Below are 57671 nucleotides of genomic sequence, written 5' to 3'. Positions count from 1 at the left end.
TATGTGTACCGGTTCTGGCTGTATCGCGATTGCCTTGGCTTATGCATTCCCTGAAGCGGAAGTGGATGCCACCGATATTTCCAAAGAAGCCTTGGAAGTTGCGCAAATCAATACTGAGCATCATGACAAGCAATATCAGATGGCATTGCTTGAATCGGATTTGTTCGAAAAAATTCCGGCTGAAAACCAATACGATTTGATCGTATCTAATCCGCCGTATGTCGATGCGGAAGATATGGCGGATTTACCTGAAGAATTTCATCATGAGCCTGAGCTTGCACTTGCTGCAGGTCAGGACGGTCTGGATCTGGTGCGTAAAATGCTGGCTCAAGCTGCAGATTATCTGACTGAGAATGGCCTGATCGTGATTGAAGTGGGTAACTCAGAATGGGCAATGCGCCAAAACTTTAATTCGGTTGATTTCTACTGGTTACAATTCCAGAAAGGTGGTACAGGTATCTTTGCATTGACTGCAGAGCAATGCCGTACTTACCGCGATTTATTTATTCAGTCTATTCAAGCATAAGGAGTCGTTTGACATGGCAGGTAATAGTATAGGGCAACTGTTCCGTGTAACGACTTGTGGTGAATCTCACGGTGTTGGCTTGATGGCCATCATCGATGGGGTTCCACCCGGTATTGAGCTGACTGAAGCTGATTTGCAAAAGGATCTGGACCGCCGTAAGCCCGGTACATCGAAATTTGCAACCCAGCGTAAAGAACCCGATGAAGTAGAAATTATTTCCGGTGTGTTTGAGGGTAAAACCACCGGTACTTCAATTGGTTTGTTAATTCGTAATACGGATCAAAAATCGAAAGACTACGGCAATATCGCGCAGACATTCCGCCCGGGTCATGCTGACTATACCTATACCCAAAAGTATGGTTTCCGTGATTATCGTGGTGGCGGCCGTTCAAGTGCGCGTGAAACCGCAATGCGTGTTGCAGCGGGGGCAATTGCCAAGAAATTCCTTTTTGAGAAATTTGGCATTGAGATTCGTGGTCATGTAACCCAGATTGGTACTGAAAAAGCAGAGAAACTGGACTGGAACGAAGTTCCAAACAATCCGTTTTTCTGTGGCGATGTGGATGCAGTACCGCGTTTTGAAGCGCTAGTGACGTCTTTGCGTGAGCAAGGTACCAGTTGTGGCGCTAAACTGGAGATCATTGCATCTAAAGTGCCAGTCGGTTGGGGCGAGCCAGTCTTTGATCGTCTGGATGCTGATATTGCGCATGCCATGATGTCGATTAATGCCGTTAAAGGTGTAGAAATCGGTGATGGTTTTGGCGTTGCTGAACAGTTTGGTCATGAAAGCCGTGATGAACTCACCACAGAAGGCTTCCTGGCCAATCATGCTGGCGGTATTCTAGGCGGTATTTCTAGCGGTCAGGACATTCGTGTTGCGATTGCGTTGAAGCCGACTGCATCTATCACCACGCCGGGTAAAACCATCAATATTGAGCGTGAAGATACTGATGTGTTGACCAAAGGCCGTCATGATCCTTGTGTGGGTGTGCGTGCAACCCCGATTGCTGAAGCGATGCTGGCGATAGTACTCATGGATCATTTCATGCGTCACCGTGCGCAAAATGCCGATGTAGTTGCGCCATTTGCACCGATTGAACCTAAATAATTTGCTTTAACTTTAAAGTGAAATTGTTTTAAAGTCAGACTCCGGTCTGACTTTTTTTATTTATAAAATGAATCACTATAAAAATATACGATTGGCAAGCAAAGCTGATATTCAGCAACTTACCATACTAATTAATACAGCTTATCGTACTCGGGGTGGATGGACCACAGAAGAAGGAATGATCCAGGGTGATCGTATTCAAGAACAACAGTTATATGAATTGCTCAATTCAGCAGATTTTCAGCTGTTTGTGTTGGAAAATGAAAATAAGCTTCTTGGTTGTATTGGCGTGAGCTTAGGGCAGCAAGTAGCAGAGATTGGAAGCTTTGCTGTTGCACCTGCTGAGCAAAACTCGGGTTATGGCAAGCAATTATTGGACTTTGCCGAATCCCATATTTTCGAAATATTTAAGAAGAAAGTGATTCAGATGTCAGTATTAAATGTTCGTACTGAACTGTTGGCATATTATCAGCGCCATGGCTATCAGCTGACTGAAAAGATTGAAGCATATCCACTGGGTCAAAAGCTCGGAGAACCTTTGATTCCGTTACATTTACTGATTTTAGAAAAAATCATCAGATCAATATGATTAGCTGGTGAAAATTCAAGCTTTTTGCTACTTAAATTGAGTGGTGAAAAAGCTCATCAATATGCTAAGTTTTCTGTTCAGTCTAAGCGGCTTAAGATTAGGCAGAAAACAGACCAGGATGTCACATGCTGCATATTATTTTAACTTCTTTATTTCCTCTCATCGGACTGATCAGCTTTGGCTATTTACTTAAGCGCAGGCAATGGTTGAGTGATGATTTTTGGCGAGGCGCAGAAAAGTTAAATTATTATGCATTGTTTCCGGTAATGCTGTTTTTAAATCTGGCCACTGCCAAGATTCAAATGAATGTCATTCAGGATGTAGTACTGGTCGTATTTAGCATCATGGCTGTGGTCAGTATTGCGCTGTATATCTTGCGCCAAATTTACCGAATTTCCTATGCGCGTTTCGGCGTCTATGTTCAAGGTTTACTGCGCTTTAATACCTATATTGGCCTTGCTGCTGTCAGCGCCTTATTTCAGCAGCAGGGTATGACTATTTTCGCTGTGATCATGGTGCTGTGTATTCCTTTGGTGAATATCTTGTCAGTGCTGGTATTTACCCGTAGCCACGATATGCAGCTGAAAAAAATCGTCCTGGATTTGTCTAAAAATCCATTAATTTTAGGCTGTATAGTGGGTGGTTTATTTAATCTTTCCGGTTTGTCACTCTGGACTGGAACAGAGCAGTTCCTTAAACAGATTGCACTGTGCAGTTTGCCGCTCGGTTTGATGTGTGTGGGAGCAGCCTTACAGTTTCAGGGTTTTCAGCGTGATGTATTGCCACTCAGCCTGATAACCTTTGGTCGCCTGTTCGGAATGCCGCTGATTGCATTTTTAGTGTGTAAAATTTTCCAGATTGATGCATTAACTACTCAGGTATTGGTCTTGTTCTTTGCACTTCCTACCGCCTCAGCTTCGTATGTCTTAACCCGGGTGTATGGTGGCGATAGTGAGTTAATGGCTAGTATTATCAGTGTACAAACAGTGGTCGCAGCAGGAAGCTTAGTACTGATGCTTTCTTGGATTATCTAAAATTCTAGAATAAATGATAAAAGTCTAAATTTTGCTTTGGATGACATATACTTTGAATTATTAAAATAGCCTAAGCAAATGTTGAGTTCTATTTAAGCGCCAAAATTAAATAAGTTCTGGAATTTTATAAAGGATAGAACTTGCTCATTTTACTTAGGACAGCAAAATCTAAAAATTTGATATCTAGGCAATATCCTCCATCACCCATGTATGCTCTTAATTAAAAAGAATCACAGATAAATTCACGTGAATTAACATAAATAAAAACTGTGTTTTTCCTAAAAATGGTATATAAATTGCTCATGATAATAAAACATTATTGCAGGAGAGAAATGCTTCTGCATTCGCCGAAGGAGCAAGTTCCCAGGAAACTCTCAGGCAAAAGGACTGTGATAATGGATAAAAACTCTGGAGAGAAGTGTTCAATCACTCACCGAAGGGGAAGGTGGCCGCATTGATGTGCAATGTATCTACCGAAGCTCTCAGGTACACATGACAGATGGGAAAAGACATCAATATAATCAAGGAGGTGTCTATGCGTCATGTCGTGGTGATTGGGGCCGGTATTACCGGAGTAACCACAGCTTATGAGCTGGCACAATCAGGCTATCAAGTGACTGTGGTTGATCGGCATCTTTATCCGGCAATGGAAACATCCTTTGCCAATGGCGGCCAGCTTTCTGCCTGTAATGCCGAAGTATGGAACCAGAAAGCCACGGTACTCAAAGGCATCAAATGGATGTCACAAAAAACCGCACCACTTTTGCTCAATCCTTCTTTCAGTGTGCATAAATACAGCTGGCTCATGGAATTTCTGGGCAATATCAAACATTATGAAGCCAATACCCGAGAGACTGTACGGCTGGCTTTACTGGCAAGAGCACGCTTATTTGAAATTGCCGAAACAGAAAATATTGATTTCAATTTAGAAAAACGTGGAATTTTACATTTTTATCATAACAAGACAGATTATGATGTTGCGATCAAAGTCAATGATCTGTTGTGTAGCGGTGGTCTGGAGCGCAATGCCATTTCCAATGCAGAAATCAAGCAGATCGAACCTGCATTAACTGGCGATTATTATGCAGGATTTTACTGTCAGAGCGATGCCACCGGGGATATTCATAAATTTAGTACCGGTTTGGCCAAAGCCTGTATGCAAAAAGGCGTGAAATTTGAGTTTGGTCAAGATGTTTTTGTTGTTGATCATCAGGCTCAGAATATTCGGGTTAAATGCAAACCTAGTACTGAAAATGTCCATTCCTCTCCAGAGGATGTTCTGGAAATTAATGCAGATGCCATTGTGGTCTGTGCAGGGGTTGGCAGCTATCAATTGGCTGAAATACTTGGTGAACGAGTCAATGTCTATCCAGTCAAAGGCTACTCGATTACCGTGCAACTGAATGATGAGCAGAGCCAGAACAACGCACCTTGGGTCAGTCTGCTAGATGAAAGTGCGAAAATTGTCTTGTCACGCCTAGGCAAGGATCGTTTGCGTGTTGCAGGAACAGCCGAGTTTAATGGCTATAACCGGGATATTCGTGCTGACCGAATTCAACCTTTAATTGACTGGACCAATCGTAATTTTGACCTGTGTACTGAGCATGTTGTTCCGTGGGCAGGCTTACGCCCCATGATGCCAAATATGATGCCTGTGGTACGCCGTGGCAAACATGAGCGGGTCTTTTACAATACCGGACATGGTCATCTGGGCTGGACTTTATCAGCTGCAACGGCTGCGATGATTAGTCAGGAAATTGCGCAATACTATCCAGCTTAAATTGATAGCCCGCTTGCGGGCTATTTTTTACATCAAAGATATCATTTTATATAACGATAAATTATAATATTTTTTAAATTAAATCAATCATATAGTCGATAAATACCGGTAAAGCGTTCACAGCCTTTCTGCTGGCTACTGACCGCTAAAATGGCTTTACTATAGTTAAACTCATAGCGGCAGTCATTTTCATTATCGGTGATCTGGTTTTTTGTCTCAGGCGTGGTATAGGCTAAAAAAGGAACGGTCTGCTTCTCGGTCCGGTTATTTGGATTACGATATGCCAGGCCTTCAATCTTGATCCGGTCTTTGGTCAGTTGATGAATCTTGAGATGCACGGGCTGCTTGGCGATTTGTCCCTGTTCAAACTTAATATAATGCTGGGTCAGACTTTGATTCAGTGAAATATAGACATTTAAATCATCTAAACGCCATTCAAACTGCTGTTTAAAACAGTCTAGCGTTTTGCATTGCTGTAAGCGGGTCGCCCATAGTTGTTGGCTATCTTGTAATAAACGCACAGGTGCATCAGTAATCAGAAAAGCAGTAAAGTATTGGTCTGTGAGTTTTTCACGAGATTCAGCCAGCGATGCTGAGCAGACTTTATTCATGGCAGCCGTTTTTTTGCTGTCATCGCTACAATCCATTGTGATCGCTGAGCTACCCGTAGAAATCGTCCCCAGACCGAGCATCAGGCCAATTATTTTCAACATATTTATATCAGTTTTCAGTAGCATGATCGCTTATACTTTCACTGTGTTACGCTTGGTCTAACTATAGCGAAATAGAAAGCAAGTGTACAAGATTTCAATGGGCTATTTCTAAAGGATGTATAAGGTGATCGCACAAATTCGTATTGGCCAGGGTCTGGATGTGCATGCATTTGAAGAAGGTGATTTTGTCACTCTGGCAGGCATTCAAATTCCGCATACTCACGGTCTGAAAGCACATTCGGATGGTGATGTAGTGCTGCATGCACTCTGTGATGCTTTGTTGGGTGCTTTGGCGCTCGGAGATATTGGCCAGCATTTCCCAGATACAGATCCTGAGTTTAAAGGTGCAGATAGCCGGGTATTACTCAAGCATGTTTATCAGCTAATTCTGGATCGTGGTTATCACCTGAATAATGCCGATATTACCGTGGCCTGTGAACGTCCAAAACTGGCGAAATACAATCTGGCGATGCGTCAAAGTATCGCAGATGTCTTAAATGTTGATGTGACCCAAATCAGTATTAAAGCCACCACCACTGAACAGTTAGGTTTTACCGGTCGTCAGGAAGGAATTATGTCGATGGCAACCGTATTATTGAGCCACAGTAAATAAAATCAGGCAAAATAATTTGGATTAATTAAGGAAAGTTCCAGTTCCTGAGTTGCTTTACGGCCTTGTAGCTGTAGGGCAACTGCATGCATTAAACCGGTCCAGGTTTCATTTGGTTCCCAGATCTGATGCAAGTGTTTATGTGCTGTAGGCAGATCCATATCCATATAGTACTGACGATATAAGTACATCAGACAGCTGACATGGTAGTTTTGCGAACAATGTACCCAGACCATTTGCTCTTTTACCAGATGATCAATTAGATCCAATACCAGCAAGCATTGATTGTCTGAAGGGGTTTCCCAGGAAATCGGAACCTGAATATAGTTCAGTCCCAGCTCAAGGCAAATTTTATCTTCATGCGGCAGATACTGTTCGCTATCGGTCAGCGCCACATTGATGACAGTAGATACACCGTATTCTTTCATCAGCTGTAATTGGGCAGTGGTCGGTTGACCGGAGCTAAACAGATGTTCGTGTATGAACTGAAAATTCTCAATCTGGCTTAATGCCGTTTCAATATCATTCATCAGATAAATTTTCCTTGTTCTAGAAATGCAAACGCCATCTTGGCGATGGCGTTTGTCAGATCATTTAACGATTAGGTAAAATGTCTTTCAATGCCTCATGCATGTCGAGTAAGACTTTTTCAGTCGTTTCCCAGTCGATACAGCCATCCGTAACGGATTGACCGTACTCCATGTCACTCAGGTTTGCAGGAATGTCCTGACGACCACCCTTAAGATGACTTTCTACCATAATACCAACAATTGACTTATTTCCATCAAGAATTTGTTCGGAAATGTTTTTAAGTACAAGTGGTTGCAGGTACGGGTCTTTGTTAGAGTTGGCGTGGCTGGCATCAATCATGATCTTGGTGCTGACTTTGGCCTTGGCTAGAGCAGCTTCTGCATCGGCAACCGAGCCTGCATCGTAGTTCGGCTTGCCATTACCGCCACGCAGTACCACGTGAGCATAAGGATTGCCTGAAGTGCGAATCACAGCCACCTGGCCTTGATCATTCAGACCGAGGAAGCTGTGACCATGTTTCACAGATTGCATCGCATTGGTCGCGACCGTTAAACCGCCATCAGTACCATTTTTAAAGCCGACTGGTGAAGAAAGACCAGAAGACATTTCACGATGGGTCTGGCTTTCTGTGGTACGTGCACCAATTGCTGACCATGAAATCAGGTCTTGGTAATACTGTGGCGAGTTTGGATCAAGTGCTTCAGTGGCACATGGCAAGCCCATTTCATTCAGTTCAAGTAATAGCTTGCGACCGATACGCAGACCTTTTTCAATATTGAATGAATCATTCATGTCTGGGTCATTGATCAGGCCTTTCCAGCCTACGGTAGTCCGTGGTTTTTCAAAATAAACCCGCATCACGATGTATAAGCTGTCTTTAACTTTTTCGCTCAGTACTTTTAAGCGTTCAGCATATTCATGCGCCGCCGCCGGATCATGAATAGAACAAGGACCAATTACAACGAACAGGCGTTTGTCTTCACCATCCAGAATTTTACGAATCGTTTCACGACCATGCAGCACGGTTTGATAAGCAGTTTCAGTCAACGGTAACTCTGCTTTAAGCTCGGCAGGGGTTACAAGAGGAATCATGCTGTGGATATTCACGTCATCAATATCTGATGCTGAAATAGGATTTGACTGTTGTGTATTCATTGCCGTCACTGGTTCGATCATACAAAAGGTTGTTTAATAGCCCGAATATAACATGAATGATGCGTCACTTTGTTATAAAAAAGATGAATACTTCTTTGAAAAAAAAGTGATGAATTGGATAGTTAACTTAAACGGACGGGGGAATTTTGGCTCACAATTATCATTGCTGTTTCAGCAGGTTGAGCCGGTTTTGATTTCACAGGATTAATTATGAAATTCACGCCCAGCGCAAATAGGGTAATACCTAAAATTTTGCGGATCAGTTTTTCCGGCATACGTGAGCTGAGTAAAGTGCCGACAATAATCGCTGGAATAGAACCCACCAATAACCACATGAGCAGCATGAAATCGACATTGCCTGAAGACATATGACCCAGCCCTGCAACCAGGGTCAGTACCACTGCATGCACCACGTCAGAGCCAATAATACGAATCATCGGCAGATTCGGGAACATGACCACAAGTGCCATGATGCCAAATGCGCCGGCACCCACTGAAGAGAGCGTGACAAATATGCCCAAGATAATGCCCATGATAATAATGGCTACGCGCTTTTCTTTGGCTTGCAGCTTCACTTTTTCCAGATCCTGCGTCATATCCGGCAGTTCTTGTTTTCTGTATTTATTAAAAAGATTTTCGATCTGGGTGCGAAACAGAATGGATAAGCCGGTAATGGTCAGCATAAAGCCCAATACCATGGTCAAGACGACCTTGTAATGCGTTGATTGGCTCAGATAGTTATCAAGAACCCAATGCGTTGCAAAAGATGCGGGAATACTGCCAACGGCCAGCCAGATCACAATCGGCCAGACAATATTCATTTTCTTGGCATGCACAAACGAGCCACAGAATTTAGAAATCGCGGCATAGAGCAGGTCAGTACCAATTGCGATATGCGGTTCAATCCGGAATAAGCTAATAAGAATTGGCGTCATCAATGAACCACCACCCACACCGGTGACACCTACACAAAAACCTACTAGAACGCCTGCTAAAATAAATTCAATCGGACCAAACATGCATATATGCCAAAATCAAAAAACGAGCATATCTTATGACTTTTGGATATAAGTCGTTGTCTTGATTATTGATTTACTTATGCATAAAAAAGATAAAGCTAGGTGAAGAATATTAGGTGATCTTTTATGTTTATTTACTGGGTTATGTATAAAGTGCGAATATGATGATTGATTTTAACTGCCCGATTTAACCCGTTTCTATCTAATTTAATGTAGCTGTAAATGTCGATTTAATTCTTGTTATGCAAGCTCCCTCATCGACTAAGTCATTCTAAACGGTGGGTTTCTTAAAATTAGAAGATGCTTAAGCTTCTTCCGGAATAGCCACAGGATTATGTTAGAATCCCGATTCAATAAATTTCCATGCGGATTTGAGAGGAAACCCACTTGCTAAATCGAAAACTTAAAATTGGAATCGTGGTCGGTGAAGTCTCTGGAGATACGCTTGGCGCAAAATTGATTCGCCGTTTTCGTGAGCAAGGCATTGATGCTGAATTTGAAGGTATCGGTGGTCCACAAATGATCGCGGAAGGCTTTAAAAGCTATTATCCGATGGATATTCTTTCGGTGATGGGGATTGTCGAAGTTTTAAAAGATATTAAAAAACTTTTTGCTGTGCGTGATGGTCTGGTAGAGACCTGGACTAAAGACCCGGTTGATATTTTCATTGGGATTGATGCGCCTGATTTTAACCTGCGTTTGTCAAAAACCATTAAACAAAAACAGTTACCGATTAAAACCGTGCAATATGTCAGTCCTTCGGTCTGGGCATGGCGTCAGGGCCGTGTGCATGGCATTAAAGCCAGTATTAATCTGGTGCTCTGCTTGTTTCCATTTGAAAAAGCCTTTTTCAAGCAATGGGATGTGCCAGCAGCTTTTGTGGGGCATCCTCTAGCCAGTCAATTGCCGCTTAAAAATCCAATTCTGGATGCTCAAACAGAATTAGGCCTGGATCCACATCAGAAATATATTGCCTTATTGCCAGGCAGCCGTCGTGGTGAAATTGAACGTTTAGGGCCTTTGGTTCTGGATGCTGCCAATATTCTGCACCAAAAATATTCGGATTATACCTTTCTGATCCCGGCAATTAATGATGCGCGCAAACAGCAAATCGAAAGTTTGCTGGTCACTTATCCTGAGAGCTTACAAGCTCAGATTCGCTTGATGGAAAATACCAGCGCTGAATCTAAAATTGGCCGTCAGGTGATGAATGCATCCAATATTATTGCCTTGGCTTCGGGAACTGCAACGCTGGAAGCGATGTTGCTGCACCGTCCGATGGTGACCTTTTATAAGCTGCACTGGCTGACTTATCGAATTGCCAAATTGCTGGTGAAAATCCCTTATTTTTCATTACCGAATATTATTGCCGGAAAAAAAGTGATTCAAGAACTGATCCAGTCCGATGCTACCCCGGAAAATCTGGCAGCTGAAATTGAAAAACTAATGGATATTGAAGCAGCGCAGATTCAGGTTATGCAGCATATCACCATGCACAAGCAGCTACTTTCTAGCAATAGCGAAGATCCGGTCAACGCCGTACTTGCTTTAGTCCAGTAATTTTAGTCTGGTAATAAAGACTGGTTTTTCTGACAATTCAGCCGGTATTGGGTCGGCGTCTGTTCAAACTGTTTTTTAAAACTTTGACTAAACGCCGTCTCGGATGAATAACCAACCAGATAAGCGATTTGCTGGATACCAAACCCACTATTTCTCAAATATTGCGCTGCCAGACGCAGGCGGTGCTGTTGCAGATAGGCAAGGGGCGGCTCACCGACAATCTGGGTAAACAACTGGGCGAATTTAGAACGTGACATATGACATTGTTCGGCCAGACTTTCCACAGTCCAGGATTGTTCAGGTTTGCCATGAATCGCCGCCAGTGCATTGGATAGTTCCGGATGTGAAAGAGCATTCAGCCAGCTCGAGGCATTTTCCAGGTTTAAAATATAATCTCGCACGCATTCAATCAGTAAAATACTGACCAGATGATCCAGAATCTTGTCACGTCCCGGACGAAGTTGCTGGGTTTCCAGTGCCAGGAACTGCAAGCCAACCTGTAACCATTCCGGCGCCGTATCACCCAAAATATGCTGAATATGCAGGTATTTAGGTAATGCACTTAAAAGAGGCTTGGCCATCTGCATATCCAGGCTGGAACGAATAGCCAGTATGAAACTATGCTCCGCTGAATTTTCCCGATTGAGATCGACACATTGCTGTGCATGGCTCTGAAAATAAGGATTAATTGCATGGTGCTCAGAAAAATCGGCGTTGTCTGGGCAGGAAACATGATGGGCGGAACCTGCGGGTAATAGCACCAGATCACCTTGTTGCAGCTCCAGCCGATCACCATTCATGAACTTTAATTGCGCCTGTCCCTGTAACAGGATATAGGCCAGCATAAAGGGTTCATGCTGATAGTCAAAGCCGCCCGGATGAAACACATTCAGATAAAGGTATTCTGATTTTTCCAGATGAATATCATCAAAAATTTTACTTAAAGCATCCATGCCTAACTCTATTCTTCTGTTTTATTTCATTGAATTGACTATAAATTTTTTAACTTTGTGATTATAGGCCAGAATTTGGCAGCATGTGCCAAAGACGCTGACATAGCTTTTCTGGACGTTGAATACTGTTCGCTACTGCTGAAATATTCAACTATAAGTGCAGAGTAACATAAAAAAGGAAGGTCGCAATGAATGCCCCTGCACAAATCCAGAACGCGCAGTTTACGCAGGAAGCGTCGGCACTAAAAGGTGTAAAGCTGGATAAAAAACGTTTTGGCTGGTTGCTCAGCCCAGGTCTGCCTGTGATCGGAATGGGAGTTCTGGCCGGTTATCATTTTGGTCCCAAAGCCACTCAAAAAATCTTTGCGATGGGCGGGCCTTTATTACTGCATGTGATTATTCCAACTTTAGATGCCCTGATTGGCGATGATGCCAATAATCCAAATGATGAGCAGATCAAGGCACTGGTTAATGATCCTTATTATGACCGCATTGTAAAAGCATTTATTCCCTTGCAAATGGCAGCCAATGCCTTTGCCGGCTATGTCGTAAGCCGCCCAAATGTGTCTTTGCTGGATCAGGTACTGCTTGGAGTTTCTATGGGTGCGATTAATGGTGTGGGGGTGAATACCGCACATGAACTCAGTCATCGTCCGCAGAAAAAAGACCATTACTGGTCTCATGCCAGCCTGATGCCTTTGGGCTATAACCATTTCCGGATTGAACATCCTTATGGACACCATAAACGGGTAGCCACGCCTGAAGATCCGGCATCTTCGAAAATAGGTGAGTCTTTTTACCGCTTCTGGCCACGTACCGTAATAGGCGGATTAAAATCTGCAATCCAGATTGAAAAAAGACGGCTCGAGCGTAAGGGACTGAAATTCTTTAGTCAGGAAAATGAGCTGTTTCATGGTTGGGCCATGAGTGCCGGCTATCATGCCTTGATGCTAAAGGCGTATGGCAAGAAAATTATTCCTTATACACTCACACAGGCATTTTATGGCGTTAGCCTGTTTGAAATTGTGAATTATATCGAGCACTACGGACTAAAACGCGGACAGAAAGCGGATGGCAGTTATGAGCGAACCTTGCCAGAACATAGCTGGAATAACAACAATATCGTGACTAATCTGTTTTTGTATCAGTTACAGCGCCATTCTGACCATCATGCCTTTCCAAGCCGGCCATTTCAGGCGCTACGGCATTTTGATGAAGCGCCAGAATTACCGAGCGGTTATGCGACCATGTTGATTCCAGCCCTGATTCCACCTTTATGGTACAAAATCATGGATCAGCGGGTATATCAGCATTATCAGGGCGATCTGACGAAAGCTAACATTTTGCCTTCCAAACGTGCCAAACTTTTTAAAAAGTTTGATGTGCAAGAATCCGCAGCTTGATGATTCAAAAAATAAAATGCGCCTAATACAGATAATGCTGATCAGTTAAGGAGTTTAGAAATAAACTCCTTAATTTTTAGCGGAGCTTTATTGTTTTAAATCAAAATTTTGCAGCTCATTTGTTACTTTGGTTTCGCCCAAAGTAACCAAAGGCATTTTTCATCCGCAAAACTCGTCAGCCCCTATCAACTAACAAATTTATCGCAGAAACAATCATTTTTTAATGTAGTCCGGCCTCAAACAGTTGCGGATGACTTTTCTACATATCAAATACAGCCATGAATTTAAAAAAGAAAATGCCAGTCAATTTTGTAAGTGACTGGCATTACCTAATACAGGCGCATTTTTTGATTAATTCTGCCTAGAACCAGTCGGCTTGCATATTCAGGCAAGTATCATCCAGATGCATCAGTAATTTGGCCTGGTGTTCAATTTCAGGGAGTTCCCAGCGAATAAAATATTGAGCTGCCTGAATTTTCCCTGCCAGAAAAGTCTGATCTTCTGCCTGCGAAGATGTCCCAAACTTGAGTTGAGCCTGATTCGCCATTTCCAGCCAGAGCCAGGACAGGATGGTTTTGCCCATCATATCCAGATACAGTCCTGAATTGGCCAAAGCTTCACTGACTTTGCCTTGATGTAGGGTCTGACCTAAAACCTGAGTAGTTTTTTGTACAGTGGCAAGATGCTGTTTATAGATCTCTGCCAGTTCTACTATCTTAGGTTCATGAATTTCTGACAAGGTCTTCTGGATGCGCTGCATGAGTAGATTGATCCCTTTGCCATTATGCTGCCAGAGTTTACGTCCCAGCAGATCCAGAGATTGAATGCCGTAAGTTCCTTCATGAATCGGATTGAGCCGGTTATCACGGTAACATTGCTCCACCGGATATTCACGAGTATAACCCGCGCCGCCCAGGACCTGAATAGCCAGATCATTGGCTTTCGGACCATAGGCAGAAGGGAAAGACTTGACCACCGGGGTAATGAGATCAAGCAGAATTGCACTATCTTCATCTTGAGCTGCCTGAAGTTCATCAATTAATCGGGCTGCAAATAAGCAAAGTGCCAGCGAACCTTCTACATATGACTTTTGCGCCAGTAGCATGCGTTTGACATCGGTATGTTCAATGATATTTACTGGTTTCGAGTCAGGTGTTTTTTCATGAACTGGCCGGCCTTGCGGACGGTTTTTAGCATAATCCAGAGATTCCAGATAGCCACGATAACCAATCATGGCTGCGCCCAGACCGACACCCACACGTGCTTCCTTCATCATCTTGAACATATATTTTAAGCCATGACCGGGTTCACCAATTAAATAGCCTAAGCAATTATCATTTTCTCCAAAGCTTAAAACTGTAGATGTAGTACCTCGATAGCCCATTTTGTGCAGTAAGCCAGCCAGCTGTACATCATTAGCTTCACCGAGTGAACCATCCTCGTTGGTTTTGAATTTTGGTACGATAAACAGGGAAATTCCTTTCACGCCTTGCGGCGCATCCTGAATCCGCGCCAAGACCAGATGCACAATATTTTCGCTAATGTCCTGATCGCCACCCGAAATAAACATTTTCTGGCCTTTAATTTTATAAATTCCATCTGCCTGAGGAATCGCTTTAGTGGTCAGATCGCCCAAAGAGGAACCTACATTCGGCTCTGTCATGGCCATGGTGCCAGCAAAGCGGCCACTCAACATATGCGGTAGGAATATTTGCTTTTGTTTTGGGGAGGCAAAAGCCTGTATCAGGTTCGCCGCAGCGGCCGTTAGAAAAGAATAAGCCACGGTGGACGGATTGGCCGACATAAAATAAGCATTGCAGGCCATATTCACCAAAGTGGGCAGTTGCATGCCACCATCTGCATAATCATGCTGGGCGCAAAGCAGGCCGGCATCGGCAAACTGTTGCCAGGCTGTCTTCACTTCATCAATGGTTTTGACCTGTTTGCCATCAAAGTTCGGTTCTTGTTGATCAGCTTTGGCATTATGCGGCGCAAAATAATCAGTCGCGATACCTTTTGCCGTTTCCAGAATACTGTCGAAAGTATTTTTGTCATGATCCTGATAGCGTTGCAGTTTAGTCAGCGCTTCAAGTTTGAATACGTCATAAAGCTGGAAATGCAGATCTTTATCATTAATCAGTTGGGTCACGGTACTATCCTGAATGTGCAATCCTTGAGATAGCATCAAGACTAGCAGTTGCTTTTATTGAGGAGGATTGTCAATAATGACATGAATCGGGTGAAAAGTGACAATTAGTAAAGTATGCAACAGGTGGTGATTTTAGGCTTTCATGGGGCTCTGGCTTCGGCCATTACGGGTGTGGTCGATTTATTTACTATGGCTGGCGTAAGCTGGAACCGGATCCAGCAGCAGGACGTACAGCGCCTGTTTAAGGTGAGTATCGCCAGTCCGGAGGGACATCCGATTCGGTGTATCAATGGGCTGCAGTTGCAGGCACATTTTTCTTATCAAGAGATTCAAACTGCAGATATTCTGGTGGTACCGACCATCGCTGCACCGATTCAGGATGTATTGCAACAGAATCCAGAACTGATTCATTTTTTAAAATCTGCACATGCAGAGGCGACTTTAATTGCAGGAAACTGTACGGGGAATTTTTTTCTGGCAGAAGCAGGCATTTTAGATGACCGAGTTGCAACAACGCATTGGGGTTTTCAGGACATGTTCCGTTCACGTTATCCTAAGGTGAAACTGAATGCCGATCTGATGATTAGCCGGGATCAGAATATCTATTGTGCGGGTGGAGGCTTGGCCTGGTTTGACCTGGGTTTGCATCTGATTGAGCGTTTTTATGGATTTGAGGTGGCCATGCAATCGGCTAAATCTTTTGTAATTGATTACCGCCGTGACAGCCAATTGTCTTATTCATTACTGAATATTGGCCAGCCGCACCATGATGAACTGGTACAAAAAATCCAGAACTGGCTAGAGCAGCATTTTCATGAAGATTTTAGTTTGAACGCGCTGGCGGAACAGTTTAATGTGACCGGCCGAACCCTGATTCGACGCTTTAAACAAGCCTTAGACATACCGCCAAACCAGTACCTGCAAGCGATCCGGATTGAAGCCGCACGTAAACGCCTGGAAGAAACTGATCAGGCAGTCGATGTGATTATGCAAAATGTCGGCTATCAGGACCCAAGTTCATTCCGCCGTTTATTTCATAAAAAAACCGGTCTGACGCCGTTGGAATACCGGCGCCGGTTTAGCCGGCGCTTTTAAAAACGTTTAATGAGAAGGCCTTACTTTTCCTGCTTTCCTGCCATGCAGCAGGTAATACCAGACCAGACAGCTCAGGGTGAGCAGCGCCGAGAACAGATAAAGCTGGCTATAACCAATCTGGTCCAGCAGCATACCCAGGAAATAAGGGCCAAAACCAAGCCCGGCATCCAGAGCAATAAAGAAGGTTGAGGTTGCTAGACCCATACGCTGTAATGTCGTACTTTTCACCGCAATGGTTTGACAGACCGACTGGATATTCCCGAAACCAAAACCGAGCAATGCTGCACTAGTAAGTAACATCACAGAATTCTGTGCCTGACTCAGCAGAAAAATCCCTAGTGCCATAATCACAATGGCAGGATAGATAATGATATTTTCGCCTTTACGGTCCATAAGTGGGCCGGTAAAAGGGCGCGACAACAAAATGGCAAAGGCATACATTAAGAAAAAGAATGATGCTGCTTCGACCAGATTGATTTCTTTGGCATAAAAGTGAATAAACGACAATATACCTGAATAACACGTCGCTACTAGCAACACAATCACGGCAATGGGTAAGGCATTCGGTTCAATATATTGGGCCAGTTTGCTGGTGCTTTGTGGAGTAGATGATGAGCTTAGCGTACTGGCTTTAAGACGTGGTGGCTGGATAAACAGTCCACAGATCAGGCAGCTGAGCGCAACGATACTGGTAAAGATGAAAATTACCTGATAATTAAAATTTGTCATCAACCAGATTCCGACAAAGGGACCAATCGCTGTGCCAAGGGTACTGCTCATGCTGAAATAGCCAATTCCTTCACCACGCCGTGTGGCAGGAATGGTCTGTGCAATCACTGTACCCAGTACAGTAGAAGCCATACCCATCATAAAGCCGTGTATCAGCCGGATACCTAATAAAACCTCCAGCTTGGCCGGAATCATATACAGTCCGGAAAAGAGAAGAAAACCAGTCAAACCAATGACAAGCGTATTTTTTAGGCCCAGACGATTCAGTAATTTTCCGATCAATAATCGTCCGAATAACGTACCCACAATAAACAGACCGGATACCAGACCGGCTTGCGCAGTCGACGCACCTAGCTCAGCAACCGAGTAGCCGACAATCACGATCACCAGCAAGTAGAACACCAGAACCAGCTGGAAATTTACCAGACTGATCAGGATAAAATTGGGCGTCCATAAAGGCGCTTCTTGTTCTTGGCTCATTGAGGTCTGTCCTGAGATGAGGGATATAACTGCTGAATGAGTTGCATCAAGGTATTTTTGCTGCCTTCAAGATCATCTGATGCAATGTGCTCAAGCAACTGATCTTCAAATGCATCGATCTGGGTGGAACACATCGCAAAGGTCTCAATTCCTTGCTCACTCAGCTTGAACAGCTTTTGACGCTTATCTTCAGTTTCGAGTTGGGCAATCAGATCGAGTTCAACCAGTTGCTGAATCCGCTTGGTAATGCCGGGCTTGGATACATTGAGATAACTGGAAATATCTGCCAGCGTGCATTGCTGCTTTGACTGGATAACGTATAACACCTGCCATAAGGAATAATTTAATTGAGATGACAACAAGATCGTATTGATCTCATCGCTCATCAGTCGTGCGCAGCGTAATAACAGCGTACGAAGTCGGGGAGATTCGGAAAACATATGGTTAGTTAACCTGGGTAACTAAATTTAGGTCTAATTTACGCCTGTTTTATCCAAAGCTCAAGAGAAGACTTTTAAAAATTATTGAGAGCAATATTTTCTCTGCTAGCAGCACTTACACAGTTTAACCTGATTAAAAAATAATCAACAAAAGACTACATACTTTTTATAACAGCCACGCCTAAGCTAACCATGTCACTAGAAAAATTCATGACTTAAAAATTGAAGGGCAAAGATGCCAAATAACAATGCATAGGTGAAGCTTATGACTCTGGGTTTAACTGCATTAGAGTTAGCACGAATACAGTTCGCCTTTACTGTATCTTTTCATATCATTTTTCCGGCAATTTCTATTGGCTTGGCTAGCTTTCTGGCCATTCTGGAATGGCGCTGGCTCAAAACCCGAAACCCGATTTTTCAAGATCTGTTCAAATTTTGGGTAAAAATTTTCGCTGTGGCGTTCGGGATGGGCGTCGTCTCTGGTGTGGTCATGAGCTACCAGTTTGGAACCAACTGGAGTGAGTTTTCCCGGATAGCAGGCAGTGTGACTGGACCTTTATTGGCCTATGAAGTACTCACCGCTTTCTTTCTGGAAGCGGGCTTTCTGGGCATCATGTTATTTGGTTGGGGGCGAGTGGGACCAAAGGCGCACTTTTTCTCGACCTTGATGGTTGCAATAGGAACCTGTATTTCCATGTTCTGGATTCTATCGTCCAATAGCTGGATGCAGACCCCACAAGGCTTTGCGATTGAAAATGGCCTGATTGTTCCACAAGACTGGGTTGCTATCGTGTTTAACCCATCTTTCCCTTATCGTCTGGCCCATATGGCTATGGCTGCCTTTCTGGTTTCCGCATTACTGGTCGCTGCTACAGCCGCATGGCATCTGATCAAAGGCCGTCGTGATGCACTGGTCAAGACTTCATTTTCCATGGCGATGTGGCTGCTTCTGGTACTCGCGCCCTTACAGGTCATCGTCGGTGATATGCACGGTATTAATTAATACCCTTGAACATCAGCCCGCCAAACTTGCAGCCATGGAAGGGCACTGGGAAACCAATCATGATGAAGGCATGCCCTTATATCTCTTTGGTATTCCAGATATGGAAGCCGAAGAAACCAAATATGCAGTCGCAATTCCCAACTTGGGTAGCCTGATTTTAACCCACTCGATGGATGGAAAGGTTACAGGACTTAAAGACTTTGCGCCTGAAGACCGGCCGAATTCGCTGGTGGTGTTCTGGAGCTTCCGGATTATGGTCGGACTCGGCGTATTGATGCTGTTACTGGCGTTATGGGGAGCGTGGGCACGTACCCGTGGTCGCTTTTATGAATCCCGTGCATTGCATCGATTTGCCTTGATTATGGGACCTTCCGGATTTATTGCCATGCTGGCGGGATGGTTTACCACAGAAGTCGGCCGTCAGCCTTGGGTAGTCTACGGCATCATGCGTACCAAGGATGCATTGTCTCCGGTTTCCGCTGAACAGGTGGGGCTGACTCTGATTATTTTTGTAGTCGTCTACTGTGTGGTATTTGGTATCGGGATTTACTACATGTTGCGTCTGATGCACAAAGGTCCAGAGTTTATTCATACCCGACCAGATCATGAATCAGATAGCGATGTAGTGCAGGCTTCACGCCGGCCATTAAGTAGTATTCGCGAACGTATCGAAGAAGTTCCTGAACAACCGGATCAGGAGGATAAAAAATGATTGATTTATCATTAATCTGGATTGTGATTATTGGTTTGGGTGTATTGATTTATACCATTCTCGATGGTTTCGATCTGGGCATCGGCATCTTGTTTCCTTTCTTTCCGCATCAGGATGAACGTGATGTCATGATGAATACCGTGGCTCCGGTCTGGGATGGCAATGAAACCTGGATGGTTTTGGGCGGTGCAGGGTTATTTGCAGCTTTTCCACTCGCTTACTCGACCGTACTCTCGGCGCTGTATATGCCAATTATTCTGATGGTGATTGCCTTGATTTTCCGCGGCGTGGCTTTTGAATTCCGCTTCAAGGCAAACCGCAGTAAGCATTGGTGGGATAAAGCCTTTATCGGTGGTTCTGCGATCACCAGTTTCCTGCAAGGCATGATTTTAGGCGCTTATATTCAGGGCATTGAAACTCGAAATGGTGTCTATGTTGGTGGTGGTCTGGACTGGCTCACTCCATTCAGCATCTTCACCGGAATCAGTGTGGTGGTGCTCTATGCGGCATTAGGCTGTGGCTGGCTCATCTATAAAACCGGAGATGATTTGCAGGATCGAATGTTTAAACTAATGCCTAAGCTGATTATTGCCTTGCTGATCATATTGGGTGCTGTCAGTATTTATACGCCGTTGACCCATCCACAGATTGCCGAACGCTGGTTTAGTCAGCCACAATTCACCTATTTTATGCCAGTTCCAGTTCTGGTTCTGCTATTTACCTGGCTGGCCTTACGTGCCTGTAAAAGACGCAGTGAATTAGGTCCATTTACCTATATGCTGGTTCTGGTTTTCCTCGATTATACTGGATTCTTGATCAGTCTATGGCCATATATTATTCCGCCGAGCGTAACAATCTGGCAGGCAGCAGCGCATGAAAATAGCCAGTTATTTGCTTTGATTGGTGCTTTGATCCTGATTCCAATTATTGTGATTTATACGGGTATGTCCTATTGGGTGTTCCGGCATAAGGTCAGGGTCGGCGATGATGGCTATCATTAAGGAGTGGTCATGAAAGGCAAACAGGCATTATGGTTTTTAGGATTATGGCTGGCAGGATTTTTAACGCTGGCTCTGATTGCCGGCGCATTCCGCTTTCTGGTGCATTTGGCTTATTAAATCGGTAAAACTAAAATAAATGAAAAAAAGTGATCTGAATGTCCTGATCACTTTTTATTATTTGCAATTTATATTTGATAAAATCAAATTGACGATTTTACCTGTTTACGATAAACACTTGGACGTACAGGACGGCTACTTTTCCAAAGACCTTTTTTCTGTTTCTTGGCTTTATTTTGCAGCTCCATCATATAGCGTAAATGATTTTTGTCCTTAATATATTCTTCATAGACCCACGCTGCACCACGTTTGACAATCTCTTCATTGATATTTTTGCGATAGCGATAGACCACACCGACACAACGGCCATAACGGTCAATGTCGGTTATCTTGACCCGAATCATTTTATTATTCACCATGCTTTTGACCAGACGCTGCGATTCTTTACCATAGGCTTGCGATGATTCGGGGGCATCGACAAAAGCAAAGCGCAATTTGGTTTCAGAGCGACGAATGTTAAAACGGTAGCAGGTGAGGGTATCACCGTCACTTACAGCTTTTACACGGCACCAGTATTTTTTGCCTTTCTTAAAGGGACGGAAAACATCTTTTAAATAAACTGTAATCTTATGCAGCAGATAATAAGAAAAACATAGCAGTACTAGACCCAGCACAATTTGCCAGGTGGTGGAGAGATTTAACAAAGGCAAGATCCAAATCAGCAAAACCAGCTGTAAAATCACAGCTAAAAGTCGAGCCATTCTAGAGCAAAGCCAGTAGATCTACGGATTAAAAGCTAATCACTCAGTGTTTAGTTTTGTACCAGCTAAAATAGCCTAAGTGCATTTTTCTGGCGAAAAGATGAATCTGCAACCATCTAAACTTATATATAAAATAGCCTAAGCAATTTAAATTTCTTTATAAATAGCCTAAGTAAAAATTTTATAAATTTCAGCTCTCAAAAATTGATGTCTCTTATTCTCGTGCAAATCCTTATGCCAATATATCCCCATATTAATTTTCGGCAGTTCCACAGGGACTTCAAAAATATTTAGACTGGTAGCCAATTGTAAATGTACCAATACATTTTTAGGAATAGTCAGCATAGCTGTCTTTTGTTGTTCCAAAATTTGCAGAGCAGTTGAGTAATGCTGACAGCGTAAAAAAATCTGTCGTGAATATTGTTTACGGCTTAAATAAATATCCTCAACTAAAACGCCAGTACGGCGTGATGACACGCCAATATGAGGTGAGGCAAGATAAATCTGCTCATTCATTTCTGTTAATTGTGTACACACTACAAATTCATCTTGAACCAGACGCTCAAACTGGATTTTTTCAGCAATGTTTTGTTCCAGATCTATGACAAAATCGACCTGTTGAGAGGCGAGGTCTGCTGCTATATTTTTACGGTCCAGCTTCATGCTGCTAAGTTGAATTTCCAGATTGAGTTGTTGAAAGTGCTGAACCAGTCTGGGAAAGATCATTGGCTCAATTTCATCATGTACGGCAATTTTCAAACTCTGAATCATTTCCGGTCTGAAGTGCTGATGCTGTATTGAAATATTTTGAATCGCAAAAAGTGCATTCTTCAGCTCAGGATAGATCTGTTCCGCAAACGGCGTAGGTTGCATTTTGCTGCCAGTACGTACAAATAAATCATCCTGTAAATGCTGTCTTAAACGTTGTAAAGCATGACTGGCAGCAGACTGGCTAACTGATAAAATCTGTGCAGCTTTAGAAATACTGTTCTGCTCATAAATTGCCATAAAAAGCGGATAAAGGTTAATGTCGATACGATGAAAATTTCGCAGGTCCATAACTGTTTTGGAATGAATACTATGCATAATATTGTATGGGTTAAAATCATTTTATTCATAATAGGTTTTGGGTTAATGTGTTGTAAAGCGTATGAATTAGAATATTTAGAGGGATAAAGAGATGTTTGAGCTTTCAGCACGTGCACAAGATTATTTAAATAGAACCAAAAAATTTATTGCTGATGAAATTGAACCAGTTGAAGCTGATTTCTGGCAGCAGGTTCATGAGTTGAATCAAGGCGGTGACTGGACCAAATGGCAATGGCCAGCAGAACTGGAAAACTTAAAAGCCAAAGCCAAGGCAGCTGGCCTTTGGAATATGTTTTTGCCTTGTCCTGAGCTTGGCCAGGGTTTATCGATTCAGGAATATGCGCATATTGCTGAACTTTCCGGACGTAGCCTGATTGCGCCAGTCGTATTTAACTGTAATGCGCCAGACAGCGGCAATATGGAAGTATTGTGGCGTTATGGTTCTGAAGAACAAAAACAACAATGGCTCATGCCACTTTTAGAAGGAAAAATCCGTTCGGTCTTTTGTATGACTGAACCTGCAGTTGCATCCAGCGATGCCACCAATATGCAGGCAACGGCGATGGTGGAAGGTGATGAGATTGTTTTGAATGGCCGTAAATGGTGGTCGTCAGGTCTGGGCGATCCGAATGCCAAAATCATTATTTTTATGGCGCATACCCCAGATGAAACAAAAGACCGTCATCATCAGCATTCGATGGTTCTAGTTCCGGTAAATACCGCAGGGGTAAAAATTGAACGTATGCTGCCAGTGTTTGGTGACTACGATGCACCACATGGCCACGGCGAAGTCAGTTTTGAAAATGTCCGCGTTCCGGTAGCGAATTTTATTGGTGGCGCCGGTCAGGGTTTTGAAATTGCTCAAGGTCGTTTAGGACCAGGCCGTATTCATCATTGCATGCGCTGTATTGGTGCTGCGGAAAAATCCTTAGAGTTGATGATTGACCGTGGTATGAGCCGTAGCGCATTTGGCAAAGAGATTTTAAAACTCGGTGGCAACCTGGAGCGTGTCGCGGAAGCACGGGTTGCGATTGATCAGGCACGTCTTTTGACCTTGTATGCCGCCTATAAAATGGATACTTTAGGGAATATGGCAGCACTGACTGAAATTTCTGCAATTAAAGTCGTTGCGCCAAGTGTGCTGGAAAAAGTTGTTGATATGGCCATCCAGATCCACGGCGGTGCCGGTGTTTCTCGGGATACACCATTAACCGGATTTTTTGCTCAGGCACGTGCCTTGCGTTTGGCTGATGGCCCGGACGAAGTGCATAAGGGTATGATTGCCAAACTGGAACTGGCAAAACGTGGCTACAGTACTCGTCGCAAAAAATAAGCTGGCTTTAACTAGAAAATTGCAACGTATTAAAAAATTTTAAGGAAAAATTATGGCGGTTATTGATGTAGGTGGAGCAGTTCGTGCAGGTGAAGAACTGGATGTACAAGCCATCACCAATTGGTTAATTCAGCAAAATGTGAATGTTGAAGGCCCTGTGCAAGTGACCCAATATTCAGGCGGAGCTTCAAACTGGACCTACCGTTTACAGTATGCCAATGCCGATTTAATTTTACGTCGTCCGCCACAAGGTACCAAAGCCAAATCAGCCCATGATATGGCACGTGAATATCATGTGCAGAAAGCCTTGGCTGAACATTATCCCGTCGTGCCTGAAATGGTCGCGCTTTGTCAGGATGAATCAGTGATTGGTTGTGATTTCTATGTGATGAAACGGCTTGAAGGAATTATTCCTCGCGCCAAAATGCCAGCTGAGCTGCAGCTTACTGAATCCGATATCCGGACTTTATGTATCAATGTGATTGATAAACTGATCGAATTGCATCAGGTGCCTTATCAAGGAACTGAACTTGAAAATCTCGGTAAGGGTGAAGGCTATTGTCGCCGTCAGGTCGAAGGCTGGGATGTACGTTATGAAAAGGCTAAAACTTTAAATGTTCCATCGTTTAAATATGTGCGCAACTGGCTTAAAGATAATATTCCTTCAGATTCTAAAACCTGTGTGATTCATAATGACTGGCGTTTTGATAATGTCATCTTAAATCCGGAAAATCCGACTGAAGTGATTGGCGTACTGGACTGGGAAATGGCGACACTCGGCGATCCGCTCATGGACCTAGGTTCTGCTTTAGCCTATTGGGTGGAAGATACTGACAATGCCATCTTTAAGGCAACACGCCGCCAGCCAACCAATCTAAAAGGTATGTTTACCCGTAAAGAAGTGGTGGATTACTACTTGGGAAAAACCGGCCTGCAACCGGAAAACTGGGCGTTTTATGAGGTGTTCGGAATTTTCCGTCTCGCGGTGATTGCCCAGCAGATCTATTATCGTTATTACCATAAACAGACTAATAATCCAGCGTTCAAGGATTTTTGGGTGGTGATTCATGCCTTGCATATTCGTGCCTTAAAACTGATTGGCAAGCAAAAACTGGAAGCCAATGAGATTGCACAAAAGTATGTGCTTAAATTTAAAGAGATAATGCCAAAATGACAACCATTTACTTGATCCGGCATGGCCAGGCCTCTTTTGGCGCAGAAAGTTACGATCAACTTTCGCCCAACGGCGAGTTACAGGCAAAGCTTTTGGGTCGCTATTTTGACGAAATCCTGAAAGAAGCGCCTTATGTGGTGGCTGGTTCCATGCAACGCCATCAACAGACAGCGCAATTATCACTGGACAAATGTTTTCCGGAAAGTGAGATTCTGACCGATAGTGCCTGGAATGAATTTAATCATCAGCAGGTATTCGCCCGTTATGAGCCGCGCTTTAATCAGCCTGAATTGCTGAAACAGGATGTATCAGAACATGAAAATCCACGGGATTATCTGAGCAAGATTTTTAGCGGTGCAATTGCACGCTGGACTGGCGATGATTATCACCATGAATATGATGAATCTTGGCCAAGTTTCAAAGCACGCGTGGAAAGCGGCTTAGAAAATCTGTGTGACCAGTTGTCCAAAAGCCGACCACGCTATGCAGTAGTTTATACCTCAGGTGGGGTGATTTCTGTGGCTGTAGGCAAAATTTTGGGCCTTAGTCCGGAGAAAACCTTTGCTCTGAACTGGGCGATTACCAATACCAGTATCACGACACTACGTCTGGTGGGTAATGAACCGCAACTACTCAGTTTAAATGAACATCATTTTATTAAAGCACAGCGTCCAGATTTATTGACCTGGATTTAAAATGAGATTGAAAACCTAATACGCTAGAAAAATAAAGGAATAGGGTAAATACATGGCTAAAACAATTTTAATTACCGGTGCAAGTTCAGGGATCGGCGCCGGTATGGCACGTGAATTTGCGAAAAAAGGCTATAACCTGGCGATTTGTGCACGTCGTTTGGAGCGTCTGGAAATCTTAAAGCAGGAACTGGAAAGCCAATATGGCATCAAAGTCATTGCCAAAACACTAGATGTCACCGATTACGATCAAGTGTTTGAAGTGTTTCGTGCTTTTAAAGAAGACTTTGGCACCATTGACCGAGTTATTGTGAATGCTGGTGTCGGTGAGGGCCGCCGGATTGGTAAAGGTAATTTTGCTATCAATAAAGCCACGGTTGAAACCAACTTTATTTCGGCATTAGCACAATGTGAAGCTGCAGTTGAAATCTTCCGTGCACAAAACTCTGGCCATCTGGTGATGATTTCATCTATGAGTGCAATGCGCGGTATGCCAAAACATTTAACGGCTTATGGTGCAAGTAAGGCCGGCGTGGCTCATTTAGCGGAAGGCATTCGAGCTGAATTGATCGATACGCCAATAAAAGTGACCACCATTTTCCCAGGATATATTCGTACTGAAATTAATGAAGGGGCAAAAAAGCTACCTTTTGAAGTAGATGAAAAAACTGGTTCGCGTTTATTGGCAGCAGAAATTGAAAAAGCACCAGTTAAGGCTTATGTGCCGAAATGGCCTTGGTTGCCACTCGGTCTAGCCATGAAAGTATTACCACTTAAACTGGTGAACAAGTTAGGTTAAAAGCGCTCTTAGATCTATAAAAAGAGAAGCTAGAGCGCTTCTCTTTTTATTTTTTATGACAAACTGAGAAAAATTTCTGAATCAGTATTTTTTTCTAAAAAATGTATAGCTTGAATTTACAAAAAAGCGAAATCTTATAAATCCTAATATATTGATTATTAAAATAAAGTTTTAAATTATCAAAAATTATATTTTTATTTTATTGATGAATTTGCAATTAAATCAATTACTTTTAAATTTTCGTTTCATGAGAAAGACCATCTTTTACTTTTCCTAATTTTCGCCAATTTTAAGAACTTTTCCAAACTGTCCAAAACTTAGACATACTCACTCTAAAAGTGGAAAGATAACTTCTCTTTTTTAGAATTTCCTTTAATGTACAACCGTTCAGAAATTAAAGGTTGTCCATATGTCTACATCTGCGGATATGACTGACCAGCAGCGAATCTCCAAGGTCAGAAGTATCGTTACCCAGGCCGGGGAAGAGGTGCGTGCTCGTTATCCCATACTCAAACATCAGAACTTTATCGGTGCGAGTATTTTAGGCTTTGCCTGGGCAGGCATGATTGCATGCGCGGTAGCATATGGAACAGGTTATCTCTCAGCATGGTTTACCATTCCCTTGATTGCGATTTTTGCGTCATTGACCCATGAATTGGAACATGACCTGATTCATTATATGTATTTCAAAAAAACACCTTGGGCACATCATCTGATGCTGGCACTGGTCTGGTTGGCACGTCCAAACACCATCAGTCCGTGGGCACGTCGTCGTTTACATTTGCATCATCATAAATATTCAGGCACTGAACATGACCTGGAAGAACGTGGCATCAGTAATGGTATGCCTTGGGGCATTCGCCGAATTCTGGTGATTAGTGACCAGTTGATGTCAGTGTATCTGCGTCCATTTCAGATGATTAAAATGATTCATCTTTTTCTGGAAAAACAGCCTGAAAAAGAACGTAAAATTGCCATGATTTCTCAGCTATTTGGCTTTTTACCTCTCAGCATTATTTACTATGGATTGTGCTACCTGTTTGTGGTCTTTCATGGTTTAAATGCAGTTTCACCGCTATTCGGTTATGAGATGCTCTGGTCGCAAGGCATTGTCGACGCGATGCCGATTGTAAATCTGCTGGCAGTCATCTGGGTGATTCCGAACTTTATCCGTTCTTTTAGCTTGCAGTTTGTCAGCTCAAATATGCATTACTATGGCGATATTGATCCACGTGATGTGATCAAACAAACCCAAGTGCTCAATCCATGGTGGATGGTTCCGTTCCAGTTATTCTGCTGTAATTTTGGTTCGACCCATGCGATTCATCATTTTGTGGTCAAAGAGCCATTTTATATCCGTCAACTGACGTCCAAAACGGCGCATAAAGTAATGAAAGAAGTGGGCGTGCGTTTTAATGATGTGGGAACTTTTAAGCGTATGAATCGCTGGAATGACTATAAAATCTAAGCTTTAATTTCCATAAGAAATCCCGTTTTTAAGCGGGATTTTTTTATATTTATCTTTGATGTTTTACCCAATGGCAAGATGTATAAGCCTGTATTTTGCAAGAATCCTATCTTAGTTAAATTTAGGTGAACATTCATTTAAAATGACTGTTGAGGAAATAGTTCAAAAGAATAAACTCAGGTAAAATTAAGTATATCCCTATATAAATTAGCCCGCTATGTTGCTGAAAGCCGCCACCATTGCCTTGATTCCTGCACTTGTCATTCAGGGTAATCGTGTCAAGAAAAATACCCTAAGACTGCCGGAACCTGAAGGTGCACGTGAAGGTCAAACCGGAACCGGCAACAAACTGTCTCTGCTGATTTTAGGGGATTCGGCAGCAGCAGGTGTAGGAGTAGAACATCAGGATGACGCATTACTGGGTGCAATTCTGCATGAACTGAAAGATGACTTTGAAATTGACTGGAAATTACAGGCCAAAACAGGCGATACCAGCTCAAAAGTAATTCATGCTTTGGACCAAATAGAAGTCCAGCACTATGATGTAATCGTCACGTCGGTTGGCGTCAATGATGTGACCAAACTGATACCTGTCGAGGTTTGGATTCAGAAACAGGAACAGCTTTATAGTAAAATTCAGCAAAAATTTAGTCCGAAACTGATCATTGCTGCCGGTGTGCCGCCAATGAATATGTTTCCGGCGCTACCGAATCCTTTAGCCTGGCTATTTGGCCAGTATGCTAAACAGATGAACCAGCAACTAGAAAATTTTGTGAATCAGCAAGTGAATATGCAATGGATTGAATACGATATTGAGAAGTATCGTGCCATGAATTTACAAATGGCTGCAGATGGTTTTCATCCGAGTAAGGAAGTTTATACACTTTGGGGACAAGAAGTAGCTGGCAAGATTCGGAAGACCTTCTAAAATAGTTGAAATCTCTCAATTTAGTTAATTCTATGTCTGATATTGAAACGCATCCGCTACCGCCATTTTTACCGCCCAATGCCAAATTACTGATGTTGGGTAGTTTTCCGCCACCTGCCACACGCTGGAAAATGAACTTTTATTACCCAAACTATCAAAATGATATGTGGCGGATTTTTGGACTGATTTTCTTTGAAAATAAAGATTACTTTTTAGATCTACCCAATAAAAAATTTCAGGAACAATTGATCCGGGAGTTTTTAACAGAAACGGGGATTGCGATTTTTGATAGTGGCTATCAGATCCGGCGTTTAAAGGGCAATGCTTCAGACAAATTTTTGGAAATTGTAGTACCTACCAATATTGAGCAACTACTCAGCCAAATGCCGCAGTGCAATCATATTATGACCACAGGCGACAAGGCCACAGACACCATGATGCTGTCTATGCCTGAAGGGACTTTAAAGCCGAGTATTGGTCAGCCTAGCGAGGCCCATTTTGTCGGACGTGATCTGTATTTATATCGCATGCCTTCATCTTCTCGAGCATATCCGGTTTCTCTAGAGAAAAAAGCCGAAAGTTACCGATTGATGTTTGAACATGTGGGTCTAGTTTAATATTTAATCCAATAATCAGATAAAATGGTTAAAGAGGTTTTAGGCTACAGACAAGACATAAACTTACTATTTGTAAGTTATTGGCTTTATTTATTCATATTTGGATATTCAACCCAGCGATGGCTATTAATTTTAATCTCCCGGACATGATGAAAGCTGGACCAGATTAACTGGCTACCTTTGGTCCATTTTAAAGCTCGAATACGCGACTCCACCTGCTGTATTTCCTCAGGTGAGGCCGGACGTAAAGGCCCAATTTCTGCATATAAGCGTACTCCTGGATAACGCTTAAATTTCCCTTTAAGTAACGAATGAAACCAAAACAGTTTGCTACTGTTCACAGCCTGTATGCAGGCCATCGGCTGATGCTGTAAATTCTCAGAAAAAGTAGTGGAATAAGTATCAAAGAAGAAACCGATACTGGTCTTTTTGTTGAGAAATATGGTTCCGATCGGAGTAATACTAGGAAAGCCTTTGGGGTTGACTGTTGCAATAGAGCAATGCATGGCAGCCTGTTGTGCATCAGCAACCACCTGGCGAATCTGTTGCCATTCACTATCAGAAATCATGTCTTGATTCTCTTATTATTTTTATAAATTTTATAATAACTTAACTAGCTGAGCATTGCCTGAAAAGACTGAAGCTACGGCAGTTTGATCAATCTAAAACGTCACTCAGATTATAAAAAAGAGCCACATGGGCTCTTTAAAAAATGCAAAATTCGGCGATTAGCTATCGTATTCGACATAATCCCATAAGTTTAAACGTGCTTTAATTTCCTGACGGATCTCGGGCAACATCGGCAAAAGAGTACCATCAATCCATAAGCTCAACGCTTGGGTAGAGAGTACTTGCTGCTGTTCATCGACCAGTTGTGCACCTTTCAACATAATTCCGGTCTCATCAGTGGCTTCGGTTTCTACACCTTTAAATAAAACCTGTAATTCATAACCGCTATCCTGAATCAGCCATTCCAGTTCGAGCTGAATATTTTCACTGGATTTCAAAACCACCTGTCCCTCGACCGTATCGGAGTCGGACAGACAGTCATGTTCCACCCGAATTTTGGTCAAATACCATTCTTGCTGGGATAAATCATGGAGGGTTTTTACAGGTGTCAGAATATCACTGAACTTAAACTGACGGCTTAAATCAAAAAATTGCATGGGAGTGGAGGGCGAACAAGCGCAAAATACGAGAAAAGTGTAATTCTAAAGTAAGTGCAATAGACTGTAAAACCTTTTAAACGATGATTAGGCTAAGTTAGTTTAAGAAGCCATTCTCGAAATACGGGCTTTCCATATCATGTAATTTTGAGATCATTCCAATGTCATTACATTAGCCATTCACCAGGAAATTCCGTCACCAGATTCATCATAAAACGCTGGAATTTTGTAGTTTCCGGATCATGTAGATGTTGAATGCTACGGCCATCTTTTTGATGTTCTAGCCAAATCATTTCATTTTTTTCATTCAGCTTAAGTTGATAAGCCACGCGTGGTAAGTACTGATCCATCGCACTGGCAATTTCCTTCTGAAAATCTTCCGACTCAATGACCAGACCGACTTCGGTATTCAGATAGGCCGAACGCGGATCAAAATTAAATGAACCCACAAACACCATGCCATCCAGATCAAAGAATTTGGCATGCAAACTAGAGCTGTTTTTGTTTTTAGCCGGGATGATGTCTCCGGTCATAATTTCATACCAGGTGCGTTCCGGCCGGACAATGTAGGGTTTAAATTCCCAGAGTTCGATGCCACTTTTCAATAATTGCTGACGATATTGCTGATAATAGGCATGCACTGCGGCCACATCATTGGCCTGAAAAGAGTTGGTCAGGATTCTGATTTTCACCCCCTGTTGCGCACGACGGGTTAAATAGTCGGCCCCTTTTTGCGTGGGAATAAAATATGAGGACACCAGTTCCAGATGTTTTTTCGGCTCACCCATCAATTCGAGCATATGGGTATAAATATAATCGCCATTTTTGGCATGAGGACGGGCTTTTGCGGGACTATCCGCGACAAAATAAGCCGGCGCCCAGTGAATGGGTTGTTTTTTTAAGTGTTGTTCGACTTGTTTCTCGGCAATGCCCACCCGGCGTTTGAGTTCAGTTTCATCGACATCTTCACGTGCAAATTCAGTTCTGAGCCTTTTAAGCATTTCAGGATGGCCGGCATCATTCAGCACCTGTCGAACGTCATAACTCAGATCATCATTCCAGAAGTTAATAAAGGTCTGATTGGCATCTGTTACGCTTTGACCCGCGAAGAATATATCCACATCGGTGAATTGAAAATCTTCACTGGCATCAAAGTATTCACTGCTGATATTGCGGCCGCCGGTCACGGCTGCAGTTCCGTCTGCAATGATCAGTTTATTGTGCATACGATGATTGACCTTTTTCATCCGGAAGCCATAATCCAGCGCACGTAAATGACGAAATTTATAGGGATTAAAAATTCGAACTTCAAAATTTGGATGTTGGCTTAGAGCAAGAAGCTTATCATCGAGCTGGGTGCCATTTTGATCGTCAATCTGAACCCGCACTTTGACACCGCGATCGGCAGCTTTTAAGAGCTGGGACAAGATCATATTGCCAATATAATCATCCTTCCAGATGTAATACTGTAGATCCAGATGATATTTGGCCTTGTTAATCAGGTGCAGACGCGCTGCCATACTCATAAAGCCATCATAGAGCGGCAAGAAAGCCGTTTTACCGCTATTGATCTGTTGTTTTGAAAGTTGATTGTCGATCCAGTGCGCAGGTCGAACCGGCGTGATTTTCGCTTCTTCAGCAGTGTTGGGAGCCAGTTCACAGCCAGAAAGCATGATGCTAAAAGTAAAAATGCTCAAACATACAAAGGGCGAAGGTTTAGTCATTGATGTTCCATTAATTATAGGATCTTTTATTCCTTATCTGGTGATGTTAATAGTTGAATCTCCGAATAGAAAGAGGTTACTGTTAGTCATCTGTAAATCAGCAAAAAAAGGACAGTTTTACATGAAATCACGTGCAGCAGTTGCGTTTGGTCCAGGCCAGCCATTAGAAATTGTAGAAGTGGATGTTGCTCCACCAAAAGCAGGTGAAGTACTGGTAAAAATTAGCCATACAGGCGTGTGTCATACCGATGCATTTACCTTGTCTGGTGAAGATCCTGAAGGTGTATTTCCTGCAATTTTGGGTCATGAAGGTGCGGGTGTGGTCGTTGAAGTCGGTGAAGGTGTTATCAGCCTGAAACCGGGCGATCACGTGATTCCGCTTTATACTGCTGAGTGCGGCGAATGCTTGTTCTGTAAGTCAGGTAAGACCAACCTGTGTGTTGCTGTGCGTGCGACCCAAGGTAAAGGTGTCATGCCAGATGGAACGACCCGTTTCTCTTATAATGGCGAGCCGATCTATCACTATATGGGTTGTTCAACTTTTTCTGAATATACTGTGGTAGCTGAAGTTTCTCTGGCGAAAATTAATCCTGAAGCCAACCATGAGCATGTTTGCCTGCTGGGCTGTGGTGTGACTACTGGTATTGGTGCGGTACATAACACGGCGAAAGTTCAGGAAGGTGACAGTGTTGCAGTATTTGGTTTAGGTGGTATTGGGCTTGCTGTAGTACAAGGCGCACGTCAGGCTAAAGCTGGCCGTATCATTGTGATTGATACCAATCCGGATAAATTTGAACTGGCGAAACAGTTTGGTGCGACAGATTTCCTGAATCCAAAAGACTATGATCAGCCGATCCAGCAAGTGATCGTCGAAATGACTGGTTGGGGTGTAGACCATTCATTCGAATGTATCGGTAATGTAGATGTAATGCGTTCAGCATTAGAATGTGCGCACCGTGGCTGGGGTCAATCAGTGATTATTGGAGTAGCCGGTGCAGGTAAAGAAATTTCAACCCGTCCATTCCAGTTAGTCACAGGTCGTAAATGGATGGGTACTGCGTTTGGTGGGGTGAAAGGCCGTTCACAATTGCCGGGAATGGTAGAGCAATCCATGAAAGGTGAAATTCAACTTGAGCCTTTTGTGACACATACCATGCCATTAGATCAGATCAATGAAGCTTTTGACCTGATGCATGAAGGCAAGTCGATCCGTACAGTCATTCATTTTGACTAAGCTGTTTTAATCTAAAAAAGACCGGTACCAATCCGGTCTTTTTTATGCGGCTTTCACTTGATTCAGGATACATTAGTGCATGAAAGCCTCACAGAGAGTCACTGAAACAACACACGCCTGCTAATGTCATTACATGCCAGATGCTTATATTAAATAGGACGTATGAAAATACGTGATAAAACCATTTTAAAGAATAAGGATAAGCTCTATGTCGAATGATAATTTTGATCGTGATGTAATTAAGAATGCGCCTAAAGATGTCCGCGATGATTTAAATGCTGATCCAATTACTGGTGAACCTGGTGCTCATCCTGTGGGTACAGGTGTCGGTGCTGCAGGTGGCGCAGCAGCTGGTGCAGCCATTGGTGCTGCAGGCGGTCCAGTCGGTGTCGCTGTTGGTGGTGTAGTCGGTGCTGTTGTTGGTGGTCTGGCAGGTAAAGGTGTAGGCGAAGCTATAAATCCAACAGAAGAACAGGCTTACTGGCGTGATAATTCGATCAATACGCCATACTATTCAGATGCCCGTACTACCTATAGCGATCTGGATTATGACCGTGATTATGATACGGCCTACCGAGTCGGTTATGAAAACCGTGGCAGTTATGATGCTCATACCCGTTTTGAAGATGTAGAACCTGATCTGAGACTGAAATGGGAACAAATAAAAGGCGAATCACGTTTAAACTGGGAACAGGCTAAATTTGCAGTGCGTGATGCCTGGAATCGTGTTTCACGTTAATTTTTAATCTTTGGATTAAACTGAAGTTTCATTGGTAAAACCCGCGATAGGTTTGCGGGTTTTACCAATTTTTGTGATACATATCAAGGTTTGATGAATCGATAAATAAAAGTAGAAAAGTTGATAAATATTTTTTTATATTTAATGCTTGTCAAATGATCACAGAGCGCGTATTTTAATTTCAGAATCACATTTTATGAAAGACATAACATGTTAAAGCAACCTATCATTTCAAACGCATATTTTTATTTCTGGCAGTTTAGCTAATTGCCTGAATGCGTTTGGGCAATGAAAAGGTTGCCCACCAGTTTATACCTGATCGGCAACCCTGATCAGGTTTTTTTATGCCTTTCATTTTTTACAATATTTTGGAGACAGCCATGACAAACTTTAACTATTCATACTTTAACAACTTTTATTGGTCTTATTTTAGTCAGCTAATGACACTCACAACACCTTCGATTAGACCCATAGCGCTCAAATAAAAGTTTGGACTGATTGCCAGTCCCAGGATTAAAGTCATGAATACTTCAAATACATCACAACAACATCATGCTGAAAGCATTTTAATTTTACCTCAGCAGCTTAAGCAGCAATTGCCACTGTCTCCGCAATTGGCCAGCCAAGTCGCTGAACATCGTCAAACCATTCAAAATATATTAGAAGGCAAGGATCATCGTTTGATGGTGGTCACAGGCCCATGTTCCATTCATGATGAAGCCTCCGCGCTAGACTATGCAGAAAAATTAAAACAGCTTCAGTCACAGCTATCTGATCAGATTTTCCTGGTGATGCGTGCTTATATCGAAAAACCACGGACTACGGTAGGCTGGAAAGGTTTCCTTTACGATCCAAATCTGGATGGTTCATCCAATATGCAATTGGGCTTGGAAAAATCCCGTGACTTATACCTCAAAATCATTGAAATGGGTCTGCCGATTGCCTCTGAAATCCTCAGCCCGATGGCAACTGCTTATTTCGATGACTTACTAGCTTGGGGCGCTATTGGCGCACGTACCAGCGAATCGCAAATTCATCGCGAAATTTCCAGCCATATGCCGTACAGCATCGGTTTCAAAAATGGTACTGATGGTTCGATCCAGATTGCACTAGATGCCATTCAGTCTGCCTCTCATCCACATCAATTCCTGGGTATGAGTCAGTCAGGTTTGCCATGCATTTTACACTCGCAAGGTAATCCGAAAGCACATTTGATTTTACGTGGCTCGAATAGCGGACCAAATTACCAATTGTCAGAAATTGAGAAAATCCGGGCCAAACATCAGATCGACTTACCGGCATTGGTGATTGACTGTAGTCATGGCAATAGCTCGAAAAATCCGATGCTACAGCCTGAAGTACTGGAACAGATCGTAGCAGAACGCTTACAGACCAATGTTCGTGGCGTAATGCTAGAAAGTCATTTGGTAGATGGCAACCAGAAAATTTCTGAGCAAATGACTTATGGTCAGTCTGTAACTGATGGATGTCTGGGCTGGACAAAAACAGAACAACTATTGTTAAATATGACTGACTCACTACGACTAGAAGGTTTGAAGCGTAGTGCTTAAAACTGCATGATGTCTTTCCTCAGTTGATTGGGGAAGGACAGAAAAAGTTAATGAGGAAATTTACCTTGATGTTTAAAATTGCTCATTAAACAGTTTAAAAATATAATGAATAAATAGACGCAAAGGTCGAGATTAATTTTTGCTAAGATGTGCATAATATATACTTAAATTTTATCTCCAGAAATTGGGGACAGTTTTGGCCTTAGGAAGACCGGGCCATTGAAAAAATCCTCGATTCGATTAAAAAGTGATCAATTTTATTGGCAAAATATTACAAACATGATTAAAAAAATACGAGTTGTTAAAAAGTCTATTTTTTGATCTTTCTGGTTTCGGGTTTATTGATTTAAGTATTTGATAAGTAACACTATTTAAAAATTTATTTCATATAATGCCCATTATGTTAAATGGGGCGGATTATTCTCATTAATGATCCCAAAAGCTTTTCTCCATGCTTGAGGGCTGGTACCATATTTTTCACGAAAATTTTTTCTAAATGACACGGTATTATTAAAACCTGAAAGCTCGGTTATCTTTTCGATAGACAAGTTTGTTGTTTCTAAGAGTTCACAACTTAATCTGATTCTTTCAGTATTCAGCCAATCGACTAAGGTCATACCTGTCGCTTTCTTAAAATGCCGTGTGAACGTCCTACGTGTCATATGTGTCCGTTCAGCTAGGCTTTCAATATTATGTTGTAAAGCTAAATTCTTTCTTAAAAAATCAAGTAATAGGTTAATTTGTGCATCCTGGCTCGACTCTGCTACTGGCTGTTCAATAAACTGAGCTTGCCCACCTTCACGGTGAGGCGGAATTACCATTACTCTAGAAACTTTATTTGCAATTTGTGCACTATAGATTTCACGTACCAAGTACAAGCAGCAGTCTAACGCTGCGCCTGTTCCTGCAGAGGTTACGATCCTTTGGTCTTCTACATACAAGGCATCATGATCAAGCTGAACCTGTGGAAATCGCTCACTAAAATCTTGTTCAGCCATCCAGTGCGTAGCTGCTTTTTTATGATCAAGTAAACCAGCATATGCCAATGCATAAGTTCCATAGCATAACCCTACAATTCTAATTCCAGTCTGATATGCACAATTTAGGGCATCGATAAGTACTTGTTCAGGCTCATGATTAAAATCATCCCATCCAGGAATAATAATAAGATCCGACTCTTTAATGAGTTCAATCCCACCATCAGGGATAATCATCATAGACTGTTCTGTTTTTACGGGTTGGCCATCTATAGAAAAAATTCTCAGATCAAATAAGCGTTTATCTTCAATCTTGATATTGAAAATGATATGGGGGATAGAGAAGTGAAATGGATTTATATTGGGATAAACGAATAATCCAATCACTGGTATGGCCATTCGATCTACCTCTCTAAAATAACAAATATAGCATGTTGTCCCAATAGTTTCGATGATTGTCCTTAAGGACAATTTTATTATTTGATTTTTCCTATCATGATTCGAGTATGACTCAATGATTGGATCTGGAACATGAATAAAATTTTAAGTAGCTCTGTTATTGCACTCTCTCTGGCAATGGCTTCAGTCCATTTATATGCGAATGATAAGGTGGTTCAGCGAGATACTTCTAAAGTTACGCATATACAAGAAATTCGCAATGCAACGATTAAAGTAACCTATGCTGATACGACTTTTTTAATTGACCCAATGTTTGCTAAAAAAGGGTTCTATGAAGGTTTCCCTGATACTCATCGTAGCTATTTACGGAACCCATTAGTCGATTTACCTATCAAGCCCGAAACGATTTTAGAAGGTGTAGATGCGGTAATCGTGACCCATACCCATTTAGATCATTGGGATGATGCAGCACAAGCGACTATTCCGAACAACATGCCAGTGTTTGTACAAAATAAAGAAGACCAGAAAGTCATTCAGTCACAAGGCTTCAAAGATGTTCGTGTATTAACGCAAGCGACCTTTGAAGGGATTAAGCTCACTAAAACTGGTGGTCAACATGGTACTGATGCGATGCACCGTATTCCTAAGCTTAAAGCTGGATTAGGTGAAGCAATGGGTGTGATATTTGAAGCTGCTGGCCATGAAACTGTTTATGTGGCAGGAGATACCATCTGGCGTTCTGAAGTTGATCAAGCGATTCAAACATTTAAACCTGATGTGATTGTCTTGAATACAGGTAACGCCTTGGTTGATGGCTTTAAAGAATCTATTATTATGGGCAAAGAAGATACTTATCGTGCAACCCAAAAAGCACCTAATGCTAAAATTGTCGCGGTTCATATGGATGCCATTAACCACATGTCGGTAACACGTGCTCAACTTGCAGAATATGTAGAAGACAAAGGGATTCAAGATAAGGTGTTAATTCCTATCGATGGTGAAACGCTTTCTTTCTAGAGTAACTTAAAGAAGTGGAATGCTTCCACTTCTTTAAAATCCTAAGCAGAACAAAACAAATATTAGTTAAGTAAAGGAATAGATATGTCAAAATCAGCTTTATTAGTTATCGACTTACAAAATGAATATCTACCTACAGGTAAATTACCATTGGTAAATATTGAACACGCTGCTGCTAATGCAGTGAAAGTAATTGCGAAGGCCCGTCAACAGGGTACTCAAGTGATTCATGTTCAACATATTGCTAATGCTGAATCGCCTATATTTGAACCTAGCTCAAATGGTATTGAATTTCAGGACACAGTTAAGCCGCAAGAAGATGAATCTGTGATCATTAAAAATCACATCAATGCGTTCTTAAATACGAATCTCAAAGAAATTTTAGATAGCAATCAAGTGACTGAGTTAGTCGTGATTGGTGCTATGAGCCATATGTGTGTTGATGCTGCTGTTCGTGCTGCTTCTGATTTTGGTTATAAGGTAAAAGTTATTCATGATGCTTGTGCAACACTAGACCTTGAATTTAATGGCGTTAAAGTACCTGCGGGCCATGTTCATGCAACATTAATGGCCGCTTTTGAATTTGCATATGCTCAAGTGATATCAACTGATGATTATGTTAGCTAAAGATTAAGATTTTCTAAAATTAACATAATACACGTTATTCGAAATTAAGAACTTTTTATTTTAATAACAATATCTTATATTGACTTAAAAAGCCCAAGCATCTGTGCCTGGGCTTTTTTAATGATCTATCACATTCCACGCTCAATATTTAAATAATGTTCCACGGTTTTGTTCAATTTTTATAAACATTGTCCTATTTTTCATAAGTCATTATTACATGTGATAGAACCGAAATTGGTACATAAAAAATAGGGAAGTTGGTAATCATAAGGAAAGAAAAATAATACTCTATATGTCTTAAAGGACAAATAATGAGTCGTCTGATAGAGTTTTACCATTTAAATGACAATCTTCTTTTTGAGCAGAGTTGCTTTAAAAAAGCGTACATATTGCAGGTTAATTTCATTTTTATTGAAGTAAATCACATAAAAACTTTAAAATATTTTCTTTATAAATCAAATGTGTTTGAGGCTTTTTAAAAAACGCTGCACAATGAAATCAAAATATTTTGGCATAAATCTAAGATTGAGATTTGTGCAGTTGTGCATTTCTGGGGGAAAAGATGTTCACGGTAGAATTATTGGACGAAGCAAAAAAATTCATGCATCACATGCTGACCAAGGTGGTGGAATATGGCGGTTCGGATTTATTTATTACGGCTGATTTTCCACCGAGTATTAAACATCAAGGCTTAATGAAACCTTTTGGACAGCAGGAACTCACCGCTGAAAAAACTAAGCTGTTTGCCTACAGCCTGATGAATGATAAACAGCGTAAAGAATTTGAAACTGAACTTGAGTGCAATTTTGCCATCACCGTGCCAGGTGTTTCCCGTTTTCGGGTAAATGTGTTTGTACAACAACTTAATGTTGGTATGGTGATTCGTACTATTACTGCAGAAATTCCAAATTTCCAGAAGCTTAAACTGCCTGAGTCACTCAAACATGTGATTATGGAAAAACGCGGACTGGTGCTGGTGGTCGGTGGAACCGGTTCAGGTAAATCAACCTCATTAGCTGCAATGATTGACTACCGTAATGAAAATTCGGCCGGGCATATCATCACTGTAGAAGATCCAGTGGAATATGTGCACAAGCATAAAAAATCCATGATTACTCATCGTGAAGTCGGAGTGGACTGCCATTCTTGGCATAACGCGCTAAAAAATACCTTGCGTCAGGCGCCAGATGTAATTCTGATTGGGGAAATTCGCGATACTGAAACCATGGAACATGCAATTGCTTTTGCTGAAACCGGACATCTGTGTCTGGGAACGCTGCACTCGAACAATGCCAACCAGACTTTGGACCGGATTATTAACTTCTTCCCGGAAGAACGCCGGAACCAATTATTGATGGATTTGTCATCCAATATGAAGGCGATTATTTCACAGCGTTTAATCCGTACTCAGGATGGTAAGGGCCGTCGGGCAGCGATTGAAATCATGTTAAATACACCACTGATTTCAGACTTGATTCTGAAAGGTGAATTCCATGAGCTGAAAGCCATTATGGCGAAATCCCGTGAACTGGGCATGCAGACTTTTGACCAAGCCTTATTTGACCTGTATAACCAAGGCGCCATTTCCTATGAAGAAGCCTTGCGCAATGCCGATTCTACCAATGAGTTACGCCTGCAGATCAAGCTGAAAAGCAATCGTCAGGACAGTACTGCACCAGCTAGTGAAGCAACCCAATTCACCATGATGCAAGATCCAAAAGCGGATGAGAAAGAAGCAGAGAATACTTTGGTGTCAGAATAAATAGTTATTCAAAAAATCACAGGCAGAATTTTCTGCCTGTTTTTATTTATCTTATTTATTATTCAATTCAATCCATAAAATTAGACGGTTTTGCGTTGTACCATCAGCTTAAAATAAACAATACTGCTTAAGGTTAAAATACCACACAGTAGAAAAGCAAACTGATAACTGTAAGCTGCAATGATGGCACCAATCAGCAGTGAACCGATGGCAATACCCAGGTCATAAAACGTATAAAAAGTTGAAGTTGCATAGCCAATTCGATGCTTGGGCGCACATTGAATCGCCAAAGTTTGAATACACGGCTGCACACTACCAAAGCCCACACCAACCATGACCGCAGCCAGCATAAATCCCCATAAGCTCTGAATCTGGCTCAGTAAAAATAAACCCGAACTAAAAGCCAGCAATGCCGGATAAATCACATATTGCGGGCCTTTACGATCATAAATCTTTCCGGTGATCGGCCGTAAGCTCATCATGGAAATCGCAAAAACCACAAAGAATAAACCTGCATAGGCCATTAAATCCTTGCTGGCTGCGAAGGGTGCGATAAAAGACATGATGCTCGCATAAGAAAAAGAAATCAGCATGGCCAATACTGCGACAGGCAGCACTTTCTTTTCCACAAAATCTGTCAGCTCAAGCGAGGTTTTCTTATTGGTATTTTTGATGATTTTTTCAGGTTCTTTGACCGGAATCAAAAAACAGAAGGCAAATCCGATAAAAACCAAGACGATCAATAGCATACTGACCTGAAAATAAGACCAGTATTCCATCAGGCTTAGACCTATTAACGGACCTAAGACAATCCCCAGATTAACCGACATGACAAAATAGCCCATGCCTTCACCTTTACGCTGCTCCGGAATAAACTGGTTCACAACAGGCACGCAAACTGTGGTCAAGATACTGAACCAGATGCCATGTAAGAAACGGATGATAAACAGAATCGTGACTTGATCTGCCAACAGATAAGTAAGTGAAAACAGGCTAAAGAACACTTCAGAAATAATCAGGGTTCTACGTACCCCAAATTTTTCGATAATTAAACCGCTAAAAGGTCGCACTGCAATGGCAGAGACCATAAACAAAGTCATGGCCAGCCCCGCCTGGGTCAGGTTGCCGCCTAATTCTTTTAAGATATAAATCGGCAAAATTGTGGTTTGCGCAAAATAGAAAATAAATAAAAACAGGTTGTTGGCCAGACAAAGCACAAATGACTTGGTCCATAATGGCGCTGCATTGGCGTTCATGATTTTCCTAAAATGATATGCTGTAAGACGCTGGGCTCAGCATGGGAAATTATTGTTATAAATAAGCGCGACCTATTCAGGAGCGAAATGGATATGAGCAAGACTTTAGGAAAAATAAGTGAAAAATAAGTGAAAAATACAATGATATTTCATGATAAATGCATGAAATTTAATTTGAACTGGGAAATACAACGATTAATCTTTAATAAAAAAATCAGCCCGGAGGCTGATTATCTGAATCTTAGACCAGTTTAGAGGCCAGCTTCATATTCTGTATTGGAAAGCAGCTTTTCGACATCTGCCATATTGTCTGGCTTGATTTTATAAATCCAGCCTTTGCCATATGGGTCGTCATTAATGAAATCAGGATCATCTTCAAGATCAGGATTGATTTCAACTACCACACCAGACACCGGCGCATGAATATCAGAAGCTGTTTTTACTGATTCAACCACGCCAGCTTGTTCGCCCGCAGTGATATGTGAATCAAGATCTGGTGCTTCGACATAGACCAAATCGCCTAACGCATCCTGTGCATGGTCGGAAATACCGGTCACAACAAGATCACCCTCAATGCGGACCCATTCATGTGTACTTGCGTACTTTAATTCTGCAGGATGATTCATTGATAACTCCTTAAAAATCTTAAGATCATTTTTGACATGTTTTATACATTCTTTTTAAGAAAAACAAAAGGCTTATGCTCCTTTATAAATAAGGATCTTTGCGCCAGTTGCTCGGGCTGCGGCCACTCCAGCGTTTAAACGCCCGGCTAAAATTGGCGACATCACTATAACCCAGTTCATCGGCAATCTGTTCCAGAGTAAAATCTGTCCGGGACAATAATGAGGTGGCATGCCGGTAACGAACTTCATCGACTAGGGTAGAAAAGGAGGTGCCTTCGGCGGCGAGTTGACGTTTTAAGGTGCGGTCAGACATGTGTAAGCGATCTGCCACACTTTCAATACTCAGATAATGCTGCTCGGCATGGGTCAAGATATCTCGGACGCGCATCGCAATCCGATGCCGTTCGCCCAAGGCAGAAAGTTCCGTTTCACACTGGTTAATCGCAATCTGGCTGGCAATCGGATCGGCGTGCACCAGCTTATTCATCAGGTAACTTTTATCAAAGCTCAGAATTAAATGCGGTTGTTCAAAACGGAACTGATGCGTTGGAAACTTCGCCATAAAGCGTTCAAAACCTTCCGGCTTCTTAAAATCGAAGTCGATTTCTCCCGTGGCATCGGTAACGCCTGTAATGGCTTTGGCCATACTGATCAGACCAATCATCAAGGCAATGGAAATTTCGGTGCGCAGCGGTTCAAGCTGAATATCGGTTTGCAGCTGTACCGTGGCTTTAGCACCAAAAGTCGAGAAAAACAGTTGCAGGAAGGGTAAACGAAGTTGAATAAATCGATTCGCCAGTACCAGCGCATCGGTAATATTATTCGCCGTCATAATCGCATAGCCAATAAAGCCATGAATCGAGATCCGCATCTGTGTGCCGAGATGATAACCCAAGGTCGGCTCTCCGGTCAGTTTCAGGGCATATTTGACCAGTTCGTTGGCGACAGGGGTTGGAATACGAAAATCAGGATCTGCCAACTGTTCACTGGTCAGGCTAAAAGGTTGGAAAAGCGATTCATTGTTATAACCCCAGCGGGAAATGACATCGAGAAGCAGGAGACCGTAAACACCTGGAATTCCTTGGTCTTGGCGTGGAGCAATTGTTTTCATGCGCGATCCGTTGCACTCATTCAAATTTTTTTATTTATAAATAGATATTGGCATGAAGCCGCCAAATTTTTCATTAAAATTGTTGGACAAAATTTTGGCGATTGTGACTCTGCCACTGGCAGATTAGTCTAAATTCAGCATTAAAATCAATTTAAACCACATAATTTTATTGATGAAATTAAAATTATTTTATTGAACCGGACACATCTCTGCATTGGCTGACTAAGGACAAGGAAATTGCTTAAGCATTGAATAGGACTTCTTCAGAGAGCTTTCAGAACTAGAGAGTTATGTCATTTCATTAAAATACCAGATAGATGGCAACTTGCTGTTCATCTGTAGAGAAAATTTTAAAAAGAGAGGTCTGGCAAAGTTTTCCTTTTTCCAGACCTGTTCAATATTAAGGACGAGCAAATGATCAGAAGTTTTGAAATCTTCTACAGATCATATTATTCATGATCTTTTGATGCTTTGACCTGTTGCTGAATCAGCATGCCACCAGTTTGACGCTGCCAAAGTTGGGCATAGATGCCATTTAATGCCACCAGTTCATCATGCGTGCCTTGCTCGGCGATTCGACCTTGATCCAGTACAATCAGACGATCCATCTGGGCAATGGTAGACAGGCGATGCGCAATTGCAATCACGGTTTTACCTTGCATCAAGTCGTCCAGACTGTTTTGAATTGCTGCTTCGACTTCAGAATCCAGCGCACTGGTCGCTTCATCCAGAATCAGAATCGGCGCATCTTTCAGGAATACACGTGCAATTGCAATTCGCTGACGCTGTCCGCCGGAAAGTTTCACGCCACGTTCACCGACATAGGCTTCATAGCCTTTTTTGCCACGCAAATCCGTCAGATTAGGAATAAATTCTTCTGCTTTGGCTTTACGCACAGCTTCAAACATTTCTTCATCAGTCGCATCTGGACGACCATATTTAATGTTTTCCGCGACAGTGCGATGTAGCAGTGAAGTATCTTGAGTCACTAATGCAATATTCTTGCGCAAACTGTCCTGAGTCACATCGTCAATATCCTGACCATCAATCAAGATACGACCCTGGTTAATATGATAAAAATGCAGCAACAGTTGAATCAGGGTAGATTTCCCTGCACCTGAACGGCCGACAATACCAATTTTTTCACCTGGGCGAATGGTCAGATTAAACTGATCAATCACGTTTTTATCATTATAGGCAAAGCTGACATTTTCGAATTTAATTTCACCGTGATTGAGCTGTAGCTCTTTGGCACCCGGTTTATCTTCAATGGCAATTTTGCGGCCTAAAGTTTTCATACCATCCTGAATGGTACCGACATTTTCAAACAGGGCAGAGGTCTGCCACATCATAAATTCGGCAATACTGTTCAGTTTCAGTACCATTGCTGTAGTTGCAGCAATAATGCCCAGCTCGGCCTGACCTTCCATCCACAACCAGATCGCAGTACCCAGTACGCCGCCATATAACACTACACTCAGCAGTAAAATACTGATTTCGTATTGGGCTCCCAGACGCATCTGTTTATATACCGTTACCATAAATTCCTGCATAGAGGTCTTGGCATACTGACTTTCACGGCCGGCATGAGCAAACAGCTTCACGGTCTGAATATTGGTATAGGCATCCGTAATACGCCCGGTCATGACGGCACGGGCATCCGCCTGAGCATTGGAAATTTTGCTCAAACGTGGAATGAAATAACACGCTGCACAGATAAACAAGGCTAGCCAGACCATCAATGGAATGATCAGCAAGGGTGAAATTGCACCCAAAACAATATTGATGGTGATGAAATAAATCAGCACATAAGCCAGCATGTCACCCAGAATGACCCAGAATTCGCGTACTGCCAGAGCGGTTTGCATAACTTTGGCCGATAATCGTCCGGCAAAATCATTGTGGAAAAAATCCAGGCTTTGTTTCATGAGCAGATTATGAAAGCGCCAGCGTAAACGCATCGGGAAATTGCTATACAAAATCTGATGCTTAATTAGGGATTGGGCGCTAGCGAAAAAAATATTGGCCAGAAGAACAATACTCAGTAAGGTTAAATTGCTAGCATGCTGTTCCAGAAAAGTATCGGGCTGGCTTTTACTGAGCCAGTTCACCAGCTCACCAATTTTTGAATACAGAAAAGCTTCGAAGCTGGCAGCACCGGCAGTACACAGTACCAGAATCAGCAAATAACGGCGGACTCCATAGGCTGCCCGCCAGACAAATGGAAAAAACTTGGTCGGTAAAGGTTGGTTCAGATTTTTGGTGGGATAGGGGTCAACCAGTCTTTCAAGCCATCGAAACATTATCGTACTCTTATCATGCATTTTGCTTTTCGGGAATTATAAAGGATTCTGTTTTTTTAAGCCCGTAATTGGGTGAAATTGCCACAAAATGATTCACTCAATTAAAACTTGGATTATAAAAATTAAACTAAAGCCAGATTTATGCCAGTCAGGTTTTAAATAGATGAGGAAATAAAAAAGCCTGAAATGCAGCAGCACCTCAGGCTTGAGATTGGATGACTTGTATTTAAGTAATAATAGAAGACGGTTGAGTAAATGCTTCCTTTAAATCAAGACCTGAAGGCGCTTGATAGACCTTTAATCCAAATTCCGGAATAATCGCCAGCAGATGATCCATGATATCCGACTGGATATTTTCATACTCCACCCAGGCGGTGGTATTAGTAAAGGCATAAATCTCTAATGGTAAACCCTCACTGGTTGGCTGCAATTGGCGCACCATCAGGGAATGATTTTTACTAATGCCCGAATGTTGTTGCAGATAAAACTCTACATAGGCACGGAAAGTTCCCAGATTGGTGAGACGACGCTGGTTATATTGCGAATGATGACTCAGTTGCAGGTTAAATTGTTCCAGCTCTTCTGATTTGGTATTCAGGTACTGATCGAGCAGAATAAAATTTTTCAGCTTGTTCTGTTCTTCAGCCGACATAAAATGCACGCTGCTTTGATCAATATGAATCGAGCGTTTGATCCGGCGCGCACCGGCTTCCTGCATACCACGCCAGTTTTTAAAGGTATCCGTCACCAGTTTATTGGTCGGAATGGTGGTCACCGTTTTATCAAAGTTCTGTACCGTAATGGTATGTAATGACATATCAATGACATCGCCGTCCGCATTCAGCGAGGGCATTTCGATCCAGTCGCCAATCCGCACCATGTCATAAGATGAAATCTGCACTGACGCCACCAGTGACAAAATGGTATTTTGAAAGACCAGCATCAACACCGCGGCCATGGCACCGAAGCCAGCCAGCAAGGTAAAGACATCCTTTTTCAGGAAAGTGCCGAGAATCATCAGGCCACAGACAATAAAGATAATCAGTTTGACCAGCTGCAAATAACCTTTAATCGGTTTGTTACGTGACTTGGGATTACGCTGATAGACCAGGTTAAAAATATTCAGTAATTCACCAAGAGCCAGGGCAATCGTCAGGAAGATAAAAGCCTGTGCCCCCATTTGCACAAAGGACTCAACCTTGTCAGATAAATGCGGTACCGTGGTAATCCCGTTCATGATCACCACTGCCGGAACAATATTGGCAATCCGGCGAATCACGCTATGCTCAGCAAAAATCTGATTATTGGCAAAAGGCATTCTGGAAATCAGTTGACGTATTCCGCGTACCACAATCTGTTTGGCAAATAGATTGGCAAGAATCGCCAGTAAAATCACAATACTCAGTGAAGATAGCATTTCCAGCCATGGGTACTGATTTGCCCATTCTTGAATATTCCGAATAAAATTAAACTGTTCCAAACGATCTTTCTCTTCAATCAAAAATTTAGATCAAGTTTATAGGTTTGGATCAGATTTTTTAATATTGGATAACTTTTTAAAACATATCTATTGGTGCAAATCGTTCAATAAAAGTGCCTACAAATAAAAAACCGGCGACTTCGCCGGTTTATGATCTTCGATATTTCAGTAATGATATCGCGATGCTTACCACATCAAGTCATCAGGAATAACATAAGCTGCATATGGATCTTCTTCATCGGTGGTTTCTTCATTTTTCTCTGAATTATTCACAATGATAAAGCCCTGCATTTTCGCATTGATACGCTCTGCCAGAGCTTTAGGCAAGAAAGCATAGCTGTCATTTTCACGTGCAATCACCAGACTGCCTGCCACCAGTGCATTATAGATCTGTTGGTTTAAATAGACCTTTTTAATTTTGCTGTCATCAATAAACTGATACACCGCATCGCCGTCAGTATCACGGATTTTATGTTGGTTAATCATTTGCATGATTGCGGCTTTCAGCTCTTTTTCCTGCAAAGCTGCTTTTTTCTCTTGCTCAATCGCCTGATCTTTGGCCATTTTTTGCTGTTTGTCTTGTTCAATCTTGGCCTTGATTTCAGCCTCGGTACTGTCACCGGTGCGTTTTTCATGCACAGCCTGTTTAGACAGTTTTTTGGCTTTTTTATTGTCGACCAATCCTGCCTTTAACAATTGTGCCTGCAATGCATTTTTAACCATGAGAATGTCCAGATATTAGTCGTGTTGATGTCGATAACGTAAATAAATCACCCAATAGATGAGACTGAGAACCAGACTCAGCACTGCCGGGATCAGGAATGCATTTAATTTTAAATAAGGATATAGCCAGCTGGCAAGAATGCCGCCGCTTAAAAAACCGAGCAAAATAAGCAGATGCAAAACCACGCGTCGTGATTCTACCTCCAAACCGCGCAACCGGTAGCCCATCGCCAAGCCGAGGTCGGTCAGTACACCAGATAAATGCGTGGTGCGAATGATGGCACCTTTATAGTGGCTAACCATGGCATTTTGCACACCCATGGCAACACAGGCCCATAACAAGGCGTAGCGCGGGAAATAGGGCAATAATAACCAGCAGATCAAAATAAAAATAGCCACCAGGCTTAAAGGGTAACCATAAAGTTGCCCCAGGCGAAAGTGACTATTTCCAAGAATGAGCCCGCTATAGGATGAACCAATGACATAGCAGAGTGTGACCAAAAAGAGATACAACATCTGTTCTGGTTGCCAGTTCAGCAGGGCCATGGCCAGCATGCTGACATTGCCGGTCATATGTGAAACAGACTGGTGCAGTACCGTCACCAGACCCAGGACGTTAATCATGCCAGCATTGACCGCAAGAAAAAACGCCCCTAATTGTACCCAGGTAGGTAAACGCTGTAATGGCATAACAACATCATTGGCTAAACATATTGATTAATCAATATAAAATCAATTTGATGCGCGGTCTACTGCTGCAGTAAATAAAACATCAGTCGATGAGTTTAGCGCGGTTTCAGTAGAATCCTGTAATACGCTGATGACCATACCAATCGCAACGACTTGCATGGCGATATCCGAAGAAATACCAAACAGGCCACATGCAACTGGAATCAGTAACAATGAACCGCCTGCAACCCCTGAAGCGCCACATGCCGAAACGGTTGCCACCACAGAAAGAATGAGCATAGTGCTGAAATCGACGCTAATCCCCAAAGTATTTACAGCCGCCAATGACAATACAGTAATGGTCACAGAAGCACCTGCCATGTTGATCGTAGCACCCAAAGGAATTGCGATACTTGAAGTTGATTCCTTGACGCCCAGACGTTTTGCCAAGTCCAGATTGACCGGAATGTTGGCTGCTGAACTACGGGTAAAGAAGGCGGTAATGCCACTTTCACGTAAGCAGGTGAACACCAGTGGATAAGGATTTTTGCGAGTAACGGCAGCAACAAGCAACGGATTGATGACCAGTGCAACAAACACCATTGTGCCTAACAATACAGTCAACAAATGTACATAGCTCGTCAGCGTGTCCAGACCAGATTCAGCAAAAGTCACCGCAACCAGACCAAAAATACCCACAGGTGCAAAGCTGATCACTAAACGAATCACATAGTTCACTGCAAAGGCTGCATCATTCAAAAGCGTCTTGGTGCTATCCGATGCATGACGGAAAGCAATGCCCAATGCTACTGACCAGGCCAGAATGCCAATAAAGTTTGCTTCAGCAATTGCAACAACCGGGTTGGCGACAAAACTGAGCAGTAAATTCTTCAGGATTTCTACCAGACTGCTAGGTGGCTGTAATTCAGCTTGTGCAGCGATATCCAGAAACAGCGTACTTGGAAATAAGATGCTCGACACCACAGCGCTCAGTGCAGCAAGGAACATACCCACTGCATACATGATCATAATCGGTTTGATGGGGGTGTTGGATTGACCCACCTTAAAATTCGCGATAGAAGCTAAAACTAAAATGAAAACCAGAATCGGTGCAACAGACTTCAAGGCTTTAATAAACAGGTCGCCCAATAGGCTTAATGAGGGAGTAGCTTCGGGAAATACCACAGCCACACCCACACCTAAAATAATGGCGATGATGATTCGAGAGACTAAGCTCATGCGCATAAGGGCAGAAAACATAAGGTTGCCTTGTGAAAATTACGAGGGCTAAATTTGGGAAAAAGTTGCGCTATTTTATACTTAATTTAAACAAGGCTTAAAATATATTTTTATATAAAAACCAAGATATTGATATTGTTGATTTATTCTAAAACTAATTGCTTTAAAACAGCGCTTATATTGAAGAAAAACTTCCTAAAATGATGAATAAATCAGCGCTTTTAAAATTGTATTCATGAAATAAATATCAAAGTTAAATAGATAAATTCAAATTATATTTGAAAATTCAGAAAAAACTGCACTTATGACCAGCTGGAATCTCCGGCCATAAGTTCCAGTATCTGCTGTTTTAAATCGTATAATCTTTATGCTGCTCAAAGATCTCTGGCGCCAAGTCCTGAATCGCCTGAAAATGGGTCAGATAAATGCGCCCGCTCAGATGCGTCATCAATTTAGAAGCTTGCAGCTTGTCCATGACCGGACCTTTAACTTCGGCAAAATGCAGGCGAATATCCAGTTTGGCCAGTTCCGCATTTAAATCTTCCAGCATTTCCAAGGCACTCAGATCAATCGCACTGATGCTGGAACAGTTAATAATCACATGTTGCAGCTGGTCATTCAGGCTGATCTCATTGATCAGATAACCTTTGAAGCTATTGGCATTCAGAAACGTCAGATTCTCATCAATCCGCAGTGACAGCACCCGATCGGAGGTACTGACCTGATGCCGCTGAATATTGCGAAAATGCTGGGTTCCTTCGACCAGACCGACGACCGCAATATGCGGTCGGCTGATTCGCCATAGCATCAGCACAAATGTCGACACGATCCCAATAATCAAACCTGTGGAAATATCAATCAGGACCACGCCGAGAAAGGTAATCCACATGGCAAGACCATCTGCCTTGGAATAACGCCAAGCATCAAAAAATGGCTGGAAATTAACCAGCTTCCAGATGGAAACAATAATCGTCGCGGCCAGAATGGTCAGCGGCAAATCTTCAAAAAATCCGGTAAAGAACAGGCTCACAAAAATAATCAGAATCGAGGATAAAACACCGGCCATGGGTGATTTAGCACCGGCATCGGCATTCACCACCGTCCGCGACAGGCTGCCCGTCACAGGAAAAGCTGAACTTACGCCTGCACTGATATTGGCCAGGCCGAGTGCAATCAGTTCCTGATTACTGTTTAAATGACTGCGTTGCTGTAAGGCTGTCGCTTGAGCAATCGACAAGGATTCCACAAAACTGATCATGGCGATCATGCTGGCACCCGGTAACAAGGTCATCACCAGTTCCAGGTTCCAGTGTGGAAAGGACAAGGGCGGGAAACCGGATGGGATTGCACCGACCGTTTTAATGCCCTGAAGCTTTAAATCCAGAAAGACAATCGCCACAATGCCGAGACACACCAGAATCAGGGGCACTGCACGGACTAAAAAATCTGTAGAACCGATACGGCTTTGTACCGCCTGAGATTTTAATAACTTGGGCAGATAAATCAGCAGACCCATAGAAAGCAGGCCGAAAATCAGGCTCGGTACGTGCAGTAACGGAAAGTATTGCAGCAGACTGCTGGCAAACTCCGGAATGTTATTGGCTTTTAAGGGAAGATCGACCAAAAACTTTAATTGCCCAAAAGCAATCAATAAGGCAGAGGCAATAATAAAGCTTTGGATCACCGGATGACTGATCAACTGGATCAGAAAACCAAAACGGAATAATCCCAAAAGCAGGGAAATAATGCCGACCATGAGTGCCAATAAGGTCGCAGCTTCGATATAGACCGGTGAGTCGACTTCAAAAAGTGGATTGAGCGTAGCAAAAGTCATCATGGAAATGATGGCCACGGGGCCAATCGATAAAGTCGAACTCCCACCGAGCAGCGCATAAATGATCATCGGCAGGATGCTGGCGTATAAGCCCATGATCGGCGGCAATCCTGCCAGCATGGCATAGGCCATCCCTTGAGGCACCAGCATCGCCACCACAATCAGGGCAGCCAGCACATCAGACTTAAATTTGACCGGCGTGTAGTGGCTTAACCATGCCCAGGCAGGCAGTCTATGCAGAAGTTTAGACTTGGAATTTGGCATAAAAAGGTCTAAATCACAAATATAGATATATTATGCACAAATTCTGCTAAGAAGTCTTAGCTGATCTAGATTCTTGATGAATCATGTTTAAAATGAAACATCTGGGTCAGTCGTAGATCATTTAAAAAACTCTATGATCGTGATCTTAGTGGTGTAGAACGACCTCAATAAGAGTTTAAAGAAACTTATCTTGATGACTGAAAAAAGAAAGATTCTTTATTTAGCTGGATTGCCACAATACAATTGATAAAGGGTATTTAAGACCACAATCAAATTTTGATCTTTAATTGAATAATAAATCTGTTTGCCGTCGCGCCGGGTATCTACCACATCGCTTTTGCGCAACATCATGAGCTGCTGGGAAAGTGTCGGCTGTTTAATCTCAGTTATTTCCTCAATTTCTGAAACATTCAGTTCCGCTTGAGACAGATGACATAAAATAAGAAGACGGTCGGTATTGGCCAGAGATTTTAAAATGCCGACGACCTGTTCTGCTGAATCGCGCATAGTCGTGATTTCAAAATCGGTTTTCATTCAATATGTCCATTATAAAGTTACAGCCCGCTAATTATACGGGTCTTAGCCCGTAATACCTTGCTAAAAACAGTTAAGTTTTATGGTTTTTAATGAATTGAATTATCAATTAAAATTATATTTTAAATATTGATAGATAAGATAAATTTATTGCATAGTGTAGAAAGTATTTTAGTTCACATTCGTGCAATGAAGTGCAAGTTTCATCAAACATCTACAAAGCAAAAAAAATGCTTGTATGATGTTTAAGCGACTTGAACCAATAACATTAGGGATATCATCATGAGTACAGATTCAGCTTTTCCAACACCGAATAATTTAGGTATAGCGGTTTATAGTAATAATGCAGACGCGATTGGAAATACACCGCTTGTTCGTATTAATCGTGTGATTTCCGATCCTGCCACTGTACTTGCGAAAATTGAAAGCCGTAATCCGGCATTTTCAGTCAAGTGTCGTATAGGTGCAGCGTTGATTAATGATGCTGAAAAATCTGGCAAGCTCAAACCCGGTATGCATATTGTCGAGCCAACCAGCGGTAATACCGGGATTGCATTGGCTTTTGTTGCGGCAGCCAAAGGTTATGATATTACTTTGACTATGCCTTCAAGTATGAGTATTGAACGCCGTAAGGTGGTGAAAGCATTGGGTGCCAATCTGGTACTGACTGATCCGGCCAAAGGCATGAAAGGCGCGATTGAAGAAGCACAACGTCTAGTCAATGAAAATCCTGAACTGTACTACCTGCCACAACAGTTTGAAAATCCGGCCAATCCTAAAATTCATGAAGAAACTACGGGCCCAGAAATCTGGGAAGCGACTGCGGGCAATGTCGATATTCTGGTCGCAGGTGTCGGAACGGGTGGAACCATTACCGGTATTTCACGCTACTTTGAAAAAGTGAAAAACAAGCCTTTATATTCTGTGGCGGTGGAACCTGCTGAGTCTGCAATTATTGGTCAGGCCAAACGCGGTGAAGACATTACACCTGGACCACACAAAATTCAGGGGATCGGTGCCAACTTCATTCCAGGCAATTTGGACCTAGACCTCGTTGATGAAGTGATTGCCATTCATAGTGCAGATGCAGTCGAGTGGGCACGTAAAACAGCAGCTCAGGAAGGTATCCTGGTCGGTATTTCAAGTGGCGCGGCTATGGCAGCAGCGGCACAATTGGCGGCTCGCCCTGAAAATGCCGGTAAAAATATTGTGGTGATTTTGCCAGATGGTGGTGAACGTTACCTGTCTTCGATCCTGTTTGAAGATATTTCTGCTGAATAACATTGATGCATTTTATATTTTAAACACTGTTAGACAAGCCCGAAGTCATCTTCGGGCTTTTTATTGGGTAGTTTTAAATCGCAGCAGGACGCTGCATTATTTTTAAAATAGTCAGATGAAGGACTTGACCTTACCATGATGGGAATGTTTAAGCTATAACATCAACAGTGAGTTGAGGCATGGAGATGGGCATGGTAGAACAAGACAGCAACCGCTTATATGAGCAGCAGGTGCAGATTGGCGGTATGACCTGTGCCTCCTGTGTCGCTCGGGTGGAAAAAGCCTTGAAAAAAATTGAAGGTGTAGTCGAGGCATCTGTCAACCTGTCGACTGAAAAAGCTTTTATTAAAAGCCAGCAGCCGATTGCTGCCGCTGCGCTGGTTCAAGCAATTGAAAAATCCGGTTTCGATGTACCGACGCAACAGTTTGATTTGAACATTGAAGGCATGACCTGTGCATCCTGTGTGGCTCGCGTAGAAAAAGCCCTAAAAAAAGTGGAAGGCGTGTTGGATGCACAAGTGAATCTGGCCACTGAAAAGGCGCATGTGAGTGCGATCAATTCTGTGCCATTGTCCAAGCTGACTCAAGCCGTGCAAAAAGCCGGTTTTGATATTCAGAGCGATCGCATTGAACTGGCTATTGAAGGCATGACTTGCGCTTCATGTGTGGCACGTGTGGAAAAAGCTTTATTAAAAGTAGAAGGTGTCAGCGAAGCACAGGTCAATCTGGCCACCGAAACTGCCTGGGTGAAAGCCTCGCATGCCCAGATTCCGGCCTTGATTGCTGCGGTGGAGAAAGCCGGTTATCAGGCCACCATAAAATCTGGTAGGGATATGTCGACAGATAGCCATGATGCTTTTCAGGAAAAGAAAGCCAATGAAACGGCACAACTGAAACGAGATTTATGGCTTGCAGTCATTCTGACAGCGCCTGTATTTATTCTGGAAATGGGCTCGCACTTGATTCCGGCATTTCATCATTTTATTGCCTATACGCTGGGAACCCAGAACAGCTGGTATCTGCAGTTTGTGCTGACCACTTTGGTGCTGATGATTCCGGGACGGCGTTTTTATCAGCATGGGATTCCGGCATTATTACGTCTGGCACCAGATATGAATTCTCTGGTCGCAGTCGGAACCATTGCAGCTTACGGATTTTCCTGTATTGCGACCTTTTTTCCACAGCTGTTACCGCAGTCCACCGTGCATGTGTACTTTGAAGCGGCCGCCGTTATTGTCGCGCTGATTTTACTGGGGCGTTATCTGGAAGCTAAAGCCAAAGGTAAAACCTCGGAAGCGATTCAGTATCTGGTCGGTTTGCAGCCGAAAACAGCCCGAGTGCAACAAAATAATCACTGGGTTGATCTGGCAATTGCCGATGTACAACAAGGCATGCTGATTGAAATCCGCCCGGGTGAAAAAGTCGCCGTCGATGGTGAAGTGGTTGCCGGGCAAAGTTATATCGATGAAGCGATGATTAGCGGTGAGCCTTTACCTGTGGCCAAACAGGCTGGTGATCAGGTTGTCGGCGGTACGGTAAACCAGAACGGAACATTGCAAATCAAGGCTACTGCGGTCGGCCAGGATTCGGTACTGGCGCAGATTATTCAGATGGTGGAACAGGCACAAGGTTCAAAATTACCGATTCAGGCCGTGGTTGATAAAGTGACTTTATGGTTTGTGCCGGCTGTTATGGCGCTAGCGGCCTTGACCTTTATGGTCTGGTTCCTGTTTGGGCCTGAGCCGAATCTGACCTACGCCTTGGTAAATGCAGTCGCCGTACTGATTATTGCCTGTCCATGTGCGATGGGACTGGCGACTCCTACCTCAATTATGGTCGGAACTGGACGTGCAGCAGAACTGGGCGTGCTATTCCGTAAGGGTGAAGCTTTACAGTTGCTGCAACAAACCAAAGTCGTCGCGCTGGATAAAACCGGAACCTTAACTGAGGGAAAACCGCTGCTGACCGACTTTGAAGTCACTGCAGATTTTAATCAGCAGACCGTATTACAGCTCGTCGCTTCAGTGGAGGCCAAGTCAGAACATCCGATTGCCCACGCCATTGTTCAGGCTGCTCGTGAGCAAGAACTGGAACTGAGTAAAGTGACCGATTTTGATTCGATCACTGGTGCAGGGGTAAAAGCACAGGTTGCTGGTCAGCAGCTGCATATCGGTGCAGAACGTCTGATGCAGGACTTGGGCTTAAATGTCGATCTGTTTAGAGCCACTGCACAGAAGCTCGGTGATCAGGGTCGTAGTCCTTTATATGTAGCGATTAATCAGAAACTGGCTGCGATTATTGCAGTAGCCGATCCGATTAAACCAACTACTTATAGCGCGATTCAGGCCTTGCATGACCAAGGCCTCAAAGTGGCGATGATTACCGGGGATCACCAGCATACCGCACAGGCGATCGCCAAACAGCTGAAAATCGATCAGGTGATTGCCGAAGTCTTGCCGCATGAAAAAGTCGATGCAGTACGTCAACTCCAGCAGCAATATGGTGTGCTCACTTTTGTTGGAGATGGAATCAATGATGCGCCGGCACTGGCACAGGCCGATGTCGGTATGGCGATTGGTACCGGTACCGATGTCGCGATTGAAGCAGCCGATGTGGTGTTGATGTCAGGCAATTTACAGCATGTGGCAACGGGGATAGGCTTGAGTCAGGCGACCATGCGCAATATCAAACAGAACCTGTTTTGGGCCTTTGTCTATAATATTGCCTTAATTCCGATTGCTGCAGGTGTGCTATATCCATTCTGGGGCATCTTGTTATCGCCAATGTTTGCCGCAGGCGCGATGGCACTATCCTCCGTGTTCGTCGTCAGCAATGCCTTGAGATTAAAAGCCTATCAACCGGTGCAGTTTAAGGAGTCAGTATGATGAATATTGGTCAGGCCGCAAAACGGTCCGGCATCTCTGCGAAAATGATTCGTTATTATGAAGACATTGGTTTGTTGCCGGCTCCGAAACGTAGTGATACAGGTTATCGGGTTTATAGTGACGCGGACATTAAAACCTTAAGTTTTATCCAGCATGCACGTGAACTGGGATTTTCTTCAGAGCAGATGAAAGAGTTACTCGGCCTGTGGCTGAACAGCTCACGCCAGAGTAGTGAGGTCAAACAGCTGGCACAAAAACATATCCAGTTTTTACAACAGAAAATTGCCGATATGCAGCATATGCTATTAATTTTACAGCAATCGGTTGAGCAGTGTGCCGGCAATGAACAGTCTGATTGCCAGATTTTAAAACAGATTGAACAGGGTGTCGGAACTGAACAGCACTGACATGCGCTGTATTCACATCAATTTTTAAACCGATCCTATGGAGCTAAACATGAAATTCCGTATTGAAAATATGACTTGTGGTGGCTGCGCGCGCAGTGTCACGGCTACGATTAAAGATCTGGATGAAAATGCCACTGTGAATATTGATGTGGCGATTAAGCTAGTTGAAGTTGAATCGACAGTCAGTGAGTCTGAGATTGTGGCAGCTTTAACCGAAGATGGTTTCCCGCCTGTGGCAGCCTGATCATTGTCGAGTTAGATCGGCTTTGTTGCACAAAGATTTGAAATGCAAAGCGCCCCTAATTGAGCCAAATTTAAGGCGTAACTTGGGTAAG

52 protein-coding genes, 1 pseudogene and 1 riboswitch (1 of these 54 running past the window's edge) are annotated in these 57671 nt (G+C 42.8%); of the genes and pseudogenes, 29 read left to right on the top strand and 24 right to left on the bottom strand.

Annotated elements, in window-relative coordinates:
- The 5 genes from prmB to PV763_RS08485 all read left to right on the top strand — a co-directional run.
- On the top strand, positions 1 to 526 hold the 3' portion of the coding sequence (prmB, locus tag PV763_RS08505) for a 50S ribosomal protein L3 N(5)-glutamine methyltransferase (RefSeq protein ID WP_374952736.1). Its footprint begins 485 nt before the window's first position; the window shows 526 of its 1011 coding nt (coding positions 486-1011); the start codon falls outside the window, past its left edge; its stop codon occupies positions 524 to 526.
- Between the two features lie 13 nt (positions 527 to 539).
- Positions 540 to 1634 carry a chorismate synthase gene (gene aroC, locus PV763_RS08500; protein ID WP_004280471.1) on the top strand — a complete coding sequence of 365 codons (1095 nt, stop codon included), beginning with the start codon at positions 540 to 542 and terminating at the stop codon, positions 1632 to 1634.
- A gap of 67 nt (positions 1635 to 1701) precedes the next feature.
- The gene (locus tag PV763_RS08495; RefSeq protein ID WP_420937663.1) at positions 1702 to 2223 is read left to right on the top strand and encodes a GNAT family N-acetyltransferase; all 522 of its coding nucleotides are present in this window, start codon (positions 1702 to 1704) and stop codon (positions 2221 to 2223) included.
- A gap of 125 nt (positions 2224 to 2348) precedes the next feature.
- A complete protein-coding gene (locus PV763_RS08490) occupies positions 2349 to 3257 on the top strand; it encodes an AEC family transporter (protein ID WP_420937662.1) in 909 nt (302 codons plus the stop codon).
- A gap of 312 nt (positions 3258 to 3569) precedes the next feature.
- Positions 3570 to 3657, top strand: a riboswitch (glycine riboswitch).
- A gap of 135 nt (positions 3658 to 3792) precedes the next feature.
- Positions 3793 to 5037: a D-amino acid dehydrogenase gene (locus tag PV763_RS08485; protein WP_005266264.1), complete on the top strand. Its 1245-nt coding sequence runs from the start codon at positions 3793 to 3795 to the stop codon at positions 5035 to 5037.
- An 83-nt stretch (positions 5038 to 5120) separates the two neighbouring features.
- Here the strand turns inward: PV763_RS08485 and PV763_RS08480 are convergent, their stop codons facing one another.
- Positions 5121 to 5774, bottom strand: a complete 654-nt coding sequence (locus PV763_RS08480; protein ID WP_005266266.1) for an A1S_1983 family putative colistin resistance protein — start codon at positions 5772 to 5774, stop codon at positions 5121 to 5123.
- A 100-nt stretch (positions 5775 to 5874) separates the two neighbouring features.
- Here PV763_RS08480 and ispF point away from each other — a divergent pair, with 100 nt between their 5' ends.
- Positions 5875 to 6363, top strand: a complete 489-nt coding sequence (gene ispF, locus PV763_RS08475) for a 2-C-methyl-D-erythritol 2,4-cyclodiphosphate synthase (RefSeq protein ID WP_420937661.1) — start codon at positions 5875 to 5877, stop codon at positions 6361 to 6363.
- A gap of 2 nt (positions 6364 to 6365) precedes the next feature.
- Here the strand turns inward: ispF and PV763_RS08470 are convergent, their stop codons facing one another.
- The 3 genes from PV763_RS08470 to PV763_RS08460 form a co-directional block, all read right to left on the bottom strand.
- Positions 6366 to 6890: a protein tyrosine phosphatase family protein gene (locus PV763_RS08470; RefSeq protein ID WP_420937660.1), complete on the bottom strand. Its 525-nt coding sequence runs from the start codon at positions 6888 to 6890 to the stop codon at positions 6366 to 6368.
- A 64-nt stretch (positions 6891 to 6954) separates the two neighbouring features.
- A complete protein-coding gene (locus PV763_RS08465; protein ID WP_420937659.1) occupies positions 6955 to 8046 on the bottom strand; it encodes a 3-deoxy-7-phosphoheptulonate synthase in 1092 nt (363 codons plus the stop codon).
- A gap of 122 nt (positions 8047 to 8168) precedes the next feature.
- Positions 8169 to 9065 carry a sulfite exporter TauE/SafE family protein gene (locus PV763_RS08460; RefSeq protein ID WP_420937658.1) on the bottom strand — a complete coding sequence of 299 codons (897 nt, stop codon included), beginning with the start codon at positions 9063 to 9065 and terminating at the stop codon, positions 8169 to 8171.
- 387 nt (positions 9066 to 9452) lie between these two features.
- Here PV763_RS08460 and lpxB point away from each other — a divergent pair, with 387 nt between their 5' ends.
- Entirely contained in the window at positions 9453 to 10625 is a 1173-nt protein-coding gene (gene lpxB, locus PV763_RS08455; protein ID WP_420937657.1) for a lipid-A-disaccharide synthase, read from the top strand.
- Positions 10626 to 10627: 2 nt separating this feature from the next.
- Here the strand turns inward: lpxB and PV763_RS08450 are convergent, their stop codons facing one another.
- The gene (locus PV763_RS08450; RefSeq protein WP_420937656.1) at positions 10628 to 11578 is read right to left on the bottom strand and encodes an AraC family transcriptional regulator; all 951 of its coding nucleotides are present in this window, start codon (positions 11576 to 11578) and stop codon (positions 10628 to 10630) included.
- A gap of 188 nt (positions 11579 to 11766) precedes the next feature.
- Between PV763_RS08450 and PV763_RS08445 the strand changes: the two genes are divergently transcribed.
- The gene (locus PV763_RS08445; protein ID WP_420937655.1) at positions 11767 to 12981 is read left to right on the top strand and encodes an alkane 1-monooxygenase; all 1215 of its coding nucleotides are present in this window, start codon (positions 11767 to 11769) and stop codon (positions 12979 to 12981) included.
- A 361-nt stretch (positions 12982 to 13342) separates the two neighbouring features.
- On the opposite strand, the gene PV763_RS08440 is transcribed toward PV763_RS08445, so the two are convergent.
- On the bottom strand, positions 13343 to 15166 hold the full coding sequence (locus PV763_RS08440; protein WP_420937654.1) for an acyl-CoA dehydrogenase: 1824 nt from the start codon (positions 15164 to 15166) through the stop codon (positions 13343 to 13345).
- Between the two features lie 78 nt (positions 15167 to 15244).
- Here PV763_RS08440 and PV763_RS08435 point away from each other — a divergent pair, with 78 nt between their 5' ends.
- The gene (locus tag PV763_RS08435; RefSeq protein WP_420937653.1) at positions 15245 to 16225 is read left to right on the top strand and encodes a GlxA family transcriptional regulator; all 981 of its coding nucleotides are present in this window, start codon (positions 15245 to 15247) and stop codon (positions 16223 to 16225) included.
- Positions 16226 to 16231: 6 nt separating this feature from the next.
- Here the strand turns inward: PV763_RS08435 and PV763_RS08430 are convergent, their stop codons facing one another.
- Complete coding sequence (locus tag PV763_RS08430; protein ID WP_085064434.1) at positions 16232 to 17434, bottom strand: MFS transporter; 1203 nt, start codon at positions 17432 to 17434, stop codon at positions 16232 to 16234.
- On the bottom strand, positions 17431 to 17874 hold the full coding sequence (locus PV763_RS08425) for a MarR family winged helix-turn-helix transcriptional regulator (RefSeq protein ID WP_085064433.1): 444 nt from the start codon (positions 17872 to 17874) through the stop codon (positions 17431 to 17433). The genes PV763_RS08430 and PV763_RS08425 overlap by 4 nt, the downstream gene beginning before the upstream one ends.
- A 265-nt stretch (positions 17875 to 18139) precedes the next feature.
- Between PV763_RS08425 and PV763_RS08420 the strand changes: the two are divergent.
- The 3 genes and pseudogenes from PV763_RS08420 to PV763_RS08410 all read left to right on the top strand — a co-directional run bounded on the left by PV763_RS08420 (position 18140) and on the right by PV763_RS08410 (position 20707).
- A pseudogene (locus PV763_RS08420) lies at positions 18140 to 19589 on the top strand (cytochrome ubiquinol oxidase subunit I).
- Positions 19586 to 20590, top strand: coding sequence for a cytochrome d ubiquinol oxidase subunit II (gene cydB, locus PV763_RS08415; RefSeq protein WP_420937652.1), 1005 nt, complete (start codon positions 19586 to 19588; stop codon positions 20588 to 20590). Before PV763_RS08420 ends, cydB begins: the two are co-directional and overlap by 4 nt.
- Before the next feature lie 9 nt (positions 20591 to 20599).
- Entirely contained in the window at positions 20600 to 20707 is a 108-nt protein-coding gene (locus PV763_RS08410; RefSeq protein WP_253148644.1) for a DUF2474 domain-containing protein, read from the top strand.
- 83 nt (positions 20708 to 20790) lie between these two features.
- Here the strand turns inward: PV763_RS08410 and PV763_RS08405 are convergent, their stop codons facing one another.
- Positions 20791 to 21408, bottom strand: a complete 618-nt coding sequence (locus PV763_RS08405) for a thermonuclease family protein (protein ID WP_253148646.1) — start codon at positions 21406 to 21408, stop codon at positions 20791 to 20793.
- 168 nt (positions 21409 to 21576) lie between these two features.
- Positions 21577 to 22494, bottom strand: coding sequence for a LysR family transcriptional regulator (locus PV763_RS08400; RefSeq protein WP_005266278.1), 918 nt, complete (start codon positions 22492 to 22494; stop codon positions 21577 to 21579).
- A 94-nt stretch (positions 22495 to 22588) separates the two neighbouring features.
- Between PV763_RS08400 and PV763_RS08395 the strand changes: the two genes are divergently transcribed.
- From PV763_RS08395 to PV763_RS08365, 7 genes are all read left to right on the top strand, one after another.
- Complete coding sequence (locus tag PV763_RS08395) at positions 22589 to 23830, top strand: acyl-CoA dehydrogenase family protein (RefSeq protein ID WP_420937651.1); 1242 nt, start codon at positions 22589 to 22591, stop codon at positions 23828 to 23830.
- 52 nt (positions 23831 to 23882) lie between these two features.
- Positions 23883 to 25004: a phosphotransferase family protein gene (locus tag PV763_RS08390; protein WP_004731178.1), complete on the top strand. Its 1122-nt coding sequence runs from the start codon at positions 23883 to 23885 to the stop codon at positions 25002 to 25004.
- On the top strand, positions 25001 to 25699 hold the full coding sequence (locus PV763_RS08385; protein ID WP_071850090.1) for a histidine phosphatase family protein: 699 nt from the start codon (positions 25001 to 25003) through the stop codon (positions 25697 to 25699). Before PV763_RS08390 ends, PV763_RS08385 begins: the two co-directional genes overlap by 4 nt.
- A 52-nt stretch (positions 25700 to 25751) precedes the next feature.
- On the top strand, positions 25752 to 26495 hold the full coding sequence (locus tag PV763_RS08380; protein WP_004280440.1) for an SDR family oxidoreductase: 744 nt from the start codon (positions 25752 to 25754) through the stop codon (positions 26493 to 26495).
- 409 nt (positions 26496 to 26904) lie between these two features.
- Positions 26905 to 27963, top strand: coding sequence for a fatty acid desaturase (locus tag PV763_RS08375; protein WP_004280438.1), 1059 nt, complete (start codon positions 26905 to 26907; stop codon positions 27961 to 27963).
- A 217-nt stretch (positions 27964 to 28180) separates the two neighbouring features.
- Positions 28181 to 28891 (top strand): SGNH/GDSL hydrolase family protein, encoded by a 711-nt coding sequence (locus PV763_RS08370; protein WP_004280437.1) that lies wholly within the window; start codon positions 28181 to 28183, stop codon positions 28889 to 28891.
- Between the two features lie 32 nt (positions 28892 to 28923).
- Positions 28924 to 29508, top strand: coding sequence for a uracil-DNA glycosylase family protein (locus PV763_RS08365; protein WP_044108343.1), 585 nt, complete (start codon positions 28924 to 28926; stop codon positions 29506 to 29508).
- 86 nt (positions 29509 to 29594) lie between these two features.
- Here the strand turns inward: PV763_RS08365 and PV763_RS08360 are convergent, their stop codons facing one another.
- The 3 genes from PV763_RS08360 to PV763_RS08350 all read right to left on the bottom strand — a co-directional run bounded on the left by PV763_RS08360 (position 29595) and on the right by PV763_RS08350 (position 32398).
- On the bottom strand, positions 29595 to 30077 hold the full coding sequence (locus tag PV763_RS08360; protein ID WP_420937650.1) for a pyridoxamine 5'-phosphate oxidase family protein: 483 nt from the start codon (positions 30075 to 30077) through the stop codon (positions 29595 to 29597).
- Positions 30078 to 30236: 159 nt separating this feature from the next.
- Positions 30237 to 30674: a hypothetical protein gene (locus PV763_RS08355; protein WP_420937649.1), complete on the bottom strand. Its 438-nt coding sequence runs from the start codon at positions 30672 to 30674 to the stop codon at positions 30237 to 30239.
- Positions 30675 to 30841: 167 nt separating this feature from the next.
- On the bottom strand, positions 30842 to 32398 hold the full coding sequence (locus PV763_RS08350; protein ID WP_039902233.1) for a phospholipase D family protein: 1557 nt from the start codon (positions 32396 to 32398) through the stop codon (positions 30842 to 30844).
- A gap of 121 nt (positions 32399 to 32519) precedes the next feature.
- Here PV763_RS08350 and PV763_RS08345 point away from each other — a divergent pair, with 121 nt between their 5' ends.
- The 3 genes from PV763_RS08345 (at position 32520) to PV763_RS08335 (ending at position 35942) form a co-directional block, all read left to right on the top strand.
- A complete protein-coding gene (locus tag PV763_RS08345) occupies positions 32520 to 33632 on the top strand; it encodes an S-(hydroxymethyl)glutathione dehydrogenase/class III alcohol dehydrogenase (RefSeq protein WP_005246164.1) in 1113 nt (370 codons plus the stop codon).
- A gap of 208 nt (positions 33633 to 33840) precedes the next feature.
- Entirely contained in the window at positions 33841 to 34371 is a 531-nt protein-coding gene (locus PV763_RS08340; protein ID WP_005246167.1) for a hypothetical protein, read from the top strand.
- A gap of 521 nt (positions 34372 to 34892) precedes the next feature.
- Complete coding sequence (locus PV763_RS08335; RefSeq protein ID WP_420937648.1) at positions 34893 to 35942, top strand: 3-deoxy-7-phosphoheptulonate synthase; 1050 nt, start codon at positions 34893 to 34895, stop codon at positions 35940 to 35942.
- Positions 35943 to 36340: 398 nt separating this feature from the next.
- Here PV763_RS08335 and PV763_RS08330 read toward each other — a convergent pair whose 3' ends face one another.
- Positions 36341 to 37318: a GlxA family transcriptional regulator gene (locus PV763_RS08330; protein WP_420937647.1), complete on the bottom strand. Its 978-nt coding sequence runs from the start codon at positions 37316 to 37318 to the stop codon at positions 36341 to 36343.
- Between the two features lie 132 nt (positions 37319 to 37450).
- Here PV763_RS08330 and PV763_RS08325 point away from each other — a divergent pair, with 132 nt between their 5' ends.
- From PV763_RS08325 to PV763_RS08315, 3 genes are all read left to right on the top strand, one after another.
- Positions 37451 to 38335 (top strand): MBL fold metallo-hydrolase, encoded by an 885-nt coding sequence (locus PV763_RS08325; protein ID WP_420937646.1) that lies wholly within the window; start codon positions 37451 to 37453, stop codon positions 38333 to 38335.
- Positions 38336 to 38419: 84 nt separating this feature from the next.
- Positions 38420 to 38962, top strand: coding sequence for a cysteine hydrolase family protein (locus PV763_RS08320; protein WP_313390264.1), 543 nt, complete (start codon positions 38420 to 38422; stop codon positions 38960 to 38962).
- Between the two features lie 562 nt (positions 38963 to 39524).
- Positions 39525 to 40724, top strand: coding sequence for a PilT/PilU family type 4a pilus ATPase (locus PV763_RS08315; RefSeq protein WP_420937645.1), 1200 nt, complete (start codon positions 39525 to 39527; stop codon positions 40722 to 40724).
- An 80-nt stretch (positions 40725 to 40804) separates the two neighbouring features.
- Here PV763_RS08315 and PV763_RS08310 read toward each other — a convergent pair whose 3' ends face one another.
- From PV763_RS08310 to PV763_RS08265, 10 genes are all read right to left on the bottom strand, one after another.
- The gene (locus tag PV763_RS08310) at positions 40805 to 41980 is read right to left on the bottom strand and encodes an MFS transporter (RefSeq protein ID WP_420937644.1); all 1176 of its coding nucleotides are present in this window, start codon (positions 41978 to 41980) and stop codon (positions 40805 to 40807) included.
- Positions 41981 to 42231: 251 nt separating this feature from the next.
- Positions 42232 to 42606, bottom strand: a complete 375-nt coding sequence (gene gcvH, locus PV763_RS08305) for a glycine cleavage system protein GcvH (protein ID WP_004280423.1) — start codon at positions 42604 to 42606, stop codon at positions 42232 to 42234.
- An 82-nt stretch (positions 42607 to 42688) separates the two neighbouring features.
- On the bottom strand, positions 42689 to 43717 hold the full coding sequence (locus tag PV763_RS08300) for an AraC family transcriptional regulator (RefSeq protein WP_004280421.1): 1029 nt from the start codon (positions 43715 to 43717) through the stop codon (positions 42689 to 42691).
- A 449-nt stretch (positions 43718 to 44166) separates the two neighbouring features.
- The gene (locus tag PV763_RS08295) at positions 44167 to 46020 is read right to left on the bottom strand and encodes an ABC transporter ATP-binding protein (protein ID WP_071850550.1); all 1854 of its coding nucleotides are present in this window, start codon (positions 46018 to 46020) and stop codon (positions 44167 to 44169) included.
- A gap of 226 nt (positions 46021 to 46246) precedes the next feature.
- Positions 46247 to 47521, bottom strand: coding sequence for a mechanosensitive ion channel family protein (locus tag PV763_RS08290; RefSeq protein ID WP_005266301.1), 1275 nt, complete (start codon positions 47519 to 47521; stop codon positions 46247 to 46249).
- Positions 47522 to 47686: 165 nt separating this feature from the next.
- Positions 47687 to 48223 carry a DUF2058 domain-containing protein gene (locus PV763_RS08285; RefSeq protein WP_420937643.1) on the bottom strand — a complete coding sequence of 179 codons (537 nt, stop codon included), beginning with the start codon at positions 48221 to 48223 and terminating at the stop codon, positions 47687 to 47689.
- Between the two features lie 15 nt (positions 48224 to 48238).
- A complete protein-coding gene (locus PV763_RS08280; protein WP_262466475.1) occupies positions 48239 to 48913 on the bottom strand; it encodes a YoaK family protein in 675 nt (224 codons plus the stop codon).
- Positions 48914 to 48955: 42 nt separating this feature from the next.
- Positions 48956 to 50152: a serine/threonine transporter SstT gene (sstT, locus tag PV763_RS08275; protein WP_420937642.1), complete on the bottom strand. Its 1197-nt coding sequence runs from the start codon at positions 50150 to 50152 to the stop codon at positions 48956 to 48958.
- A 328-nt stretch (positions 50153 to 50480) separates the two neighbouring features.
- The gene (locus PV763_RS08270; protein ID WP_005246190.1) at positions 50481 to 52229 is read right to left on the bottom strand and encodes a SulP family inorganic anion transporter; all 1749 of its coding nucleotides are present in this window, start codon (positions 52227 to 52229) and stop codon (positions 50481 to 50483) included.
- A gap of 216 nt (positions 52230 to 52445) precedes the next feature.
- Positions 52446 to 52763 (bottom strand): ArsR/SmtB family transcription factor, encoded by a 318-nt coding sequence (locus PV763_RS08265; protein WP_004280410.1) that lies wholly within the window; start codon positions 52761 to 52763, stop codon positions 52446 to 52448.
- 282 nt (positions 52764 to 53045) lie between these two features.
- Between PV763_RS08265 and cysK the strand changes: the two genes are divergently transcribed.
- The 4 genes from cysK (at position 53046) to PV763_RS08245 (ending at position 57580) form a co-directional block, all read left to right on the top strand.
- Positions 53046 to 54044, top strand: coding sequence for a cysteine synthase A (gene cysK / locus PV763_RS08260; RefSeq protein ID WP_253114694.1), 999 nt, complete (start codon positions 53046 to 53048; stop codon positions 54042 to 54044).
- Between the two features lie 185 nt (positions 54045 to 54229).
- Positions 54230 to 56929: a heavy metal translocating P-type ATPase gene (locus PV763_RS08255; RefSeq protein ID WP_336019197.1), complete on the top strand. Its 2700-nt coding sequence runs from the start codon at positions 54230 to 54232 to the stop codon at positions 56927 to 56929.
- Positions 56929 to 57336: a Cu(I)-responsive transcriptional regulator gene (gene cueR, locus PV763_RS08250; protein WP_004280407.1), complete on the top strand. Its 408-nt coding sequence runs from the start codon at positions 56929 to 56931 to the stop codon at positions 57334 to 57336. Before PV763_RS08255 ends, cueR begins: the two co-directional genes overlap by 1 nt.
- 49 nt (positions 57337 to 57385) lie before the next feature.
- The gene (locus PV763_RS08245) at positions 57386 to 57580 is read left to right on the top strand and encodes a heavy-metal-associated domain-containing protein (protein WP_420937641.1); all 195 of its coding nucleotides are present in this window, start codon (positions 57386 to 57388) and stop codon (positions 57578 to 57580) included.
- Positions 57581 to 57671 lie beyond the last annotated feature (91 nt).

It is taken from the genome of Acinetobacter sp. AS5 (assembly GCF_048957595.1).
GTDB lineage: Bacteria > Pseudomonadota > Gammaproteobacteria > Pseudomonadales > Moraxellaceae > Acinetobacter.
Note: the sequence above shows the minus strand (reverse complement) of the source record. Positions and strands in the feature narration are given on the sequence as shown.

Bases quoted from the DNA above. Each gene is read 5' to 3' on its own strand.
- PV763_RS08355 (WP_420937649.1), bottom strand. From the start codon at position 30,674: ATGCAATTTTTTGATTTAAGCCGTCAGTTTAAGTTCAGTGATATTCTG.
- PV763_RS08380 (WP_004280440.1), top strand. From the start codon at position 25,752: ATGGCTAAAACAATTTTAATTACCGGTGCAAGTTCAGGGATCGGCGCC.
- gcvH (WP_004280423.1), bottom strand. From the start codon at position 42,606: ATGAATCATCCTGCAGAATTAAAGTACGCAAGTACACATGAATGGGTC.
- PV763_RS08400 (WP_005266278.1), bottom strand. From the start codon at position 22,494: ATGCATAGTATTCATTCCAAAACAGTTATGGACCTGCGAAATTTTCAT.
- PV763_RS08385 (WP_071850090.1), top strand. From the start codon at position 25,001: ATGACAACCATTTACTTGATCCGGCATGGCCAGGCCTCTTTTGGCGCA.
- PV763_RS08485 (WP_005266264.1), top strand. From the start codon at position 3,793: ATGCGTCATGTCGTGGTGATTGGGGCCGGTATTACCGGAGTAACCACA.
- cysK (WP_253114694.1), top strand. From the start codon at position 53,046: ATGAGTACAGATTCAGCTTTTCCAACACCGAATAATTTAGGTATAGCG.
- cydB (WP_420937652.1), top strand. From the start codon at position 19,586: ATGATTGATTTATCATTAATCTGGATTGTGATTATTGGTTTGGGTGTA.
- PV763_RS08430 (WP_085064434.1), bottom strand. From the start codon at position 17,434: ATGAGCCAAGAACAAGAAGCGCCTTTATGGACGCCCAATTTTATCCTG.
- PV763_RS08470 (WP_420937660.1), bottom strand. From the start codon at position 6,890: ATGAATGATATTGAAACGGCATTAAGCCAGATTGAGAATTTTCAGTTC.
- PV763_RS08285 (WP_420937643.1), bottom strand. From the start codon at position 48,223: ATGGTTAAAAATGCATTGCAGGCACAATTGTTAAAGGCAGGATTGGTC.
- PV763_RS08330 (WP_420937647.1), bottom strand. From the start codon at position 37,318: ATGGCCATACCAGTGATTGGATTATTCGTTTATCCCAATATAAATCCA.
- PV763_RS08340 (WP_005246167.1), top strand. From the start codon at position 33,841: ATGTCGAATGATAATTTTGATCGTGATGTAATTAAGAATGCGCCTAAA.
- PV763_RS08435 (WP_420937653.1), top strand. From the start codon at position 15,245: ATGCAACAGGTGGTGATTTTAGGCTTTCATGGGGCTCTGGCTTCGGCC.
- PV763_RS08365 (WP_044108343.1), top strand. From the start codon at position 28,924: ATGTCTGATATTGAAACGCATCCGCTACCGCCATTTTTACCGCCCAAT.
- PV763_RS08350 (WP_039902233.1), bottom strand. From the start codon at position 32,398: ATGACTAAACCTTCGCCCTTTGTATGTTTGAGCATTTTTACTTTTAGC.
- PV763_RS08445 (WP_420937655.1), top strand. From the start codon at position 11,767: ATGAATGCCCCTGCACAAATCCAGAACGCGCAGTTTACGCAGGAAGCG.
- PV763_RS08245 (WP_420937641.1), top strand. From the start codon at position 57,386: ATGAAATTCCGTATTGAAAATATGACTTGTGGTGGCTGCGCGCGCAGT.
- PV763_RS08335 (WP_420937648.1), top strand. From the start codon at position 34,893: ATGAATACTTCAAATACATCACAACAACATCATGCTGAAAGCATTTTA.
- aroC (WP_004280471.1), top strand. From the start codon at position 540: ATGGCAGGTAATAGTATAGGGCAACTGTTCCGTGTAACGACTTGTGGT.
- PV763_RS08370 (WP_004280437.1), top strand. From the start codon at position 28,181: ATGTTGCTGAAAGCCGCCACCATTGCCTTGATTCCTGCACTTGTCATT.
- PV763_RS08255 (WP_336019197.1), top strand. From the start codon at position 54,230: ATGGGCATGGTAGAACAAGACAGCAACCGCTTATATGAGCAGCAGGTG.
- cueR (WP_004280407.1), top strand. From the start codon at position 56,929: ATGAATATTGGTCAGGCCGCAAAACGGTCCGGCATCTCTGCGAAAATG.
- PV763_RS08320 (WP_313390264.1), top strand. From the start codon at position 38,420: ATGTCAAAATCAGCTTTATTAGTTATCGACTTACAAAATGAATATCTA.
- PV763_RS08395 (WP_420937651.1), top strand. From the start codon at position 22,589: ATGTTTGAGCTTTCAGCACGTGCACAAGATTATTTAAATAGAACCAAA.
- PV763_RS08440 (WP_420937654.1), bottom strand. From the start codon at position 15,166: ATGCTATCTCAAGGATTGCACATTCAGGATAGTACCGTGACCCAACTG.
- PV763_RS08480 (WP_005266266.1), bottom strand. From the start codon at position 5,774: ATGCTACTGAAAACTGATATAAATATGTTGAAAATAATTGGCCTGATG.
- PV763_RS08345 (WP_005246164.1), top strand. From the start codon at position 32,520: ATGAAATCACGTGCAGCAGTTGCGTTTGGTCCAGGCCAGCCATTAGAA.
- PV763_RS08310 (WP_420937644.1), bottom strand. From the start codon at position 41,980: ATGAACGCCAATGCAGCGCCATTATGGACCAAGTCATTTGTGCTTTGT.
- sstT (WP_420937642.1), bottom strand. From the start codon at position 50,152: ATGTTTTCTGCCCTTATGCGCATGAGCTTAGTCTCTCGAATCATCATC.
- PV763_RS08405 (WP_253148646.1), bottom strand. From the start codon at position 21,408: ATGGCTCGACTTTTAGCTGTGATTTTACAGCTGGTTTTGCTGATTTGG.
- PV763_RS08425 (WP_085064433.1), bottom strand. From the start codon at position 17,874: ATGTTTTCCGAATCTCCCCGACTTCGTACGCTGTTATTACGCTGCGCA.
- PV763_RS08315 (WP_420937645.1), top strand. From the start codon at position 39,525: ATGTTCACGGTAGAATTATTGGACGAAGCAAAAAAATTCATGCATCAC.
- PV763_RS08375 (WP_004280438.1), top strand. From the start codon at position 26,905: ATGTCTACATCTGCGGATATGACTGACCAGCAGCGAATCTCCAAGGTC.
- PV763_RS08410 (WP_253148644.1), top strand. From the start codon at position 20,600: ATGAAAGGCAAACAGGCATTATGGTTTTTAGGATTATGGCTGGCAGGA.
- PV763_RS08280 (WP_262466475.1), bottom strand. From the start codon at position 48,913: ATGCCATTACAGCGTTTACCTACCTGGGTACAATTAGGGGCGTTTTTT.
- PV763_RS08495 (WP_420937663.1), top strand. From the start codon at position 1,702: ATGAATCACTATAAAAATATACGATTGGCAAGCAAAGCTGATATTCAG.
- PV763_RS08390 (WP_004731178.1), top strand. From the start codon at position 23,883: ATGGCGGTTATTGATGTAGGTGGAGCAGTTCGTGCAGGTGAAGAACTG.
- PV763_RS08490 (WP_420937662.1), top strand. From the start codon at position 2,349: ATGCTGCATATTATTTTAACTTCTTTATTTCCTCTCATCGGACTGATC.
- PV763_RS08360 (WP_420937650.1), bottom strand. From the start codon at position 30,077: ATGATTTCTGATAGTGAATGGCAACAGATTCGCCAGGTGGTTGCTGAT.
- PV763_RS08300 (WP_004280421.1), bottom strand. From the start codon at position 43,717: ATGAAAACAATTGCTCCACGCCAAGACCAAGGAATTCCAGGTGTTTAC.
- PV763_RS08270 (WP_005246190.1), bottom strand. From the start codon at position 52,229: ATGCCAAATTCCAAGTCTAAACTTCTGCATAGACTGCCTGCCTGGGCA.
- PV763_RS08465 (WP_420937659.1), bottom strand. From the start codon at position 8,046: ATGAATACACAACAGTCAAATCCTATTTCAGCATCAGATATTGATGAC.
- PV763_RS08325 (WP_420937646.1), top strand. From the start codon at position 37,451: ATGAATAAAATTTTAAGTAGCTCTGTTATTGCACTCTCTCTGGCAATG.
- PV763_RS08450 (WP_420937656.1), bottom strand. From the start codon at position 11,578: ATGGATGCTTTAAGTAAAATTTTTGATGATATTCATCTGGAAAAATCA.
- PV763_RS08265 (WP_004280410.1), bottom strand. From the start codon at position 52,763: ATGAAAACCGATTTTGAAATCACGACTATGCGCGATTCAGCAGAACAG.
- PV763_RS08460 (WP_420937658.1), bottom strand. From the start codon at position 9,065: ATGTTTGGTCCGATTGAATTTATTTTAGCAGGCGTTCTAGTAGGTTTT.
- PV763_RS08295 (WP_071850550.1), bottom strand. From the start codon at position 46,020: ATGTTTCGATGGCTTGAAAGACTGGTTGACCCCTATCCCACCAAAAAT.